At 43.1% G+C, this 40,413-nt stretch carries 38 protein-coding genes (1 of these 38 cut by a window edge); 6 read left to right on the top strand and 32 right to left on the bottom strand.

Annotated features, from left to right (window positions below; translation table 11 throughout):
• From RWX26_RS06545 to RWX26_RS06555, 3 genes are all read right to left on the bottom strand, one after another.
• Positions 1–1,404: the 5' portion of an NADP-dependent glyceraldehyde-3-phosphate dehydrogenase gene (locus RWX26_RS06545; RefSeq protein ID WP_314580206.1), read on the bottom strand. It extends 21 nt beyond the left edge of the window; 1,404 of the gene's 1,425 nt are visible here — the first part of the coding sequence; the start codon lies at positions 1,402–1,404; its stop codon lies beyond the left edge, outside the window.
• 233 nt (positions 1,405–1,637) lie between these two features.
• On the bottom strand, positions 1,638–3,371 hold the full coding sequence (ptsP, locus tag RWX26_RS06550) for a phosphoenolpyruvate--protein phosphotransferase (RefSeq protein WP_002896016.1): 1,734 nt from the start codon (positions 3,369–3,371) through the stop codon (positions 1,638–1,640).
• 1 nt (position 3,372) lies between these two features.
• On the bottom strand, positions 3,373–3,636 hold the full coding sequence (locus RWX26_RS06555) for a phosphocarrier protein HPr (protein ID WP_002896017.1): 264 nt from the start codon (positions 3,634–3,636) through the stop codon (positions 3,373–3,375).
• Positions 3,637–4,232: 596 nt separating this feature from the next.
• On the opposite strand from RWX26_RS06555, the gene nrdH reads away from it, so the two are divergent.
• The 3 genes from nrdH (at position 4,233) to nrdF (ending at position 7,887) form a co-directional block, all read left to right on the top strand.
• Positions 4,233–4,451: a glutaredoxin-like protein NrdH gene (nrdH, locus tag RWX26_RS06560; RefSeq protein WP_002897920.1), complete on the top strand. Its 219-nt coding sequence runs from the start codon at positions 4,233–4,235 to the stop codon at positions 4,449–4,451.
• 160 nt (positions 4,452–4,611) lie between these two features.
• The gene (nrdE, locus tag RWX26_RS06565) at positions 4,612–6,771 is read left to right on the top strand and encodes a class 1b ribonucleoside-diphosphate reductase subunit alpha (RefSeq protein ID WP_314580208.1); all 2,160 of its coding nucleotides are present in this window, start codon (positions 4,612–4,614) and stop codon (positions 6,769–6,771) included.
• 156 nt (positions 6,772–6,927) lie between these two features.
• The gene (gene nrdF, locus RWX26_RS06570; RefSeq protein ID WP_002910202.1) at positions 6,928–7,887 is read left to right on the top strand and encodes a class 1b ribonucleoside-diphosphate reductase subunit beta; all 960 of its coding nucleotides are present in this window, start codon (positions 6,928–6,930) and stop codon (positions 7,885–7,887) included.
• Between the two features lie 58 nt (positions 7,888–7,945).
• Here the strand turns inward: nrdF and RWX26_RS06575 are convergent, their stop codons facing one another.
• The 24 genes from RWX26_RS06575 to RWX26_RS06690 form a co-directional block, all read right to left on the bottom strand.
• Complete coding sequence (locus tag RWX26_RS06575) at positions 7,946–8,251, bottom strand: hypothetical protein (protein ID WP_002900763.1); 306 nt, start codon at positions 8,249–8,251, stop codon at positions 7,946–7,948.
• 77 nt (positions 8,252–8,328) lie between these two features.
• Positions 8,329–8,943 (bottom strand): DUF6287 domain-containing protein, encoded by a 615-nt coding sequence (locus RWX26_RS06580; protein WP_002904134.1) that lies wholly within the window; start codon positions 8,941–8,943, stop codon positions 8,329–8,331.
• A gap of 71 nt (positions 8,944–9,014) precedes the next feature.
• Positions 9,015–9,950 carry a helix-turn-helix domain-containing protein gene (locus RWX26_RS06585; protein WP_314580211.1) on the bottom strand — a complete coding sequence of 312 codons (936 nt, stop codon included), beginning with the start codon at positions 9,948–9,950 and terminating at the stop codon, positions 9,015–9,017.
• Positions 9,951–10,304: 354 nt separating this feature from the next.
• Complete coding sequence (locus tag RWX26_RS06590; protein WP_314580212.1) at positions 10,305–11,216, bottom strand: diacylglycerol kinase family lipid kinase; 912 nt, start codon at positions 11,214–11,216, stop codon at positions 10,305–10,307.
• A gap of 161 nt (positions 11,217–11,377) precedes the next feature.
• A complete protein-coding gene (locus RWX26_RS06595; protein ID WP_002919375.1) occupies positions 11,378–12,031 on the bottom strand; it encodes a CPBP family intramembrane glutamic endopeptidase in 654 nt (217 codons plus the stop codon).
• A 21-nt stretch (positions 12,032–12,052) separates the two neighbouring features.
• Positions 12,053–12,754 carry a type II CAAX endopeptidase family protein gene (locus tag RWX26_RS06600; RefSeq protein ID WP_314580215.1) on the bottom strand — a complete coding sequence of 234 codons (702 nt, stop codon included), beginning with the start codon at positions 12,752–12,754 and terminating at the stop codon, positions 12,053–12,055.
• The gene (locus RWX26_RS06605) at positions 12,751–13,293 is read right to left on the bottom strand and encodes a DUF3267 domain-containing protein (RefSeq protein WP_268699246.1); all 543 of its coding nucleotides are present in this window, start codon (positions 13,291–13,293) and stop codon (positions 12,751–12,753) included. The genes RWX26_RS06600 and RWX26_RS06605 overlap by 4 nt, the downstream gene beginning before the upstream one ends.
• Before the next feature lie 28 nt (positions 13,294–13,321).
• Positions 13,322–14,086: a DUF3169 family protein gene (locus RWX26_RS06610; RefSeq protein ID WP_314580217.1), complete on the bottom strand. Its 765-nt coding sequence runs from the start codon at positions 14,084–14,086 to the stop codon at positions 13,322–13,324.
• 97 nt (positions 14,087–14,183) lie between these two features.
• Positions 14,184–14,393, bottom strand: a complete 210-nt coding sequence (locus RWX26_RS06615; RefSeq protein WP_032909616.1) for a helix-turn-helix transcriptional regulator — start codon at positions 14,391–14,393, stop codon at positions 14,184–14,186.
• Positions 14,394–14,549: 156 nt separating this feature from the next.
• Positions 14,550–15,692, bottom strand: coding sequence for an acetylornithine transaminase (locus RWX26_RS06620; protein WP_314580220.1), 1,143 nt, complete (start codon positions 15,690–15,692; stop codon positions 14,550–14,552).
• Positions 15,693–15,694: 2 nt separating this feature from the next.
• Positions 15,695–16,432, bottom strand: a complete 738-nt coding sequence (gene argB, locus RWX26_RS06625) for an acetylglutamate kinase (protein ID WP_314580222.1) — start codon at positions 16,430–16,432, stop codon at positions 15,695–15,697.
• Positions 16,433–16,443: 11 nt separating this feature from the next.
• Complete coding sequence (gene argJ, locus RWX26_RS06630) at positions 16,444–17,637, bottom strand: bifunctional glutamate N-acetyltransferase/amino-acid acetyltransferase ArgJ (RefSeq protein ID WP_314580224.1); 1,194 nt, start codon at positions 17,635–17,637, stop codon at positions 16,444–16,446.
• A 17-nt stretch (positions 17,638–17,654) separates the two neighbouring features.
• Positions 17,655–18,677, bottom strand: a complete 1,023-nt coding sequence (gene argC, locus RWX26_RS06635; RefSeq protein ID WP_314580225.1) for an N-acetyl-gamma-glutamyl-phosphate reductase — start codon at positions 18,675–18,677, stop codon at positions 17,655–17,657.
• A gap of 242 nt (positions 18,678–18,919) precedes the next feature.
• The gene (alaS, locus tag RWX26_RS06640) at positions 18,920–21,538 is read right to left on the bottom strand and encodes an alanine--tRNA ligase (protein ID WP_314580226.1); all 2,619 of its coding nucleotides are present in this window, start codon (positions 21,536–21,538) and stop codon (positions 18,920–18,922) included.
• A 37-nt stretch (positions 21,539–21,575) separates the two neighbouring features.
• Complete coding sequence (locus tag RWX26_RS06645; RefSeq protein WP_002897940.1) at positions 21,576–22,157, bottom strand: LURP-one-related/scramblase family protein; 582 nt, start codon at positions 22,155–22,157, stop codon at positions 21,576–21,578.
• 140 nt (positions 22,158–22,297) lie between these two features.
• Positions 22,298–23,305 (bottom strand): peptidylprolyl isomerase PrsA, encoded by a 1,008-nt coding sequence (gene prsA / locus RWX26_RS06650; protein WP_002897941.1) that lies wholly within the window; start codon positions 23,303–23,305, stop codon positions 22,298–22,300.
• Positions 23,306–23,418: 113 nt separating this feature from the next.
• Positions 23,419–24,102, bottom strand: a complete 684-nt coding sequence (locus RWX26_RS06655) for an O-methyltransferase (protein WP_314580229.1) — start codon at positions 24,100–24,102, stop codon at positions 23,419–23,421.
• A 1-nt stretch (position 24,103) separates the two neighbouring features.
• Positions 24,104–25,906 carry an oligoendopeptidase F gene (pepF, locus tag RWX26_RS06660; RefSeq protein WP_314580231.1) on the bottom strand — a complete coding sequence of 601 codons (1,803 nt, stop codon included), beginning with the start codon at positions 25,904–25,906 and terminating at the stop codon, positions 24,104–24,106.
• Between the two features lie 191 nt (positions 25,907–26,097).
• Entirely contained in the window at positions 26,098–26,484 is a 387-nt protein-coding gene (locus tag RWX26_RS06665; protein ID WP_314580233.1) for a DUF1310 family protein, read from the bottom strand.
• Between the two features lie 309 nt (positions 26,485–26,793).
• Positions 26,794–27,177, bottom strand: a complete 384-nt coding sequence (locus RWX26_RS06670) for a DUF1310 family protein (protein WP_314580235.1) — start codon at positions 27,175–27,177, stop codon at positions 26,794–26,796.
• A 170-nt stretch (positions 27,178–27,347) separates the two neighbouring features.
• Positions 27,348–28,298 carry a competence protein CoiA family protein gene (locus RWX26_RS06675; protein ID WP_314580237.1) on the bottom strand — a complete coding sequence of 317 codons (951 nt, stop codon included), beginning with the start codon at positions 28,296–28,298 and terminating at the stop codon, positions 27,348–27,350.
• A gap of 114 nt (positions 28,299–28,412) precedes the next feature.
• Positions 28,413–29,582 (bottom strand): MFS transporter, encoded by a 1,170-nt coding sequence (locus tag RWX26_RS06680; protein WP_314580238.1) that lies wholly within the window; start codon positions 29,580–29,582, stop codon positions 28,413–28,415.
• A gap of 94 nt (positions 29,583–29,676) precedes the next feature.
• Entirely contained in the window at positions 29,677–31,032 is a 1,356-nt protein-coding gene (locus RWX26_RS06685; RefSeq protein ID WP_125439101.1) for a DUF1958 domain-containing protein, read from the bottom strand.
• A gap of 150 nt (positions 31,033–31,182) precedes the next feature.
• On the bottom strand, positions 31,183–31,890 hold the full coding sequence (locus RWX26_RS06690) for a glucosamine-6-phosphate deaminase (protein ID WP_125439103.1): 708 nt from the start codon (positions 31,888–31,890) through the stop codon (positions 31,183–31,185).
• A 134-nt stretch (positions 31,891–32,024) separates the two neighbouring features.
• On the opposite strand from RWX26_RS06690, the gene RWX26_RS06695 reads away from it, so the two are divergent.
• From RWX26_RS06695 to RWX26_RS06705, 3 genes are read left to right on the top strand one after another with little or no spacing between them, the layout of a single operon-like run.
• Positions 32,025–32,204 (top strand): hypothetical protein, encoded by a 180-nt coding sequence (locus RWX26_RS06695; protein WP_002897949.1) that lies wholly within the window; start codon positions 32,025–32,027, stop codon positions 32,202–32,204.
• A 9-nt stretch (positions 32,205–32,213) separates the two neighbouring features.
• Positions 32,214–33,242, top strand: a complete 1,029-nt coding sequence (gene queA, locus RWX26_RS06700) for a tRNA preQ1(34) S-adenosylmethionine ribosyltransferase-isomerase QueA (protein WP_125439105.1) — start codon at positions 32,214–32,216, stop codon at positions 33,240–33,242.
• 16 nt (positions 33,243–33,258) lie between these two features.
• Positions 33,259–33,729 carry an arginine repressor gene (locus RWX26_RS06705; protein ID WP_002896068.1) on the top strand — a complete coding sequence of 157 codons (471 nt, stop codon included), beginning with the start codon at positions 33,259–33,261 and terminating at the stop codon, positions 33,727–33,729.
• A gap of 139 nt (positions 33,730–33,868) precedes the next feature.
• Here RWX26_RS06705 and RWX26_RS06710 read toward each other — a convergent pair whose 3' ends face one another.
• The 5 genes from RWX26_RS06710 to arcA form a co-directional block, all read right to left on the bottom strand.
• Entirely contained in the window at positions 33,869–35,206 is a 1,338-nt protein-coding gene (locus RWX26_RS06710; RefSeq protein WP_314580245.1) for a dipeptidase, read from the bottom strand.
• Between the two features lie 21 nt (positions 35,207–35,227).
• Entirely contained in the window at positions 35,228–36,739 is a 1,512-nt protein-coding gene (locus RWX26_RS06715) for a YfcC family protein (RefSeq protein WP_227970237.1), read from the bottom strand.
• Positions 36,740–36,944: 205 nt separating this feature from the next.
• Positions 36,945–37,892 carry a carbamate kinase gene (arcC, locus tag RWX26_RS06720; RefSeq protein WP_032908858.1) on the bottom strand — a complete coding sequence of 316 codons (948 nt, stop codon included), beginning with the start codon at positions 37,890–37,892 and terminating at the stop codon, positions 36,945–36,947.
• A gap of 166 nt (positions 37,893–38,058) precedes the next feature.
• On the bottom strand, positions 38,059–39,075 hold the full coding sequence (argF, locus tag RWX26_RS06725; protein ID WP_002896073.1) for an ornithine carbamoyltransferase: 1,017 nt from the start codon (positions 39,073–39,075) through the stop codon (positions 38,059–38,061).
• Between the two features lie 50 nt (positions 39,076–39,125).
• On the bottom strand, positions 39,126–40,355 hold the full coding sequence (arcA, locus tag RWX26_RS06730; protein WP_002912023.1) for an arginine deiminase: 1,230 nt from the start codon (positions 40,353–40,355) through the stop codon (positions 39,126–39,128).
• Positions 40,356–40,413: the final 58 nt, after the last annotated feature.

Below are 40,413 nucleotides of genomic sequence, written 5' to 3' on the forward strand. Positions count from 1 at the left end.
GGATTTCACTTGTGTCATCGCTTCGATACTGTAACGAATCCCTTGGACTCCTGCTCCAGATCCCTTAACACCAAGGAATGGGAAGTTATCTGGACCACGTTGGGTCTTATTATTGATGTGTACAGTACCCACTTCCAGTTTCTCAGCAATCTCAAATGCTTTAGGGAAATCATTTGTAAAGACTGAAGATTGAAGACCAAACTCTGACTGGTTACAGATCTGAATAGCCTCTTCAACGGAAGTCACACGAATAATCGGAAGAACAGGACCAAATGGCTCTTCCCAAGCTAATTTCATATCCAGTGTCACATGGTCAAACAAGGCAGGCCAGATGAGATTTGCTTCACGTTTGATTTCTGTCAAGGCTGACGCTCCCTTTTCCTGAGCATCTTCAATCAAGCCCCAGATGAAATCTGCTGATGCATCATCAATGACTGGTGTGATATCCGCATTATCAAAGGGATCACCAACCGTCAGTTTCTCTACCTCTGCCTTAATCAGCGCCGCTAATTTATCTGCTACGCTCTCCATGACAATGACACGTTTAATAGCCGTACAGCGCTGGCCGGAATAACTGTATGCCCCGCCAACAATCTGCTTAGCCGCATGCTCCAAGTCGGCATCTTCCAGCACAACTGCAGCATCCTTACCACCCAATTCTAACATAATTGGACGCATACCAGCCAACTTACCGATGCGTTCACCGATTGGAGTGGAGCCAGTAAAGTTAATGTAGTTTACTTCCTTATGCTCAATGATGTAATCTCCGATTTCTGAACCACGTCCTGTGATGGTATTGAAAACACCAGCAGGCAGCCCAGCCTCAGCAAAAGCCTGAGCCAAGAGCAGACCAGAGATTGAACCTTGAGTAGGTGGCTTAAACATCACGACATTTCCGCCGATAAGGGCAGGAGCAATTTTGGAAGCAGACAGGTTGACTGGGTAGTTAAATGGCGCAATGGCCAGTACAACTCCTACAGGCTCACGACGGACCACAGCCAGTTTTTTCTTGCTGGCAGCTTCAAAGCCGCCACCTTCCATAACCTGACCGTGAATACGAATCCCTTCTTCAGCCGCATAGCGAATCAAGTCTGCTGTCCGGACGACTTCTCCGACTGCCGCTTTGATACCCTTGGCAACTTCTTTTGCAAGAATTTCGCCGATCTTCTCCTGATCGCGCTCCAAAATATCCGCAACCTTATGCAAATAAGCTGCACGTTCAACTGCTGAAAGAGCTCGCCAAGCTGGCAAAGCCGCACGAGCGCTCGCCATAGCATAGTCGACCTCTGCCTGAGTCATGGCAGGTACAGTTCCTAAAATCTCATTGTTGATAGGAGATGAGATGGTAATTTCATTTTCAGAAACTTTCCACTCTCCATTTATATAGTTTTTATATTGTGTCACTTGTCCCCTCCAAAATGTTATTAAATATTATTTTACCAAATTTTCTGAAAATTTCAACCAAAAGTTATAAATTTAAAGAATTTTTTCACAATTAAGATAGATTGTCTAAGTTTGTTCATATTATATCTGATTATTTCTATTTTCTTTGATTTCAACTTTCTGAACAAACTTCACTATGCCTTTGAAGAAAACTAAAAAAGACCAGGAAAATCTCCCTGATCTTAATTTTCAGATTAATCGAAGTCCAGATATTCTTTTTCAAGCTCAAGAACTTCTTCCATCGTTGCACATTCGGTCAGTGCACGCTGAGCCAATTCTTCCATCTTCTTCGTATCCAGCTTCTTCATGAGGCTACGAGTCCGAAGAACTGAAGTCGCACTCATAGAGAATTCATCCAAGCCCATACCTACGAGCAATGGCACCGCAGTTTGATCGCCGGCCATTTCTCCACACATACCTGCCCACTTGCCTTCAGCATGAGCTGCCTTGATAACATTGTTAATCAAGCGAAGGATAGATGGGTTGTATGGTTGATAGAGGTAAGAGACTTGCTCATTCATCCGGTCAGCTGCCATAGTGTACTGGATCAAGTCGTTGGTACCGATAGAGAAGAAGTCTACTTCCTTGGCAAATTGATCCGCGAGCATAGCTGCTGCTGGGATTTCAATCATGATACCTACTTGGATATTGTCTGCTACTGCAACGCCTTCAGCTTGCAACTTAGCTTTTTCTTCGTCATAAACCGCTTTAGCTTTGCGGAATTCTGTCAGAAGGGCTACCATCGGGAACATGATGCGCAATTGTCCATGTACAGAAGCACGCAAGAGAGCGCGGATTTGTGTACGGAACATAGCATCGCCAGTTTCAGAGATAGAGATACGCAAAGCACGGAAACCAAGGAATGGGTTCATTTCATGCGGCATATCGAAGTAAGGAAGCTCCTTATCTCCACCAATGTCCATTGTACGAACAACTACTGGTTTTCCATTCATGCCTTCAAGCACAGCCTTGTATGCTTCATACTGCTCATCTTCTGTCGGGAAGTCTTGAGAATCCATATAAAGGAACTCAGTCCGGTAAAGACCAACTGCTTCTGCACCGTTAGCATTGACACCTTCAACGTCTTTTGGCGTACCGATATTGGCTGCCAATTCGAAGTGCTTGCCATCTGCAGTCACAGTCTGAGCATCCTTAAGCAATTCCCATTCAGCTTTTTGCTTAGCATAAGCCTCACCAGCTGCTTTAAATGCTGCGATTTGCTCTTCAGTTGGGTTGATAATCACTTCACCAGTGATACCGTTAGCTGCAATCACATCGCCGTCTTTTACAAGCTCAGTAATATTATTAGTTCCCAATACTGCTGCGATTTCAAGCGTACGTGCCATGATAGCAGAGTGGCTTGTACGGCCGCCGATATTGGTTACAAAAGCTTTAACAAATTTCTTATCCAGCTGTGCTGTATCAGAAGGAGTCAAGTCATGAGCAATCACAACTGATTCTTCATTGATAGACGCTGGATTTGGCAATTTCTTGCCCAAAAGGTTAGCAAGAACACGCTTTGTCACGTCGCGGATATCTGCCGCACGTTCCTGCATATATGGATTGTCGTCCATGTTTTCAAAGAGAGTGATAAACATGTCCGTTACTTCTTTCAGACCAGCTTCTGCATTGGTCTTTTTCGCACGGATTGTTTCTTTGATTTGCCCAACCATTTCAGGGTCAGCAAGTACCATTAAGTGAGCGTCAAATACCTGAGCGGCTTCCTCACCAAGGCTATCTACTGCTTTCTCACGGATAACAGAAAGCTCGTTCTGTGAAGCTTCAAGAGCTGCATCCAAACGAGCCTCTTCTGCATTCGTATCTTCGACTGAAACAGTCTCAAATGATAAATCCGGTTGAACTAATAGATATGCCTTAGCAACGGCAACACCGTCAGATGCTGCAATTCCTTTAAGCATTTCTGTCATATTAAGCCAATCCTTCTTTTTCCATTGTTTCAGAGATTGCAGCGATAGCATCGTCTGCATCTGCACCTTCAGCTGAGATCTTAACATCAGCTCCTTGGCCAACACCGAGACTCATAACACCCATGATAGATTTCAAGTTTACTGATTTACCTTTGTATTCAAGCGTGATGTCTGAAGCGAATTTGCTAGCAGTTTGAACCAACAAAGTTGCTGGACGTGCGTGAATACCTGTTTCTGCTACAATGTGGAAATCTTTAGAAGCCATAGTTAGACTCTCCTTTTAAATAATTCTTTTTGAGTTATTGTGATAACCCTTACAAGTTGATATTATATCACCTTTTGAAATCTTTTTCAAGAATTTTATAGCCCGCTTACAAAATATTTCTTGGGAAATGAAAACTCTTCTTATTATATTGAAGAGAGAATTTTCGAGCTAAATCCCACATTCCCCAAGCTTTATTCAAAAATGGCTTCCACCAAGTTTTTAATCATAAATTTCTTATTTTATAGAAACTAATTGTTATAAAATAAGAATATAAACTCCCCCTCCACTCCTCCTAGTGATTCCCTAAATTCTGTAACACAAGATATTGGATTTTTGTTTTTGGCGGAAAAGCTACTAGTCATTTTTCTAACATTTTAAGACTTGTTTAAGCATTGCCGCATCAGCATTTTGCTCCTTTTCTGCAATTTTTCACTTCTTTTCACCGCTTATACAAACACTATATATTGTATTGTAATCTATCCTATAACAAAATATCACACAATATTTAGTTCAAAACTATTGACATTCTATTTTCTTTTAGATATACTAGTTTCGTATTATTTAAAAGAAAAAACGAAAGTTTAGAGGAATTTTTAATGGTAACTATTTACTCAAAAAACAACTGCGTTCAGTGCAAAATGACCAAGCGCTTCTTAGATACTAATCATGTAGAATACCGCGAAATCAACTTGGATGAACAGCCAGAATTCATTGACCATGTCAAAGATCTTGGTTTCAACGCTGCTCCTGTGATTCAGACAGCAACTGAGGCATTTTCTGGTTTCCAACCTGGTAAATTGAAAAAACTGTCTTAATGTAGTTTATTTTGAGGGCAGCGCGCCTTGATTGGGAGATAAACTAAAAGACAGATTATCAGGGCAAACTGCAGCTCCTATGCTCATAGGGGCCGTTTCTTTTGTAAAGCGGATATTTTTCCGCTAGCTAATTATCTTATTTATATAGAAAAGGAAAAACATGGGACTCAAATATTTAGAGGATGTGACATACTTCCGACTCAACAACGAAATCAACCGTCCAGTTAATGGTCAGATTATGCTTCATAAAGACCAAGAAGCCTTAAAAGCTTTTTTTAAAGAAAACGTTGAGCCGAACACCAAGCAATTTTCTTCTATTACAGAAAAGATTGAATATTTAATAGAAGAAAACTATTTGGAGAAGGAATTTATCCAGCTCTACTCTCCAGAATACATCGAGGAGCTGACTGCTTTTATCCATGCTCAGGATTTCAAGTTTAAATCTTTCATGGCAGCCTATAAGTTCTATAACCAGTATGCACTGAAGACAAATGATGGTGAATACTATCTGGAAAGCATGGAAGATCGGGTACTCTTCAACGCCCTCTACTTTGCTAACGGAGATGAAGCCATTGCCAAGGATATTGCCAATGAAATTATCCACCAGCGCTACCAACCGGCTACACCAAGCTTCCTCAACGCTGGTCGGGCTCGTCGCGGCGAATTGGTTTCCTGCTTCCTCATCCAAGTAACAGATGATATGAACTCAATCGGCCGCTCCATTAACTCTGCCCTGCAGTTGTCTCGTATCGGAGGCGGGGTCGGTATTTCCCTCAGCAATCTGCGGGAAGCTGGAGCACCTATCAAGGGTTATGAAGGAGCTGCGTCTGGCGTTGTACCTGTTATGAAACTCTTTGAGGACAGCTTCTCCTATTCTAACCAGCTGGGCCAACGTCAGGGAGCTGGGGTTGTTTACCTCAATGTCTTCCACCCAGATATCATCGCCTTCCTTTCTACCAAGAAAGAAAATGCTGACGAAAAAGTTCGGGTTAAGACCCTCTCACTTGGTGTCGTGATTCCGGATAAGTTCTACGAGTTGGCGCGCAAGAATGAAGAAATGTACCTCTTCAGCCCATATTCTGTTGAACGCGAGTACGGCGTGCCATTTGCCTACCTTGACATTACTGAAAAGTATGATGAGTTGGTCGCTAATCCAAATATCACTAAGACCAAGATCAAGGCCCGTGATTTGGAAACAGAAATTTCCAAACTCCAACAAGAATCTGGCTATCCTTATGTTGTAAACATTGATACAGCCAACCGTTCAAATCCAATCGACGGTAAAATCATCATGAGCAACCTCTGCTCTGAAATCCTGCAGGTACAAGAGCCTAGCCTTTTGAATGATGCGCAAGAGTATCTCCACTTGGGAACAGATGTATCATGTAACTTAGGCTCTACCAACGTTGTAAACATGATGACTTCACCTGACTTTGGAAAATCCATCCGGACCATGACACGCGCTTTGACCTTTGTCACAGACAGCTCGCACATCACAGCTGTGCCTTCTATCGACAATGGTAACAGTCTGGCGCACACCTTTGGTCTGGGAGCTATGGGACTGCACAGCTACTTAGCTCAGCAGTTGATCGATTATGGATCTGCGGAAGCTGTAGAGTTCACCAGCATCTACTTCATGCTTATGAACTACTGGACCTTGGTTGAGTCTAACAATATCGCTCGCGAGCGTGGCGTGACCTTCCATAACTTTGAAAAATCTGACTATGCTAACGGCACTTACTTTGACAAATACCTGACAGGTGAATTTGTACCTAAGTCTGACCGTGTCAAAGAACTCTTCGCAGGCATCTTTGTCCCATCTGCAGAGGATTGGGCAGAGTTGCGTGACAAGATCAAGGCTGATGGTCTCTACCACCAAAACCGCCTGGCTGTTGCACCAAATGGCTCTATCAGCTACATCAATGACGTTTCTGCTTCAATCCATCCAATTACTCAACGGATCGAAGAACGTCAAGAAAAGAAAATCGGTAAGATCTACTATCCCGCTGCTGGTCTGTCAACTGAGACTATCCCTTACTACACCAGTGCTTATGACATGGACATGCGCAAGGTTATCGATGTCTATGCAGCCGCAACTGAGCACGTGGACCAAGGACTTTCCCTGACTCTCTTTATGCGCAGCGATATCCCTAAAGGTCTCTACGAATGGAAAAAAGAAAGCAAGCAAACAACCCGCGACCTTTCTATCCTACGTAACTACGCCTTCAACAAGGGTATCAAGTCCATCTACTACGTCCGCACCTTCACCGATGATGGTGGCGAAGTAGGTGCCAACCATTGTGAAAGCTGTGTGATCTAACAAGAGATTTTAGAAAAAGAAAAGGAAATTCGACCATGTCACAATTTTACCTTCCCCATCATTGACAGGAAGGTAAAATCGTGGAGTATTGGGGTAGTATCCAAGAAGTGATAGCTGATACCCCATCAGGTCGTACCATCTACTAAAGGAGAAAGAATGCAAACTTACTACAAAGCCATTAACTGGAACGCTATCGAAGATGTCATCGATAAGTCCACCTGGGAAAAACTGACTGAGCAATTTTGGCTGGATACGCGGATTCCCTTATCCAATGACCTGGATGACTGGAGAAAGCTGTCCCACAAGGAAAAAGACCTAGTCGGCAAGGTCTTCGGTGGCCTGACCCTGCTGGATACCCTCCAGTCTGAGTCTGGTGTGGATGCCCTGCGCAAGGATGTCCGCACAGCCCACGAAGAAGCTGTCTTCAACAACATCCAATTTATGGAGTCCGTTCACGCCAAGTCCTACTCTTCTATCTTTTCTACGCTCAACACCAAGTCAGAAATCGATGAAATCTTTGACTGGACCAACACCAATCCATACCTGCAAAAGAAAGCTGAGATTATCAATGAGATTTACCTGAACGGTACAGCTCTGGAAAAGAAAATAGCCAGCGTTTTCTTGGAAACCTTCCTCTTCTACTCTGGTTTCTTCACTCCGCTCTACTATCTGGGTAATAACAAACTGGCCAACGTTGCTGAAATTATCAAGCTGATTATCCGTGACGAGTCTGTCCATGGAACCTATATCGGCTACAAGTTCCAGCTAGCCTTTAACGAGCTGCCAGAAGACGAGCAAGAAAAACTCAAAGAATGGATGTACGACCTGCTCTACACCCTCTATGAAAATGAAGAAGGCTACACTGAAAGCCTCTATGACACAGTCGGCTGGACTGAAGAAGTCAAGACCTTCCTGCGCTACAATGCCAACAAGGCTCTGATGAATCTAGGGCAAGATCCGCTCTTCCCTGACTCAGCAGACGATGTCAATCCTATCGTCATGAACGGTATCTCAACCGGTACTTCCAACCATGACTTCTTCTCCCAAGTGGGTAACGGCTACCTGCTAGGCGAAGTTGAAGCCATGCAGGATGACGACTATAATTACGGTTTATAAGACAAAGACCCCCTCTTTCCAAAATACGGAAAGAGGGGGTCTTTGACTGACTATTAATCTATTGACTATCATAGATATATTCTTCCAGATGTTCTGCGACTGTAATCTCAACTCCAACATCAGATGTTAGATAAATCACGGTACAGTCATGAGCTGGGACAATAGGAAATAAAAAGGGCTTCATATTTTGATAAATTCTATACATCCGCCTTTGACTCGTTGGATTTTCAAGATAAAGCTTGCTGTCACCACCAGAAAAGTCAGCTGGCAGAAGGGCATAATAAGCTACCAAAGCTCCATTTTCATCCAATACTCTAGTCTTATTTAAATCCTCAGCTATTTTTTTCATCATTAAAGTAGCCATCTTTTCCTCCCTTCATGTTTTTTATCCAAATAAAGGTGGAGCTAGGAACATCATCCCTAACTCCACTTATGCAGTCACTAATTAGATACGCGATAATACGGATGCTGGGAAGCAGTGATAGCATCTTGTCCAACTCGAATCTGTGCTTTAGGATTCTCGTTTCCAGTATCAGGCAAAACAGCTCCTTCTGGAATTACTAAAAAGGTTGCGCTACTGCTACCAGCAGTATAAGCAAGAGTAGATACATAACTACCATCGCTTACTTGACCTTTTAGTAAAGTATAATCGCTGGATTCTTTTCCATTCAGAGTATGAGAAACGACCCCTTGATTATTCAATACTATCGCATCCCCCAAATCATTTTGCCAAGTACCGGCTACAGTCGAAAAATCTCCTGCTGCCAAAGCATTGACATCGATACCCGCTGCTGGAGTGGCTGGGTCTTTCGTGTCAGACTTTGTTTCATTTTTAGGCTGAGCTTCAGAAGATACTGACGCTGCATCAGTTTCATCTGGGCTAGCTGATGGAACAGCTTTCGCTTCAGACTTAGAATCTGATTTAGAAGTTTGAACTGTTTGGCTAGAGCTACTACTTTGAGATGTTTGCTTGTCCTGCTGTTTACTGCAAGCACCAAGCAAGATAATGGAAGAAGTGAGTGCAGTCGCAAGAAACATTAATTTTGCGTTTTTCATAAAAGGACCTCCTTTAGGTTTGCCTAATTATAACACGAAAGATTTTGCCAAAACAGGACATCCATGTCCTGCTAGCCTTGATGATAGAGCCGAAGTTCTTTATTCCATTCCTCAGCCATTTTTTTAGATAGGAAAGTATGACCTAACAATTTTGCCAGCGTCAGTCCCTCTTCATAGTATTGTTGTGCCTTTTTCTCGTCCTTGTGTACAAAAAGCTCATATTCTCCCTCTAACATTCTTATCAGCGGTTTCTTTTGATAGTCCTCTGTCAATTCCATAATTACATTAAGTTTGTTGAGTGTATCTTTTGTATAAATGAACTCTTTTCGCTCGCACTCAATACCTGGGATTGTCAGTAAAGCATCCCGCATGAGAAAGAGATATTCATTTGGAATATAGTCAACTGACTGCAGTAATCGCTGAGCGATTCTTGCATATAATTCCTTATCAAACTTAGCTGACCTAATCTCCTCTTCATCTCCCACATAGATCTGATAGAGCTGAATATAGAGCAAATCATTTACATCATAATGCTTTTTACTCTGTAAATCATCCAAATGTTGGGCAAAGAGAGTCATTCCATATTTCTGGAAATTCTCAGAAGTATAGGTATAAATCTTTGACTGCAAAATAACCATTATATTCTGCTCAGCTTCTGGCAAATCATCATAATAAACTTCAAAGATCTCATCTATGATATGCTCCAATTCAGATAAGACTTCGGGATTGCCATAAGTGGTCGTCCGAATCAGCTTATACTTCAAACGCTGGTAATCAGCAGGTAGAGCTACATCTTCTTTTTTGTTTCCTATCAAGGTTGCCAAATCGACCTCTAGACAGGAAGCCAGATATTCTAAAGTAGAGAGAGTCGGCTGGGAAATGCCTGACTCCAAACGCGTTAACTGCCGTATAGAAAGCTTTGACTCATCACAACACAGATGTTCCTTAGTCCAGCCCTTATTTAATCGAAGCTGTTTCAAATGCTGTCCAAATTCTTTTCCTTGCATCGCCAATTCCCCTCCCAAATAAATCAGGAAACTTTTGATTATGTTATCATGTTATTCTAGATTTATTATAGCATAACTGGAGAGATTTTACTAATAAAATTCCAAAAAGATTACTTCCTTTTCTCAGTGATGAAATCTACCTAACTGATGCAACAGTTAGGTAGAGCGGAGCTATTGAGACCTTAGGCTCAATAGCTAGTCATGGAACTCTGCAGGAGGTCGCTGACGTCCGCCATCACTTGAGAAAAGGATGTAAATCTAAAAATTAGTATATTACAAGTATTAAAGGACCCCAAACTTAAAAGTTTGGAGTCCTTCTACCATATTCTTTTTTTTAAACCTAAACACAAAAAACTAGCAATACACATTCAAATGAGATGGCAGGACACGAATCGTCACTGGCAATTGGTCGCCCTCATCTCCGTCAACGTTGACACTAAGCTCAGCATCAGCCAACTCAACTGTGATTTCCTTAAAGGTCAAGTACTCGATATTATCACTTTCTTCTCCATTGCCAGAAATCAAATCCGGCACAGAAACCAAGGTGTCCAAGAGATTTTTATCCTTAAGGTACAAGAGATGCAGCAAGCCGTCATTGACAGTGGCTTCAGGGAGAATGCTCTCGAAACCTCCGATTGAGTTGGTAGAGCCAATCAAGAGTGTGCTGCTCTTTATTGTACGCTCTTCTCCATCAATCTTCAAGTGAAATTCGTAAAAACTAGTATCCATCAACTGCTTGAAGCCAGAGATAAAGTAGGCAAACTTACCCCACTTGGTCTTGTCTTCAGAATCTACATTATTGATCGACTCTGGAATGGTTCCAATAGCAACCACATTCATAAAGTACTGGTCATTAATCTTGCCGATATCAAGTGGCTTGACTTTGTTGATATCCAGATTTTGGATGGCTTCTTCAGCGTCTAGAGGAATGCCGAGAGCACGCGCCAAGTCATTGACCGTACCAAGTGGAAAGAAACCAAAGGTCGGACGATAGTCTAGTTCAGCCAGACCACTGATCCCTTCATTGACTGTTCCATCGCCGCCCATGACAAAGACGCTATCATAATGGTCTTCTGCGGCTTGCTTAGCAAAAGCTGTTGCGTCTCCGCCTTTTTCAGTATGCTTGACTACTACCTCATCGAAACATTCAGCCAGCTTTTCCCTTGCCAAGTCTTCATAGGACTTGGCTTTTTCGCCTCCCGAGCTAGGATTGACAATTAATAGGACTTTAGACATAAGGAAACCTCTTTTCATTTGATAGCTCATTATACCATCTGGAAAACACTTTCACAAATATTTGAAACTATGACTTTTCTATGCAGAAGAAAATCAACTTGGTATTTCGAATTGATTCCACAGAAAAACACTTCTTGCGTTAGATTTTTCTGTCTAACTTTAGAAGTGCTGTCTTATATTTAGTTTTTCTATTAAAAGAAGACAATGAGAACAAAGGCAATGAGGTTATTGGCCAAATGTAGCCCCATTGAGTAACGTAGGTCCTTCTTAGCTAGATAGCCTAGGCCAAAGATAGCTCCCAAGATGAAGTAGACCAGAAACTGGACTAGATTGCCCGGCATGTGCAGCAGAGAGAAAAAGCTGGCAGATACAGTTAAATAGAGCAGGATTTTCGCCAAGCTATTTTGGTCGGGAAAGAGAAACTTAGCCAAAAATCCTCGTGTTAGCAACTCTTCAAGAATAGGAGCAAAGATTACCATGTATAGGAAGGCAAAAGCTGGCTGCTGCTGAATCAACTGTACAGCAGTGTTCTGATTGGCAGAAGATTCAATAGGAACGAGCTGCTGGAAGATGATAAAAGCAAGCAAGAGGACAGTGGGAAGCCAGATAGAACTAGTCAGCTTGGTGCTTTTGATTTCCAGTTTCAAATCTTGCTGGTACCATTTCCACATGGCAAAAGAATAGAGACTTGCAAGTATGACAAAAATCGGCAAAATCAATAGTTGAGAAGATCCCCCTGTCAGAGAACCTATAGTGAAAACAACTATAGTCGAAAAAATATAGAAATAGGCCAAGAGAACAAGTATATAAAGACCAAAATTAGTAAAGAAAGTTTTTAATTTCATAGTGATTCCTTATAGATTGATTTACTTAAACATGGCTAGCAGCAGTATTATAGCCATGGGGAGATTGTTCAGGATATGAACCAACATGGAATCTTTTATATTCCCCCGACGAGCATAGGATAAATAAAGAACCAGTCCAAGTGCAAAATAAATTGGGAACTCTGTCAATTGGGTGATATGAGGCAGAGTGAAGACCACAGAAGTCACAATAGCAGGCAAAACCTTTTGATTATTTTTGAAAAAGAAGGCAGTACCAAAACCACGGAAAATTAATTCTTCCATGATAGGAGCAATAAAAGCAATCGTTGCAACAAAGAGCAAGGCAAAGAAGATATGCTGCGAAGACATCATTCCCCCTAGCCCTTGTATGGCGCTGTCATTACTGGTCTGGGAATTGCCGCTCAGGATGAGATTGAGATAAACACCGACAATAGCAGCCACTCTGGCAAGGAAAAAGAATAGAAAAGCAAAACCGATATCCTTGCCAGACAGTTTAAATTTCTTCTTTTCTTCAGGCACATGCTTCTGATATCGCCGCCATAAGACACGAAAAATCAGGAAAACTAAAATCAGATACAAGGCTACCAATAAGATTTCTGCATAAATAGGTAAATTCTTCCCGAGCCTTAAGAATAGCATTGGAGCAACATTTATAAGGAGGCTAAGAGCAATTAAGCCTATCCATTTTCCAAGTCCTAAAGCAATTGATTTGAAGTTGTTCATTTTGTATTCTCCTTTTGATAAATATTGATACCGACTTCCGTATCCTCAACAGCGATATCACCCTTCTGCCGAAGAATAGCGACAGCCAGGAAAAAATCTCCTGCACAGCCGGCTGCATGGAAGCTAGCAAGAACGATATAAGAAGCCGCAGTTAAAATATGCAAGCCATAGATCAAGGTCAGGGCTAGGCTAATCAGAAAGAAAGGTGCCAGGATGATGACAAGCATCCTTTTCCGACTGTAACGACTCCCTGGGCTGGTCGCATAGGCCATGCCGCTCTTAAAACCAAACTTGACCTTGGTATTTTCATCTCCCAAGACCTTAAAGAAAAAGCCGTGGATCAGCTCATGGATGACCATTAGAACAAGGAGGTAGAGTAAGTCAAAAAAATGAAAAACTTCGCTACCCTTGCCATACATTAGAATAGCAATCCAAGTAAAGAGGGCTAGAAAAGGGAAGATCAGCAACACAGCCGTTATATTCAGAGTCAGATTGACCTTTTTATTATGGATAAAATCAAGTTCTTTCAGTAGTTTCATAATTTCCGCCTTTCATCGGGAAATAAGCTTATTTGAAATATTTTCTTACCATTGGATAATACATAAGATTGATATAGATATGGATCACCACTAGGACGACAAAACCAGAAACGACATTGAGGGGTGTGAAAGTTCCCACTATCCCTAAAATAACATAGAGGGCTGGCAGAAGTCTCTGATTTACATTAAAGAGAATGAGATAGCACTGTTCATAATTGGCTTGCAGCTCTGACTCATCATAAGAGAGGGCAAATTCTTTTATTTCCTCAGTAGTCGGAAAGGCTGATAGCTTATAGTGCCGCACCTTCTGAACTGTCTTTAAAAAGACAACTTGCAAAATAATATAAAGAAAGGCAATCGCATAATCTATAAAACTCCACTGAAGAGGGCTCTTATGATTAGTGATATTTCCGATATAAACAACTCCAACTAAAATCGTAAAAAGAACGATAGCACTGCTGATATTAAAGGCAATAGTCGCATATTCCAGATTTTTAAAGGTTAGCCGGTACCATTCATAATTCTTATCCTCATCTGCTTCTTTTTCATAGGCTTCATTGTATTTACGAGTCCGATAAATCAAGAAAAAGACCAAGGGATAGAGGATGATAAGGCTGGCCCTACCTAGCTGGCGCAGCAGTTGAACAGAAAAAATAGTCGACCAACTGATGTTTTTTAGCAGACCAGTTTCAGAAAACAAAATAGACAGACCACCTATTAAAGCTCCAGCTAGAAATATAAGGACATTATATAAAACTCTTTTCTGTGTAGATATACGTTTTTGCTCTTTCACGACTTCTTCTCCTTTATTTTTTTACAATAGATGATACAAGAATGCTGAGGCTGAAGGACTGTTTTAGTTCCTGTTGAAATGAATCTTAATTGGTTCTTCATTCTGCTTCCTCCACCAGCCGAAAGACATTCTCAACGTTTTCATTGAAAATATGGGCGATCTTAAGGGCAATCACAATCGATGGGGTATATTCGCCTCTCTCTATAAGGCTGATTGTCTGCCTGGAAACACCGGCCAGCCTAGCCAGTTCTGTCTGGTTGAGACCGTCACGCGCCCTCAACTCCTTGAGTCGATTTCTAAGCTGCATCATAAACTCCTTATTTATTATTCTCCCTTGGATAAAATCATTGTAACAGATTCTTTTCTTTTTGACAAGTACCTTTGTCAAAAAAATAATAATCGTTGTCAAATTTTCTATTATCATAGACAAAAAAGAATCCAGCTCAAACTGAATCCTTTTCCTTTACTCATCTACTTCTGAAAATACTTCTTTTAAAATAGCAATCCCCTGTTGGATTTCCTCCCTGCTGATAGTCAAAGGAGGCAGGAGACGGATAACATTCTCTCCGGCTGTCAGGATAATCAAGCCTTTCTGACGAGCAGTCTCAACAAGCCTTGACAGACTGACACTTGTTTCAATCCCAATCATCATGCCCAGGCCTCGAACAGCAGAAACCTTTGGATAGTCCTGAAAAGCAAACTGCAACTGCTCCAGTAAGATGGCACTCTTAGACCTGACTTCTTCTAGAAAGCCCGCTTCTTTCATGATATGCAAGGTCTCCAAGGCGGCTGCCATAGCTAATTTATTGCCACCAAAGGTAGAACCATGACTGCCAGGTCCAAAAGCTGGAGCCAAGCTAGATTTTCCTAATAGAGCGCCAGCGGGCAGGCCATTGGCCAGACCCTTAGCCAGTGTCACAATATCCGGTATAATCCCATAATGCTCAAAGGAATAAAGCTGACCCGTGCGCCCCATACCTGTCTGGACCTCATCAACAATCAGCAAAATCTCCTCTCGTTGGCAAAAATCAGCCAAGTCTTTGACAAAAGCTGCTTCTGCTGGACGAACTCCTGATTCTCCTTGGACCAATTCCAACATGACAGCTGCCGTATCCTGATTGACCAACTTTTCTACGCTGGCAAGATCATTGTAAACCGCATAGCTGAAATGGGGCACCCCATCACCAAATCCTTCCTTAATCTTATCCTGTCCTGTTGCGGCCATAGCGCCAAAGGTCCGACCGTGAAAGGATTGCTGAAAAGTGATAATGCCTTGCTTGCCAGTAGCTTTGCGGGCTAGCTTAATAGCTGCTTCATTGGCTTCCGCTCCGCTATTGCAGAAAAATGCCAAATAATCATAAGAACCAGCCAGTTCCTGAGCCACCTGCTCTTGCAGAGAGCTAAGATAGAGATTGGGACTGTGCCAGATGCGCCCGGCCTGCTGGATCAAAGCCTGCTGGACCTGCGGTTGAAAGCCAAGATTGGTTACGCCAATACCCGATGAAAAGTCCAAATAAGCCTTTCCCTCACTGTCAATCAGATAGGAGCTCTCTGCTTTAACAAACTCAATGGGTGCCCTCTTGTAGTTTTCAAATAAATAAGTCATCGTTATCCCTCTGCTATCAAGGTGCCCGTCAAAAGATTATCGCCAATCAAAACCTGCCCGACACCGGAAAGCACAGTCTGAACAGCACTCTCGATCTTAGGAATCATGCCGCCCTTGATGACACCTGTCTGAATCTTCTTGGAAACCTGACTGGTCAGAAGCTGAGGCAGGACTTTTTTATCCTCTAAAACTCCTTCTATATCTGTCATCAGGATCAGCTTCTCTGCCTGCAAGCCGCTGGCAACTGCCGCAGCTAGATAGTCTGCATTGATATTTAAGAGCTCACCAGCATCATTTTCCCCCAGCGAAGCCAGCACTGGGACTATGCCCTCAGCTAGCAACTGCTCTAGATAGGCAGTTTGAATCGCCGTCACATCACCGACATAGCCATAGAGGTCTTTGTCGATAAAATCCGCCGAAACTGTCTTTCCCAAATGTGAAACCAGCTGAAGGCTTTCAATATCTGAATCGTTCAGTTCTTGTGTCAGCGTCCGGCCGACTTGACCTAGCAAGGCCTGCTCAATGATAGGCAAGTCAGACTTAGCTGTCACCCGTAACCCCTTAACCTTGTGAGTAGGCAGCTGGCGCTCTTTCATAAGTTGATTAATGACCAGACCGCCCCCGTGAACGACCACGATTTTCTTACCAGTTGCTATCCACGCTTGCATTTGCTTGATAAACTTATCAGACAGCTTTTGCGCAGCAACACCGCCAATTTTTATAACAATCACATCTTTCATTGCGTTTCTCCTTAGGTTCTATAGAGGGCATTGATTTTCACATAATCATAGGATAAATCGCAGCCCCAAGCCTGAGCTTCAGCGCCCCCATCGTTCAGGTCAATGGTCAAGGTCAGAAGCTCCCCAGCCATGGCATCACTTGTCTCCTCCGGGTCAAAAGCCATAGGGCTAGAAGCCTGCATGACTGGAATCCCCTCAATCCAAATATCAATATTGTCCACTGAGACATCTGCTCTCGCATAGCCGATAGCTGCTAAGATACGACCCCAGTTGGGATCTTGACCAAAAATAGCTGTTTTGACCAAGCTAGAGCCAACGACACTCTTAGCAATCATACGCCCGCTCTGTTCATCCTTAGCATGCCGAACATTGACCTCAATCAGCTTGGTCGCTCCCTCGCCATCCTTGGCAATTTTCTTAGCCAAGTCAGCCATAAGATAGCGGAGCATCTTAGAAAACTTTTCAAATTCTTCCGTATCTGGCAGAATTTCTTCATTTTGCCGGCAGCCGTTAGCCATGACTAGCACCATGTCATTAGTCGATGTATCTCCATCCACCGTGATTTGGTTGAAAGTCGTCTCCACATGATGGCTGAGAGCCGCTTGCAAGGTAGCACTGGAAATATTAGCATCACAGGTGATAAAGGCCAGCATGGTCGCCATATTCGGATGAATCATGCCCGAGCCCTTGGCTACTCCCGCCATCGTCACCAGATCTGAGCCAAACTCTTCTGTGACTACACAGGTCTTGGTACAAGTATCCGTCGTCAAGATAGCTTCAGCAAAATCTTCTGCCTTGCCACTCACCAGAATCTGTGACAGACCATTTTTCAGAGCATCCATTGGAAGCTGCTCGCCAATGACTCCTGTAGAAGCCAGACCTACCAAGTCGGGCTCAATCTTCAGCTTTTGAGCAGCCAATCGCTGCATATCATAGGCAGCGTCCAACCCCTGCTGACCTGTACAGGAATTGGCAACACCAGAATTTACAACTATTGCCTGCAATTTCTGGCTCTTTTGGATTGAGGCTTTGGTCACTAGAAGCGGAGCAGCAATGACTTTATTAGTCGTATAGACTCCTGCCACACTGGCTGGTACTTCTGAGACAATCCAGCCAAAATCCAACTTCTTTTTCTTAAAGCCAGCGTGTAAGCCATCAGCCGAAAAGCCTAGCGGACTGGCAATCGTTCCATCAATAATCTTCATATCTAACCCTTTCTCATCTAGACATAGAACGGTTGACTGAGCAGGCCATCTGTTTCAGGGAAGCCCAGCATCAGATTCATATTTTGAACCGCCTGACCAGCAGCCCCCTTAATCAAGTTATCCAGCACAGCCACGACAGTTAAAATATTTGTCACGGGATTATAGTCGAAACCAATATCTGTATAATTAGTACCGACAATCTGGTGCAAATTCGGCAGAGCAGCTTGGATACGGACAAAAGGCTTGTCCTGATAGCATTCTTGGTAAATAGCAGTCAGCTCTTCCTGAGTCAAAGGTTCTTTTAACTTGCTGTAAACTGTCGCCACGATGCCACGATTGAGCGGAATGAGGGAAGTTGAAAACTGAATCTGCTGCAATCCCTCATCAAAACGCTGCAGCTGCTGCACAATCTCAGGAATATGCTGATGCTGATTCAGCTTGTAAGTCACATAATTGTCATGCACATGAACAAAATGGCTGGATGCAGTTGGATTTTTCCCCGCCCCTGTCAAGCCACTTTTGGCATCGACAATAATGGAGTCCAGCTCAATAGCCTGAGCCTGCAGCAAAGGAATCAAGGCCAACTCTGTAGCCGTTGCATAACAGCCAGGATTGGCAATAAATCGCTGTCCTCTGACATCTGTAAACTCAGACAGCCCATAAATAAACTCTTTTTGAACGTAGTCTTCTGCCGGCTCTTTCTTATACCATTTTTTATAAATATTCCTTGGCAAACGATGATCGCCAGATAGGTCAATGACTGGAAATCCCGCTTCTACAAAGTCTTTTGACAAATCTTTAGCTACTCCGCTTGACGTTGCAAAGAAAACAAGATCCGCTCGTCGCATTATTTCCTGACTGTCAAAAGCTTCTATTTTCAGGTCGCAAATCCCCTTCAAATGAGGATAAAGCTCTGACACAGGAGACTCCATATCTTTGCTGGCATGAAGAGAAACGACTTCCGCCTGCGGATGCTGCAGTAAAATACGGAGGAGTTCCATTCCTGAGTAACCAGTAATTCCTACAATCGAAATTCGCATATTTTTAAAACACCTCCGTATAAATATGCGTTTTATTTTACGCGCATATTTTCTCTTTGTCAAGCATTTTCTGTATTTTTATGCAATATTTTCGGAAATATCATTAATTATGTGAAAGAACATTTATGATTTCTTGCCTTAAAGCGGATTATTTGCTTATCATATAGAGAAGTAAGAGGGCTGAGAGCAGAGAAAAAAGTCTGCCCAAAGAGCAGACCTTTTCATCTATCTGTTATCTAATATTACAACTTCTCAGCAACTGCTGCTAGCAGATCTGGAATAGCTGCTTGCTTGCTGCCGCCAGCCATAGCCATGTCTGGCTTACCGCCGCCTCGACCATCTACAATCGGTGCCAATTCTTTAATCAGATTACCAGCATGGACGTCCTTGGTCTTGCTGGCTGCAAGAACATTGACCTTGTCTCCAATTGCTGCGACCAGTACGAGAACATCTGAATAGTCCTTCTGCTTCCAAGTGTCCGCAAAGGTACGCAGGGCGCCAGCATCAGACACAGATACCTGACTAGCGATAAAGCTATATCCATTCGCCTCTTGAACATTCTTGAAGACTTCACCAGAGGCCGCTGCTGCTGCTTTTTCCTTGAGCTCTGCGTTCTCTTTTTGGAGTTGACGCAGTTGCTCTTGCAGCGCTTCTACCTTGTGAGGCACTTCCTTGATTTGCGGTGCCTTGAGGGTCGCTGCGATAGCCTTAAGCGCCTCTTCTTCCTCACGGTAGCCTTCAAAAGCTTCCTTGCTGGTAACTGCCAAGATACGGCGAGTTCCAGATCCGATACCTTCTTCTTTGACAATCTTGAAAATACCGATTTCAGAAGTGTTGCCTACGTGAGTTCCTCCGCAAAGCTCGACTGAGTAGTCACCGATGGTTACGACACGAACTTCTTTACCATATTTTTCGCCAAAGAGGGCCATGGCACCCATTTCCTTAGCCGTGTCAATATCTGTCTCCACTGTCTCAATGGCAAGGGCTTCCCAGATTTTCTCATTGACTTCTTGCTCGATAGCGCGCAGCTCTTCTGCTGTCACCGCTTGGAAATGCGTAAAGTCAAAGCGCAGGAATTCTACTTCGTTCAGAGAGCCTGCCTGAGTTGCATGGTTACCAAGAACATTATGCAAGGCTGCATGCAGGAGATGAGTCGCCGTGTGGTTTTTCATCACACGATGGCGGCGGCTGTGGTCAATTTCCAGTTTATAGTTTTGACCGAGAGCCAGAGGAGCCAAGACTTCTACAGTATGCAGTGGTTGACCATTTGGTGCTTTTTGCACGTCCCTTACTTGCGCTACCAGATTGCCTGCTGCATCAAAGATTTGACCGTGGTCGGCCACCTGACCACCCATTTCTGCATAGAATGGTGTTTCTGCAAAGATAAGGGCGGCTGTGCCTGTCTCAACAGACTCCACTGCTGCATCATCCGCCACAATAGCAAGAAGTTCAGCAGTCAGCTCTTCTTTTTCGTAGTTAAAGGCACTTTCTACTGTGATGGCCTGCAGGGTTTCATTTTGCATGCCCATTGAGCCGCCCTTGACGACAGAAGCACGCGCTCGATCCTGCTGCTCTTTCATAGCTGCTTCAAAGCCAGCACGGTCTACAGTCATGCCTGCTTCTTCAGCGATTTCCTCAGTCAACTCCAGTGGGAAACCGTAAGTATCGTAGAGTTTGAAGGCATCTTGACCAGCAATAACAGTTTGTCCCTTAGCTTTCAAATCTGCCACAATTGTTTCTGCAAAGTGTTGACCAGAGTGCAGAGTACGAGCAAAAGATTCTTCCTCACTCTTGATAATCTTTTCGATAAAGTCTTGCTTTTCAAGAACTTCTGGATAGTAGCTTTCCATAATCTTGCCCACAGTTGGAACCAGTTTGTAAAGGAAAGGCTCATTGATCCCCAGCTTTTGACCATGCATTGAAGCACGACGGAGCAGACGACGAAGCACATAGCCACGGCCTTCATTTCCCGGAAGAGCCCCATCCCCAATGGCAAAGGAAAGCGAGCGGATATGGTCTGCGATAACCTTGAAACTCATATTATCGCCATCTTGGTCATAGACCTTGCCAGACAGTTTCTCTACTTCACGAATGATAGGCATGAAGAGGTCGGTCTCGAAGTTGGTCTTAGCCCCTTGGATAACAGCGACCAAACGCTCCAAACCTGCGCCCGTATCAATGTTCTTATGTGGCAATTCCTTGTACTCGCTACGCGGTACAGCAGGGTCAGCGTTGAATTGTGACAAAACGATATTCCAGATTTCGATATAACGGTCGTTTTCAATATCTTCTTCTAAGAGACGGACTCCGATATTTTCTGGATCAAAAGCCTCACCCCGGTCAAAGAAAATCTCTGTATCCGGTCCAGAAGGTCCCGCACCGATTTCCCAGAAATTATCCTCAATCGGAACCAAATGACTAGGCTCAACGCCCATAGCAATCCAGCGGTTGTAAGAATCCTTGTCGTCTGGATAGTAGGTCATGTAGAGCTTGTCTTTGGGGAAATCAAACCATTCAGGGCTAGTCAAAAGCTCGTAAGCCCACTCAATTGCTTCATCACGGAAATAATCGCCGATAGAGAAGTTGCCCAGCATTTCAAACATAGTATGGTGGCGGGCAGTCTTTCCGACATTTTCAATATCATTGGTCCGAATGGCCTTTTGAGCATTGGTAATCCGAGGATTTTCCGGAATAATAGTTCCATCGAAGTATTTCTTGAGAGTCGCTACACCAGAGTTAATCCAGAGCAAGGTTGGATCGTTGACCGGCACCAAGCTGACAGACGGTTCTACTGCATGACCTTTAGTTGCCCAAAAATCCAGCCACATTTGACGAACCTGAGCACTTGACATTTGTTTCATTTCTTTTTCTCCTTAATTTTTTCTAAAAATAATTGCATTATGACGACGAACTTTCCAGCATTTCGACATAATCAATAGCGACACAGAGGGAAATGACCAGATCTGAATAAGTCACATCATAGACACTCACCTGATAAGTAGAGGTTAGATGGAAGAGCTCCTTGGTAATCTCTGCAACGACTTGATTGCTGTCATCCAGCAGACGAAAGTTTAAATCCCAGATATTCCCTTCAACTCGAAGACCCAAATTATCAAATTTATATTTATCACGCAAAAAAGAGAATTTCTGACGGATATAAAAGCTATGCCCGCTGCTGAGTTTGATTTCAAACTGGGGCAAGAGGGTTAAAAGGGTCTTGGTAATCTGACTGACGATTTGACCCTGACTATCATAAATAGTAAAGGTCTTAGGAATCTGGAAGAAAGAGCCTTCCACTTGATAATCCACATTTCCTCGATCGTCCTTGATATCAAAGCGTTCGCCGCCTAAGCGAAATTTCTGTTTGACAAGATAGGTTTTCATTATATTACCTCCACAGTCAACATAAAAGACAAGCTCCTTGTCCGAAGGGCGAAAAACCGCGGTACCACCTTCATTCAATGAACTTGTCATTCTCATTTCGTATTCTATTTTTCAAGATGAGTAGCATGATTCTCCGTCTCAGATGGCTCGCAGCACCGCCAATTCTCTGAACTAAGAACTTGAAAAATCAATTCTCACCAGTCTTATTATACTTGCTTATTGTCTTTTCGTCAACCTTATTCTGCGGCTGATGATGAAGCTTCCGCTGAACTGCTTTCAGCTGCTGAGCTAGACTCAGAAGTCTTTGAGCTGCTGGCAGCACTTGATGAAGAAGTTGAAGAGCCTGTCGTTTCAATATACTGAGCAAAGACAGATTGGAAAGCACTGTCCTTAACCTTGATGTTAGCATCTTTCAGCTCTTTCGCCACAACGCTTTGGATGAAGCTAGTATCTTTTTCTTTTTGCGCAATGATAATCTTTTTCAGCTTGTCTTTGTAGTCTTTCCAGTTAGAAGATTTCTCTGACTTCTTGACCAGCTTAACAATATAGTAGCTTGCTGAGTACTGTGAATCTGGAACAGTCACAAGGTCTGAAACGCCATTTTCTTCCAAAGCAAAAGCAGCTTTTTTGACAGCATCTGGAACATCAGTAGAGCCAGAGTCAAACTTAATTTCTCCGCCTTTTTCCTTAGTGGCAGCATCGGTAGAGTTTTCCTTAGCGATTTGACTGAAATCTGCTCCTTCAGCTTTAGCTTTTTCAAGAACTTCCTTACCTTTGTCTTCGCTGTCAACCTTGATGATTTGAGCTGTTACTTCTGGCGTGTAGTTTTCAAAGGCAGCCTTGTAGTTTTCGTCAGTCAGCTCTTTTTCAGCAGCCTTCTTAACGGCATGCTCTACCAGCATATTGGTGCGGATTTGCTCCTTGTAGGCATCTTCGGTCAATCCGTTTTGAGCCAAGACTTGGGCGAAAGCTGTACCGTAAGCAGTTTTAGACTTTTCGAAAGCATCTTTAACGTCCTTGTCTTTGACATCTTTGCCGTATTTTTCTTCAAAGATGTCTTTGATAGCCATCTGCAGCAAGACCTGCTGAGCTGCACCATTGTTTTTCACTTGATCGTAGAACTCATTGACAGTAATCGTGTTTCCTTTCATGGTCACGATGTCCTTGCCTTCTGAGTTAGAACATGCTGCTAACACAGCAACTGACAAGAGCGTCACAGCTCCTGCAAATATTTTTTTCTTCATTTTATATTGACTCCTTATTCTTAAAAGTTCATGTTTTCTATTGTAGCACAAATTTGAATTGATATCTTAAATTTTACTAAAAATTTTTGGAAATTAGGAAAAAATCATAGATGTCATTTTTTTCTAATCATAAGCAGCCCATCTCCCAAGGGAAGCAGACTCGCAGTTAAATCTGGACTGTCCAAAGTTGCGTCAAACAGGCTGTGCAAGCCTCGGTAAATAGCCCGTTGACCACGCTTAATTTCTTCAAAAGGCTTGGCAACATCGCCACCTTGAAAGACATCATCAATGAGGACCAGACCACCAGGATTGAGGCGCTTGAGGACATGGGGCAGAAAGACTACATACTTGGACTTGGCAGAGTCCATAAAGACAAGGTCGTAAGAATCCTCCAGTGTCTCAAGCAAATCCATTGCGTCACCTTCCAGCAGGGTGATCTGCTGACGGCTGTCATGCTTAGCAAAATTAGCCTTGGCCAGCTCAATCATCTCTGGATTGCGATCAATAGTCGTAATCTGGGCCTGAGGAGCATGTTCTGCCATCAAAAGGGCCGAAAAACCAATAGCCGTCCCGATTTCTAAAATCTTCTCTGGCTGCAGGCTTTCGAGTAGCAGGCGGAAGTAAGCCACTGTCTCATGGGGAATCACGGGCACATTTTCAGCTTTGGCAAAATTCTCCAATTCCTTGAGGCCACCAGTGACCGGCTGGAGACGCTGTCTCATAAAGTCCACAATCTCTTCTTTGACCACTGGCCGGCGCATATTGGGATTAGAGTTTTGATTATAAGTCTCGACCATCTTATGCCAGTCCCAACTTCTCGACCAAGGCTTCGAATTCGTCCAAGCGACGCTCAAAGACAGCAAAAGCAGCATTTAGGTAGTCTTCTTTTTCCATATCCACACCTGCTTTTTTGATGACATTAAGTGGGTAGTCAGAGTTCCCAGCTTTGAGATAGTCCAGATACTTATCCTTGTCTTCCTGACTGCCATGGACAATCTTTTCAGCCAAGGCAGAAGCCGCTGAAAATCCTGTCGAATATTGGAAAACATAGTAATCGTAGTAGAAATGCGGAATCCGAGCCCACTCGTACTGAATCTGTGGATTATCTTCCTTTTTCAAGCCGTAGTATTTCTCGTTTAAGTCTGCATAGAGTTCATTAAGAAACTCGCTGGTCAAAACTTGACCTTCTTGGTCAGCCTTGTGGATCGCATGCTCAAACTCAGCAAACTGGGTTTGACGGAAGACCGTACCTCTAAAGCCATCCAAGAAGTGATTAAGGATAGCAAAGCGGGTAGCATCGTCTTCTACTTCTTCCAAGAGCTTCTCTGTCAGGATGTTTTCATTAGTCGTCGAAGCAATCTCAGCTAGGAAGATAGAATAATCACCGTAAACATAAGGTTGGGTCTCACGGGTATAACTTGAGTGCATACTATGGCCTGTCTCGTGCACCAAGGTAAATAGATTATCCAGCGTGTCCTGCCAGTTGAGCAACATAAAGGCATTGGTATCATAAGAACCGCCTGAGTATGCTCCTGAGCGCTTGCCTTGATTTTCATGAACATCAATCCAGCGCTCTGAGAAGGCTGTCTTGACTCGGCTCAAATAATCCTCACCCAGAATAGCCAGAACTTCCTCAGACTTAGCCAAGGCTTCCTCATAAGTGAACTTGTAGTCTGTCTCTGACAAGGGCGTGTACATATCATACATCTTCAAATCAGAAACGCCTAAAATCTTCGCTCGTAAAGCGATATAACGTTGCAAAAGAGGCAAATGCTTATTGACAGCTGAAACTAAGCTATCATAGACACTTTCTGGAATAAAGTCCGCTGATAAAGACGCTTCACGGGCAGATGAAAACTTGCGGACTTTCGCATTGTAATTGTGAACCTTGACATTGGTCTGCAGAGTCTTGGCATAGGTATGCTGATACTGCTCGTATACGCTGTAGAGGGCCTCGTAAGCTTCCTTACGGACTTCTCGGTTCTTAGACTCAACTAAGGTGATATAGTTACCGTGGCTGAGCTGTACTTCATTTCCATCTTCGTCATGCACCATTGGAAAGACAATATCTGCATTATCCAAGATAGCAAAGGTTTCGCCTGCTGCACCAAAAATTTCACCAGCCCCGGCCAATAACTCCTCTTCGCGCTGTGTCAGAATGTGGTCTTTCTTTTTCAAAAGCTTGTCAAAATAATGCTGATACAGCTGCAGGGCTGGCTGCTCAGACAAGAAAGCTTGGTACTGCTCTTCTGTAATCGCCATAAATTCGGGTTCGTAGAAGGCAAAGCTTTGACCAAAATCGCTGTAAAGGGTCATGCCTTTAGCCTGATACTCTTGGTACTTAGCCACACGTGTATCCTGGTCATTCTTCATGTGAGCATAAGAATAAAGCTTTTCAATACGACGCATCAAGTCTAACTGTACTTCAGTCGTTGTTAAGAGACTATCCGCTGAATCCAGCAAATGTCCAGCTAGATTAGCTGCTTTCTTCACTTCTTCTGAAACCTGAGCCAACTCCGCTTCAAAGGCTTCATCTGTTGGGAAAATAGTACTCAAATCCCAAGTATATTTTTCTTCAATTTCATTTCTTTGTTTTGCCATAAAAAAATCCTCCGACTCCCCTATTCTATCACAAAATTCCACTTTTTATAAAACTCAAGTACCAAAATCTCTTAGTAGCTATGCAGACTGACTTAGTTTTTAAAAAAACTCTTTGAACCTAATTCCTGACCAAACAAAAATTAGATTTCAAAGAGTTCATTTTTTCTTATCGCTAAATGCTTTATCATATGTCATTCTCCCCTCAACTTCTTTGACAGCTCACCAGAAATTACGTACCCTGTATGTTCTAGCTTCCCATCAGACTCTTCCATCAATGTTGTGGTAATTGTTAATTCTGGATCATCATTAATTATAAGTTCAACGATTAAGCCACCCATCGGATTATACTCTAATTTATCTTTATTTATTGAATATTCTTTTATAATCCCCTCCTCAGTCAATGCTTTAGAATCTTCCTGTCTCAGTAATTCTTCTATTGCTCTCCGCGATTTCTTCCCCTCCGCAATCTGAATCATTTCTTCTTTTTCTGATCGACTGTTTAGCATACTGCAACCTCCTAAAAACATAGCTGAACTGAGCGTGATGATACTCAGAAAAATGACAAAAACTTTCTTCATGATAGCTCCTTTCACTTCTCATCTTTGCTAAAGCGAGATGCCTTAACAAAAATGGGAAACTGGATTTAGATTCATGTTTTATATTATCATTGTTTTTTAAAAAGAACATGATAACACAATCATTGCTAGGAAGTTATGTAGAAAAAACTTATTCTTCATTGACGTGTACGTTTCGTAAATTTGGGAGATAGTGCCGATATAACCATTTTCACCTTTAATTGAGTTGTTTTCTCCCACTTTCAAAGGTCTATATTCCACCAGAGCTGCCTCTATATTTGTTAATCTGTGTAGTTTTTATTATTAGCCATATTATTCTCCAGTTAACAGACTTAATTCCTGGGAAACGCCATAACTGACTACTTCATAATTACCTGCTTCTTCTTCCTGAACAGTCATATTTATATATAGTTTTTCTTCCCTATTAATAATTATATAAACATTTAGTCCACCCATGGGATTATAATCTAACTTTTCCTTTTGAATTTCATAGGATTGAATCTTTCCTTCTGGTGTCAAAGCTTTAGAATCTAAACCTTTGAGAAAATTTTCCAAGGCTTTCTTCATCTTTTTACTTTCTGAAATCTGAATCATTTCTTCTTTTTCTGACCGACTGTTTAGCATGCTACACCCCCCTAGAAGCATAGCTGAACTGAGCGTGATGATACTCAGAAAAATGACAAAAATTTTCTTCACGATAGCTCCTTTCACTTCTCCTCTTTGCTAAAGCTGGTTGAATTAGCACGATTTAGAATTTTTAACTATCTTACTTATTACTTTATTATATTATACAGGATTCTTAAATATTCTAAAACTGAAAGGATAGCTAAAAGTTTATGGCTTCATCAATGGGAAACTAACGATACTTAGCAATTTTCTCTTGTCATCTCATAAAAAGCTGGTGAATAAACAATTTGCAGATTTTTTTGCTGGAGATTGGCGTAATAATTCTCAAACTGCTGGTAATAGCCAGTCAGATTAGTAGTTATCTGACAGAAGGAGGCAGCCTGTATTGGTCGAACCTGTGGATAGAAATCCTCTGCAGTCTTAGTCAAGAGATTATCTCCAGCCTGATAGAGCTGGGCCTGCAGCCTCATCCATCTAGGCTGCTGATAATAAAGCTGACGACGGATATAGCTGCAGATGTAGGGATCTTGCTGGGCCAGAAAGCTGTTTATCCCCTGCTTTTGAAAGGGCAAACGCAAAATATCCAAAAGCCGGCCGTGACCAAAGGGAAAGTTCTTGGTCTTGTGCTGGACTTTTCCATGCAGATCTTCGTGAATCAGGTATTTGAGACGCAGAACTCGCTTTTCTTGATCCAGCTCCCAAAGATGAAAGCCCATATTTTTACTAAAATAGAGAAAATCCTTCTGCAGGCGGGTTAAGGAATCCTTGAGCCAAAGTTTTCGTCCCAAGAGCCAGAGGACCTGATAGCCATGCTGGCGGTAAGAAAGCGTCCGTTCCTGCAGCCGTTCTATACTTAGAGGACTGCACTGGACCTCAAGCGCCAGTTTTTCATTAATCAACAAATCAGCAATTTGCTGCAGAGCAGGCAAAAATGCCTCCACCTCAACTTCTTCTGTCTGGACAGCCCAGCGAAAAAGTTCGGCCTTAAGGTTGAGGTGCTCAGCACTCTCATTTTCCCTGTAAAAGCTACACTGCTCTAACGAAACATGCGCAAAATGCGGCTGCATAACCTTTCCTTTTTTAAAACGGACTGCCCCCGAACAAGCTGGGCAAACGAAATCAGCCCCCTTTTCAATCTTCTCCTCCAGAGCATTACACAAAAGTCCCTTATGATTTCGCGCCACAAACATATCCTAGCCCCCTCTAAAATTTCTCTCATTTACTAGAATATTCGCAAAAGAAAAGAGAAAAGAACTACACCACCAAAAACGAGTCAAGAGAACACCTCTCCGACTCGTTTTTCATTATCCAAATAACTGATTTCCTTTTCGTTCTGGTAATTTCAGAAAGAGGGCCAGCAGGCAGACTAGGCAGATGACTGCTGCTAGAAAGAAGTTCATTCCTTCGTAACCCCAATTGTCCAGAAAATGGCCGGCCAGATTTTGAATGATAATGGTTCCTAGACTGCGGGCGGTCTGGACCAGAGCAATGGCTGTTACCAGATATTTTTCATCGACCAAGCTGGCTACGATTTTCAGGGTCACCATAATCAAAACCATGCCTGTCACGTGCTTGGAAAGGAGAGTCATCCCGATTTTCGAAATCAAACCTAGGTCCAAGGCATAAACACTGTACTGGAGAAAGATGATTCCCAGACAGATATAAAGCAGCTTCTTCATCGAAATCTTGTCCATAAAGAGATAGGAATAAAAGATAAAAGGCGCTTCAACCAGAACTGATAATGCAACGACAGTCGAAGCCCTATCTACCTCTAAGCCACTATTTTGAAGCATGGCTGGGATATAGGTATGACCAGTATTCCCCACCCCAGAGTAAAGGGCGACCAAAAGGAGGTAAAAAAGATAGGTTTTGTTGGTCAAGAGTTTCCCCAGACCTATCTGCTTGCGGATGTCCTTTTTATCTAAGGCTGCTCGGTCATGCTTGGGCTGGATTCCCAAAAGTCCTAGGCTGCTGATAAGCATCATACCAATAAAGACTGGGAAAATAGCCTGCGGTGCGACTCTTTGATAGATTAGTCCTGCTAGCTGAGAGCCTAAGGCATAGCCAATGGTTCCCCAAATCCGAATCTTACCATAAGTATAAGGACTTTGAGCCGCAAGAACATCCATGACTGGATTGACCCCGTTAACCAGCATGAGGACCAGACTATACCAGGCCAGTAACTGCCAAAGCTGAGTCGCTTTCATGAAAAATACAGCCCCAACCATCATAACTAGAAAGCTAAAAAGGAAGATCTTTTTAATCCCCAAAGCATCGCTGAGAACTCCAAAAATCGGCTGAGCCAACATGGAAGCAAAGAAGGAAGCTGACACTACCATCGATACTTGGGCATTAGAATAGCCTAAGTCCTGCATATAGACTGATATCAGGGTCGAAAAAAGAGAGTAGGCTAGAAAGAAAAAATTAAAGAGTAAAAAATGAGCTAGATAGCTGTTGTGAAACTTTTTTCGCATCAAAATCTCCTTAAGACAGAAAGAAAACTCAGCAAAATCACTGAGTTTTAGCTTGGAAAGTCATTCCGTTCGTATGTGACAGAGGACATTCCCTTTATTCAACATCTGTATTTCTACGACGTTCCTGTTTTGCAGCCCTGCGTTTTTGACGACTGCGGTATTCAAAGTACAGAATTATTAGCAGGATACCAACAGGCAGCAGAATCAACATCTTATCGCTGAAGAACACGCCATACCAAGGCTTGCTTTCTGATTTGCTTCCAGTCACATTTTCAATGGCCTGAGCAACTGGATTCTCAACTTTCTCGACTTTCATTTCATCAGAGATCTTGCTAGACAAGGTCTTCAAGCCATTTTCAGCCTTGAGAACATTGTTTTCAACCTTGACTTTAGGCTTGGTTCCCTTTTTAACAGTAGCGTAGAAATCTTCAGGCAGCTTATACTTCTGTCCATCAATCTCCTGCTCACCCTTGGATAAGAGTTTTTTGTACTCATAGTCCGCATAAGCCTTCTCAATCAAAGCATTACCAAAAGGATGGCGGTAATACTCACCGTCTTGGTCAGACCAGTCACCGACTCCCATAATCACAGCAATCATGCGCTGATCTCCACGCTTAATGGTCGCGATATAGTTGAAAGCACCGTTAGGACTAGAGCCCGTCTTCATACCATCTACGCCCTTGAGTGCGTATTTAGCACCCGGCAGGGAGTAATTATAGGTTTCAAAGGTCTCCTCGTAAGGAGTTCCAGCTTTAACTGTAACCTTGGCTTTATTAGTATAGTTTAGAATCTCAGGATGGTGATTGACAAAATTGTAAGCCAGAATCGCCAAATCACGGGCTGTTGTTTGATTGCTGAGAGTATTATCGTAATTCTGAGGATTGTAATATCCCTTGAAAGAAATCGCTGCTGCACCGCTGGCATTGAACCACTTGGTATTCGTCATACCCAGCTCTTGAGCCTTGGCATTCATCCGATCCAAGAAAGCATCTGGATCATTGTCCGATAGATAATTGGCCAGCATGACTGTTGTCGCATTGGATGAAGGCACGATTGTCATGGTAATCAGCTCAGATACGGTATAGTCCACACCAGCGACAATTTTATTATTAGAAATTTCATAAATATTAGCGGTAGCTTGATCCTGAGGTGTAGCTGTAATGACCGTCTTTTCGCTGATTTTTCCTTCCTTAATCGCTTCAAAGACCAAGTAAAGCGTCATGAGCTTACTCATACTAGCGGGATCACGCACCTCATCGACATTATCCTCCCAGACAACGTCACCTGTACTGCCATCAATAACGAGAGAAGACTTGGGACGATTAATCGCCTGAACATTATCATGCGGATACATCTTTTTAGCCATATCCACCAATTCATCAGCCCTAGCAGCTAGTGGCGCTAAAGAGGTCAGGAACACAATTCCCAATAACAAAAGCTTTTTCTTCACAAGATCCTCCAAAGAACAATTATACCTATCTAGTATATCATATTTTACGCAAAGTCAACCATAAATCTAAAAATCCTACCTAAAAAATAGATAGGAAATTAAGAGACTTTTATCTGGCAAAGCCAGTTTTCTAGCAACAACGTCAAAATCTTAGTGATTTAACAAGCTAAGTGCTTCCTTATCAGCGATAATCACAACATCTGGATGCTTCTGGAGAGCACTGCCTGGCAGCTCCTCTGTCACCTCACCCTCAACAGTCCCTGCTATGGCTTTGGCCTTAGCTGAACCATAAGCAAAGAGAATGATGGATTTAGCATTGAGGATATTGCCAATCCCCATGGAAATGGCCTGAGTCGGAACATCTTCCATCTTGTCGAAGAATCGAGCATTGGACTGAATGGTGGACGGTGTCAAATCCACTAAGTGAGTCTGGCTGTCAAAACTAGTCCCCGGCTCATTAAAGCCGATATGACCATTCGTACCGATTCCCAAAATCTGCAAATCAGCCGGATGCTCTGCTAGAAGATGATTGTACCTAGCCACTTCCGCTTCTAAATCTTTCGCTGCGCCATTAGGCAGGAAACTTGCTTTAAAAGGTTTTTGATTAAAGAGGTGTTGATTCATGAAATAGCGATAAGACTGAGGATCGTCCTCCTGCAAACCAACATATTCATCCAGATTGACACTGAACATCTCTGAAAAATCAAGGTCACTCTCAACGATCTGCTTGTAAAATCCTTCTGGACTGCTGCCTGTAGCTAAGCCTAAAGTTTTTGCCCCCTGAGCCAGCTTTTCTTTGAGCAGCTCGAGAGCCACTTTACCACCTTCTACTTGGTTTTCCACTTGAATAATTTTCATTTTCTACCTCCACTTCTTTTCTTAATTTAATTATATGGTATAGACCAATTTTTGTCAAGAAAAAGTATGCAAAATAGACATACTTTTCAGTCATGCTCGCTTCCTTTTGCAGCAAATCGTGTTATAATAGAGACATGTTTTTACTGATTGTTTTATTGATTTTATTTTTAGTCGGAGTCTTACTCTGCAGCTTGAGTTTCCTCATGAAAAAACAACCAGGCTGGCAGATTGTAAGTTTGATTTTAGGAGGCTTGCTGACAGCCAGTCCCTTCCTACTCGCTGCCTACCTACTCTGGCTGATGAAAACAATATAAGGAGATACGATGAATACCGCTGATTTTGATTTTGACTTGCCCGAAGAGCTGATTGCTCAGACACCTTTGGAGAAAAGGGATGCTTCCCGCTTGCTAGTGGTCGATAAAGAAACGGGTGCCTTCTCCGACCAGCATTTTGACCAGATTATTGATCAGCTCCAGCCCGGCGATGCCCTAGTGATGAATAATACACGTGTCCTTCCTGCCCGCCTTTATGGTATCAAGCCTGAGACAGGGGGCCATGTCGAGCTGCTGCTACTCAAAAATACCCAGGGCGATGATTGGGAAGTGCTAGCCAAGCCAGCCAAGCGCCTCAGAGTAGGTTCTCAAATTTCCTTTGGCGATGGCCGCTTAACTGCTACTGTGGTAGAGGAGCTTGACCATGGTGGTCGAATTGTACGCTTTAGCTATGAAGGGATTTTCCTAGAAGTCTTGGAAAGTTTGGGAGAAATGCCGCTGCCACCTTATATCCACGAAAAACTGGCAGACCGCGAACGCTACCAGACTGTCTATGCTAAAGAAAATGGCTCTGCTGCTGCGCCAACTGCTGGACTTCACTTCACAGAAGAGTTGCTGGAGCAGATCGCTGCTAAGGGAGTCAAGCTAGTCTATCTCACCCTTCATGTCGGACTGGGAACTTTCCGACCGGTTTCTGTAGACAGTTTAGATGATCACGAGATGCACTCCGAGTTTTACAGTCTGTCCGAGGAAGCTGCCCAGACACTTCGTCAGGTTAAGGCTAATGGCGGACGTGTCATTGCAGTCGGCACGACATCTATCCGCACCTTGGAGACGATTGGCAGTAAATTCCAGGGGCAGATTCAGGCTGACTCTGGCTGGACCAATATTTTTATCAAGCCGGGATACGATTGGAAGGTCGTTGATGCTTTTTCAACCAACTTCCACCTGCCAAAGTCAACTCTGGTCATGTTAGTCTCTGCCTTTGCCGGACGTTCCTTAACACTTAAAGCTTATGAGCACGCTATTGCTGAGCGCTATCGCTTCTTCAGCTTTGGTGATGCTATGTTTATCAAATAACTATAGGTGAAAATTTATGAATAAAATTGAAAGCAGACACCGTCTTATTCGCTCCTTAATCATGGAAAAGAAAATCCATACCCAGCAAGAACTTCAGGAGCATTTGGAAGCAAACGGCGTCATTGTAACCCAGTCCACTCTTTCACGAGATATGAAAGCACTCAATCTGGTCAAGGTCAGTGAGAACGATACTTCCTACTATATCATCAATAGCATCGCGCCATCCCGTTGGGAAAAACGCCTCCGCTTCTACATGGAGGATGCTTTGGTCATGCTGCGGCCAGTTCAAAATCAAGTCGTTATGAAAACTCTGCCTGGGTTGGCTCAATCTTTCGGTGCAATCTTAGATGCTCTAGAACTGCCTCAGATTGTTGCTACTGTCTGTGGTGATGACGTCTGTCTGATTATCTGCGAGGATGATCAAGGGGCCCTTGACTGCTTTGAGAAGCTCAAAGAATTCACCCCACCATTCTTCTTTAGTAAATAAAAGCTGAGACAATTTTGTCTCAGCTTTTTCTATTTACGATTTTTGCCTTAATGAAAATCATCAGCAAATCAGCAAGCCATACTTGAACAGAGCAAGGCAGTACAAATAAGATTTGAAGAGGGTTTTAAAAAGTCAGCATTTAAGGTGTTGTAGCCAAACGATAAATGGCTTCCGCGTAAATATCCATGGCCCGATACAGATCATCTAAGCGCAATCGTTCATTGACCTGATGCTCTGTCTGATCAGCTCCCGGAAAGAGAGCGCCGAAGGCAACACAGTTAGGCATCGTACGAGCAAAGGTCGCTCCACCCGAAGACATAGCTGGACTGTTGTCTCCTGTTTTCTCCTGATAAATTGCCATCAGAGTGCTGACCAACTCACTATCCAAAGGTACGTAGAGGGGAGCCAAGTAGTCAAATTCCTGATAGGTCAGCTCGTACCGACTGGCTATTTCTGCTAGCTTTTCAACCAGCTTTTCCTTGTCCGCCAAGACTGGAATCCGCATGTCAATCCGAATCTCAGAGCGGTCAGAGCTTAAAGTCAGACCGGCAACATTAAAGGAAAGAAAGCCTGTCGGTTCATCAGAAACAGGACCAAAGAGATGGCTGCCTGTCGCATCTTCACCAATCGCCTGAGCCAGAAAGGCAAGAGCTGGATGCGAATCCAGGGGCTGCAAGACCTTGGCTAGGCGAATAATAGCATTGACTCCTTGAGCGGCATCCTTAGCGTGCTTGGGCAAGCCGATAACCGTTACTTCTTCTGCCGTTCGCTCATATTCATAGCCTAAATCTTCCAGCCCTGTGACGACCGATTCCAGTAGGCTGCCTGAATAGGAAGCCTTGGCAGGAACGACATTAAAAGCTTGACCAGCTTCGAGCTCTAAAGTGTCAGAGCCTGGCCCTTCCAGCTTAAGCTGCAGAAGCCCTTTCTCAGCATAAGTCAAAGGGAAAGAAGAGTCTGGTGCAAAGCCAAGTACAGCCTGCTCTTCTAGCTGGTTATACCTGTCCATACAGCGCCAAAGCGTCTCCTCATCTGTACCAAAGATAAAGCGAACCCGCTTTTTAAATTCCACTCCGCTGTCTAGCAATGCCTTTACAGCATAAAGAGCAGCCATAGAAGGTCCCTTGTCGTCCTGCACCCCACGACCAAAAATCCAGCCATCCTTGACAGTGGCTTCAAAGGGCGGCGTCTGCCAGTCCGACTCATCACCTGATGGAACAACATCCAAATGACAGAGAACGGCCAGGAGCTGAGCTCCATGACCGATTTCTGCATATCCGTAATAACCTTTAGGGTCAAGGTAGGTTGTAAAACCTAGCCCCCGACAGATTTCTAAAGTTTTTTCTAGGACATCTTGGATAGCTTGTCCAAAAGGTGTTCCATTTTGACCTTCATTCAGTACTGAAGGATAAGAAACGATTGTTTTCAAAGATTCAAGAAAATCTTCTTTAACTTCTTCCGTTATAAAATTTTTCATGGAATCACCTCAGCTTCTAGCTTATAGAAACGGTAAGAAAGTTCCTAGGAGTAAGAGACCAATACTGATAGCAATGATAGCTACAATCAGCTTACCGATAAATTTCCACCAAGTGCCGATATTGATACGTCCGAGTGCCAAAGCCCCCATAACGATACCAGAAGTTGGAGCAACCAGGTTCAGCACACCTGAAGCAGACTGATAAGCTGTGATAATCAAGCTTGCCTTGACATTGACAAATTCTCCCAACGGAGCCATGATTCCCATAGTTGCACTGGCCAAACCAGATGATGATGGGATAAGGAAGGACATTGGCAGGTAGAAAATGTAGGTCAAGACGATAAATACTTGTGATGACAGACCGCTGAGTCCTTGTTTACCCCAGTTGAGAATAGTGTCTGTAATCATACCGTCATTCATGATAACTTGGATACCACGAGCGATTGCTACGATTAGGGCTACGCTAAGCAGGTCAGCTGCACCGTTCATAAATGCTGAGATAATCTTGTCTTCCTTGAGACCGTAAACAGCGCCAATCAAGATTCCCATGAAGGCAAAGAGCATCGCTCCTTCTGGGAAGTACCAAGTACCCAGTGCAGAAGTAGATGAACCAATAATCTTACCGAGTACTGGAAGACCTGTCAGCCAGGTATTGACATCCTTAAAGATAGTAATACCGAGATCTGTCCAAGGAATGAAACTCAATACCATAAGGACAAATGTCAAAATGAACAATACTAAGACAAGTCTTTGCTTTTTGCTCAGTGTTGACTCAACAGATGAAGAAGTTTCAACGTTGAAGTGTTTCAAATCTTCTTCGCGAGTACTGTAAACCAGTGACTTGGTCGGATCCTTTTGAATCTTATCCGCATAGCGATAAACAAACCAAGTACTGAGAGCTGTCATGACAAAAAAGAAGATAAGACGAAGGACAATCCCTTCACCAGTTCCAACACCAGCAGTCTCTGAAGCGATAACAGTTGCAAATGGATTTAGCGTAGAAGCCAAACATCCGATTTGCGAACCAAGCAGGATAATGGCCACCCCAGTCAGACTGTCAAAACCAACCGCCATCATCACCGGCACCAAAAGCGGATAGAAGGCCATGGTTTCCTCACCCATACCATAGGTAGTACCACCGAGGGCAAAGAGAGGCATCAAGACAACAATCAGCATCTTTTCGCGCCCCTTGTACTTCTTAACGATAGAGGCAATTCCCACATCCAAAGCGCCAGTTTCATTGACAACACCAAGGAAACCACCAACCATGAGGATGAAGAAGGCAACATCTATCGCAGCAGTAGTCTCCTTGATTAAGGATCCTTCCTCTGGATGCGTACCCAACATTGCACGAATCGGTGCCATCAGGACATCCCAAATCCCTTGTGGATTTTGTGGCTGAGGCTGATAAACACCTTTTACAAAAGCCCCTGCTGGGATAATCCAAGTCAGCACTGCCATAATGGCAATGATTATCAACAATACGGTGTAAGATGAAGGCATCTTAAACCCTTTTTTTGTTTTTTCACTCATTTGTATTCCCTCCTAAAAATTTTTTAACGAGGTTACGAACCTACATTTCCTTGTATGAGTAAACAAGAAAACGCTTACTTTGCTTCTATTTTACCATATTAACATTGAAAAAACCAGTATTTTTGAAAATAATCAAAGATTTTCAGGAAAAGACTTGCAGCAGCGACAGAGTTCAGTTGCTGTTGTCTTGCAGTCAGTTCTATGTCTAGCCTTTTTCAATAATCGTACCGCTCTCAGACTCAATCAGAGCACCCAGATTTTCCAGAGATGTGATAACTGCTTTACCTTCTGGACGGCCATTGACAAAGGCGATAGCTGCTTCTACTTTTGGAAGCATGCTGCCTGGTGCAAATTGTTCTTGCTTGATGTATTCTTCCAACTGAGCAACATTCACATGTTCCAGTTTTGCTTGGTCTGGTTTGTTGTAGTTAACAAAGACATAGTCCACACCAGTCAAAACGATGAAGAGGTCTGCATCAACCAACTCTGCCAAGCGCTGAGAAGCAAAGTCCTTATCAATAACGGCTTCAATACCAGTAAGATGGCCATTGTCTTCTTTGACGACAGGAATTCCACCACCGCCAGCAGCTACCACTACTTGGCCTTGATTCAAAAGCGTACGGATCGTTTCAATTTCCTTGATATCCACTGGTTTTGGTGAAGCAACAACCTTACGCCAACCACGGCCAGCATCTTCTTTGAAAGTTGCTCCGCTCTTTTCAGCTTCTGCTTTGGCTTCTTCTTCTGAGTAGAAAGGTCCGATTGGCTTGCTGAGGTTGACAAAGGCTGGATCGTTCTTATCCACCACTACTTGCGTCACAACAGAAGCAACATTCTTTTCGATACCTTCATCCAAGAGAGCATTTTGCAAAGCATTCTGCAACCAGAAGCCGATACTGCCTTCTGTCATAGCCACAAGAGAGTCTAGTGGGAAAGCAGGATTCTTCTCAGAGTTTGCTGCCAACTGTTGCAGCAGCAAGTTCCCTACCTGCGGACCATTTCCATGGGTAATGATAAGATCATCCCCGTTTTTTATCAATTTTACCAAATGTTTAGCAGTTTCCACCAAGGCTTCCTGCTGTGCTTTCGCTGATGGGTCAGATGAAAGGATGGCGTTTCCTCCCAAGGCTACAACGATTTTACGATTTCCCATTAAATTCTCCTTAATTGCGCTTTGATGAATGCGCTTCCAATTTATTTTAGTAGATTTTTTAATTTTCAATAAGAAAATGAGCATTTCTTATCATATAAAAGAGGACCGGACTAAAGCTATTAGTCGCAGCCCTCATAGCTGTTGGTAGACGGTTTCTTATATAAGATTATACTTTTGGAATGTAGAGGTTTCCAAGAGTTGCAGCCATAACCGCTTTGATTGTGTGCATACGGTTTTCTGCTTGGTCAAAATGACGAGCATATTTACTGCGGAAGACTTCGTCTGTTACTTCCATTTCCTCTACGCCGAATTTTTCAGCAACATCTTTACCGTAAACAGTATTTGTATCGTGGAATGCTGGCAAGCAGTGCAAGAAAATCAAGTTTTCGTTATCAGCCTTCTTCACCAAATCCATGTTTACTTGGTAAGGTTTGAGGAGGGCAACGCGTTCTGCAAACTTGTCTTCTTCACCCATTGATACCCAAACGTCTGTGTAAAGAACATCAGCACCTTTAACTGCTTCATCAGCATCTTCTGTAATCAGCACTCGAGCGCCGCTTTCTTTAGCAAAACCTTCTGCCAATTCAACGATTTCTTTTTCTGGGAAGAGTTCTTTTGGTGAGAAGATGTGAACGTTAACGCCAAGGATAGCTCCTGTTACCAGCAAGCTGTTGGCAACGTTGTTACGTCCATCACCACAGTATACCAATGTCAAGCCTTCCAGACGGCCAAAGTTTTCTTGAACAGTCAAGTAGTCAGCCAACATTTGAGTTGGATGCCATTCGTCTGTCAGACCATTCCATACTGGAACACCTGAGAATTCTGCCAATTCTTCTACCATGCGTTGGCTGAAGCCGCGGAATTCAATCCCGTCAAACATACGGCCCAAAACTTTAGCAGTATCTTCTGTAGATTCTTTCTTGCCAAGCTGGATATCGTTAGCACCAAGGTATTCTGGATGTGCTCCCAGGTCAATAGCTGCTGTTGTAAAAGCTGCGCGAGTACGAGTAGATGTTTTTTCAAACAAGAGAGCGATATTCTTGCCAGCAAGATAGTGGTGTTGAATATTGCGTTTTTTCAAATCTTTCAAGTGAGCTGAAAGACCAATAAGGTATTCTAACTCAGCACGGCTAAAGTCTTTTTCTGCTAAGAAGCTACGTCCTTGGAATACTGAATGTGTCATTCTATTATTTCCTCTTTCTTTTCTTTGAGTATCAGTAAAATACTGGATTTCTAAATTTCTTCACGTTCAAACGGCATAGACATACAGCGTGGTCCACCACGACCGCGAACCAATTCACTTCCGCGGATCTTGATCAAACGCAAGCCGTATTCTTCCAAAATCTTGTTAGTAACTGTATTACGATCATACACCACTACCACACCAGGTGCAATAGTCAAGGTGTTAGAACCGTCGTTCCACTGCTCACGCGCAGCAGCTACAATATTGCCACCGCCACAGCGAATCAGGTGAACTTTTTCCACACCAAGGTTTTCTGCCAAGATTTCTGCCAAATCACCTTTTTCTTCAACAATCTTAAGTTTATCATCAACATAAGTCACAGAGTAAACGCGAAGATCGCCTTCGATTTCTGGGTGAATCGTGAACTTGTCATAGTCAACCATAGTGAAGACAGTATCCAAGTGCATGAACTTACGGTTGTTGGCAAATTCAAAAGCCAAAACTTTCTTGAAGCCAACATTTTTCTTGAAGATATTGACCAAGAGTTTTTCGATAGAAGCTGCGTCTGTACGTTGTGAAATACCAACCGCCAGCACATCTTTTGAAAGAACCAGTTCATCCCCACCTTCGATACGTGTATCTTCTTCACGGTTATATACAAGTTCAACATTTCCACCGTATACTGGGTGATATTTGAAGATGTATTTACCGTAGAGAGTTTCACGATTACGAGTATCTGCATACATGTGGTTGAGCGATACAGCATTACCAATTGTAGCAAATGGGTCACGTGTGAAGTAGAGGTTTGGCATTGGATCAATAGCGAATGGATAATCAGATTCCACCAAGTCCGTCAAGCCTTTTGCTTCTTCAGGAATTTCTGGCAATTCAACTTTTTGAACCCCTGCCATCGTTTTTTCAACCAACTCTCGGTTATCTTTGATACCACGAAGCAGTTCGCGAATAGCTTTCTTGGTTTCACGGCCGCGAATATTGGCTTCTTCCAGATATTCTTCGATGAATTGCTCACGGATTTCTGGAGAAGTCAGTGACTCAGCAGCTAGCTGCTCAAGATAGAGCACCTCAACTCCTTCATTGCGAAGCGCTTGAGCAAAGTTATCATGTTCTTTTTGTGCATCTTCCAAGAAAGGAATATCATCAAAGAGAAGACGTTCCAAATAGTCCGGCTGCAAGTTTTCTAACTCCTTGCCAGGACGGTGCAACATAACTTTTTTCAGTTTTCCAATTTCTGAGAAAACACGAATTGGATGTGTAGACATCTACTACTGTCTCTTATACACATCTCCGAGCCCACGAGACACTGAGCGATCTCGTATG

Source organism: uncultured Streptococcus sp. (assembly GCF_963536705.1).
GTDB lineage: Bacteria > Bacillota > Bacilli > Lactobacillales > Streptococcaceae > Streptococcus.

What these genes read in the sequence shown, in the direction of transcription:
- RWX26_RS06695 (WP_002897949.1), top strand. Translation starts at nt 32,025, where the DNA reads ATGTTTTTACTGATTGTTTTATTGATTTTATTTTTAGTCGGAGTCTTA.
- nrdF (WP_002910202.1), top strand. Translation starts at nt 6,928, where the DNA reads ATGCAAACTTACTACAAAGCCATTAACTGGAACGCTATCGAAGATGTC.
- ptsP (WP_002896016.1), bottom strand. Translation starts at nt 3,371, where the DNA reads ATGACAGAAATGCTTAAAGGAATTGCAGCATCTGACGGTGTTGCCGTT.
- RWX26_RS06580 (WP_002904134.1), bottom strand. Translation starts at nt 8,943, where the DNA reads ATGAAAAACGCAAAATTAATGTTTCTTGCGACTGCACTCACTTCTTCC.
- RWX26_RS06690 (WP_125439103.1), bottom strand. Translation starts at nt 31,890, where the DNA reads ATGAAAATTATTCAAGTGGAAAACCAAGTAGAAGGTGGTAAAGTGGCT.
- RWX26_RS06575 (WP_002900763.1), bottom strand. Translation starts at nt 8,251, where the DNA reads ATGGCTACTTTAATGATGAAAAAAATAGCTGAGGATTTAAATAAGACT.
- RWX26_RS06705 (WP_002896068.1), top strand. Translation starts at nt 33,259, where the DNA reads ATGAATAAAATTGAAAGCAGACACCGTCTTATTCGCTCCTTAATCATG.
- alaS (WP_314580226.1), bottom strand. Translation starts at nt 21,538, where the DNA reads ATGAAACAAATGTCAAGTGCTCAGGTTCGTCAAATGTGGCTGGATTTT.
- prsA (WP_002897941.1), bottom strand. Translation starts at nt 23,305, where the DNA reads ATGAAGAAAAAAATATTTGCAGGAGCTGTGACGCTCTTGTCAGTTGCT.
- queA (WP_125439105.1), top strand. Translation starts at nt 32,214, where the DNA reads ATGAATACCGCTGATTTTGATTTTGACTTGCCCGAAGAGCTGATTGCT.
- RWX26_RS06675 (WP_314580237.1), bottom strand. Translation starts at nt 28,298, where the DNA reads ATGTTTGTGGCGCGAAATCATAAGGGACTTTTGTGTAATGCTCTGGAG.
- RWX26_RS06590 (WP_314580212.1), bottom strand. Translation starts at nt 11,216, where the DNA reads ATGAGCTATCAAATGAAAAGAGGTTTCCTTATGTCTAAAGTCCTATTA.
- RWX26_RS06605 (WP_268699246.1), bottom strand. Translation starts at nt 13,293, where the DNA reads ATGAAACTACTGAAAGAACTTGATTTTATCCATAATAAAAAGGTCAAT.
- RWX26_RS06665 (WP_314580233.1), bottom strand. Translation starts at nt 26,484, where the DNA reads ATGAAGAAAGTTTTTGTCATTTTTCTGAGTATCATCACGCTCAGTTCA.
- RWX26_RS06715 (WP_227970237.1), bottom strand. Translation starts at nt 36,739, where the DNA reads ATGAGTGAAAAAACAAAAAAAGGGTTTAAGATGCCTTCATCTTACACC.
- arcA (WP_002912023.1), bottom strand. Translation starts at nt 40,355, where the DNA reads ATGTCTACACATCCAATTCGTGTTTTCTCAGAAATTGGAAAACTGAAA.
- argB (WP_314580222.1), bottom strand. Translation starts at nt 16,432, where the DNA reads ATGAAAGATGTGATTGTTATAAAAATTGGCGGTGTTGCTGCGCAAAAG.
- nrdH (WP_002897920.1), top strand. Translation starts at nt 4,233, where the DNA reads ATGGTAACTATTTACTCAAAAAACAACTGCGTTCAGTGCAAAATGACC.
- RWX26_RS06710 (WP_314580245.1), bottom strand. Translation starts at nt 35,206, where the DNA reads ATGAAAAATTTTATAACGGAAGAAGTTAAAGAAGATTTTCTTGAATCT.
- nrdE (WP_314580208.1), top strand. Translation starts at nt 4,612, where the DNA reads ATGGGACTCAAATATTTAGAGGATGTGACATACTTCCGACTCAACAAC.
- RWX26_RS06655 (WP_314580229.1), bottom strand. Translation starts at nt 24,102, where the DNA reads ATGGTCGAGACTTATAATCAAAACTCTAATCCCAATATGCGCCGGCCA.
- RWX26_RS06595 (WP_002919375.1), bottom strand. Translation starts at nt 12,031, where the DNA reads ATGAAATTAAAAACTTTCTTTACTAATTTTGGTCTTTATATACTTGTT.
- pepF (WP_314580231.1), bottom strand. Translation starts at nt 25,906, where the DNA reads ATGGCAAAACAAAGAAATGAAATTGAAGAAAAATATACTTGGGATTTG.
- RWX26_RS06600 (WP_314580215.1), bottom strand. Translation starts at nt 12,754, where the DNA reads ATGAACAACTTCAAATCAATTGCTTTAGGACTTGGAAAATGGATAGGC.
- argC (WP_314580225.1), bottom strand. Translation starts at nt 18,677, where the DNA reads ATGCGAATTTCGATTGTAGGAATTACTGGTTACTCAGGAATGGAACTC.
- argF (WP_002896073.1), bottom strand. Translation starts at nt 39,075, where the DNA reads ATGACACATTCAGTATTCCAAGGACGTAGCTTCTTAGCAGAAAAAGAC.
- RWX26_RS06680 (WP_314580238.1), bottom strand. Translation starts at nt 29,582, where the DNA reads ATGCGAAAAAAGTTTCACAACAGCTATCTAGCTCATTTTTTACTCTTT.
- RWX26_RS06585 (WP_314580211.1), bottom strand. Translation starts at nt 9,950, where the DNA reads ATGCAAGGAAAAGAATTTGGACAGCATTTGAAACAGCTTCGATTAAAT.
- RWX26_RS06620 (WP_314580220.1), bottom strand. Translation starts at nt 15,692, where the DNA reads ATGACTTATTTATTTGAAAACTACAAGAGGGCACCCATTGAGTTTGTT.
- RWX26_RS06645 (WP_002897940.1), bottom strand. Translation starts at nt 22,157, where the DNA reads ATGAGAATGACAAGTTCATTGAATGAAGGTGGTACCGCGGTTTTTCGC.
- arcC (WP_032908858.1), bottom strand. Translation starts at nt 37,892, where the DNA reads ATGGGAAATCGTAAAATCGTTGTAGCCTTGGGAGGAAACGCCATCCTT.
- argJ (WP_314580224.1), bottom strand. Translation starts at nt 17,637, where the DNA reads ATGAAGATTATTGATGGAACGATTGCCAGTCCGCTAGGCTTTTCGGCT.
- RWX26_RS06615 (WP_032909616.1), bottom strand. Translation starts at nt 14,393, where the DNA reads ATGCAGCTTAGAAATCGACTCAAGGAGTTGAGGGCGCGTGACGGTCTC.
- RWX26_RS06555 (WP_002896017.1), bottom strand. Translation starts at nt 3,636, where the DNA reads ATGGCTTCTAAAGATTTCCACATTGTAGCAGAAACAGGTATTCACGCA.